The organism is Natronolimnobius sp. AArcel1 (genome assembly GCF_011043775.1).
In the GTDB taxonomy this organism is placed as follows: Archaea; Halobacteriota; Halobacteria; order Halobacteriales; family Natrialbaceae; genus Natronolimnobius.
The window spans coordinates 345,418-402,550 of sequence record NZ_JAAKXY010000005.1; the positions used below are offsets into that span (position 1 = coordinate 345,418).

53 protein-coding genes (2 of these 53 running past the window's edge) are annotated in these 57,133 nt (G+C 57.5%); 30 read left to right on the forward strand and 23 right to left on the reverse strand.

What is annotated here, in order from left to right:
- From G6M89_RS16670 to G6M89_RS16690, 5 genes are all read left to right on the forward strand, one after another.
- Nucleotides 1–645, forward strand: partial view of a GNAT family N-acetyltransferase gene (locus tag G6M89_RS16670; protein ID WP_165163009.1) — the 3' portion only. 258 nt of this gene lie to the left of the window's left edge; only the last 645 of its 903 coding nucleotides appear in the window; its start codon lies off the left edge, out of view; its stop codon occupies nt 643–645.
- An 86-nt stretch (nt 646–731) separates the two neighbouring features.
- Nucleotides 732–1,946, forward strand: a complete 1,215-nt coding sequence (locus G6M89_RS16675) for an aminotransferase class V-fold PLP-dependent enzyme (protein WP_165163010.1) — start codon at nt 732–734, stop codon at nt 1,944–1,946.
- Between the two features lie 69 nt (nt 1,947–2,015).
- Entirely contained in the window at nt 2,016–2,858 is an 843-nt protein-coding gene (locus G6M89_RS16680) for a PIG-L deacetylase family protein (protein ID WP_206335597.1), read from the forward strand.
- Nucleotides 2,859–2,925: 67 nt separating this feature from the next.
- Nucleotides 2,926–3,456 (forward strand): flavin reductase family protein, encoded by a 531-nt coding sequence (locus G6M89_RS16685; protein WP_165163011.1) that lies wholly within the window; start codon nt 2,926–2,928, stop codon nt 3,454–3,456.
- A gap of 231 nt (nt 3,457–3,687) precedes the next feature.
- Nucleotides 3,688–5,112 (forward strand): hypothetical protein, encoded by a 1,425-nt coding sequence (locus G6M89_RS16690; protein ID WP_165163012.1) that lies wholly within the window; start codon nt 3,688–3,690, stop codon nt 5,110–5,112.
- A gap of 140 nt (nt 5,113–5,252) precedes the next feature.
- On the opposite strand, the gene G6M89_RS16695 is transcribed toward G6M89_RS16690, so the two are convergent.
- Nucleotides 5,253–5,789: an S-layer protein gene (locus G6M89_RS16695; RefSeq protein ID WP_165163013.1), complete on the reverse strand. Its 537-nt coding sequence runs from the start codon at nt 5,787–5,789 to the stop codon at nt 5,253–5,255.
- Between the two features lie 148 nt (nt 5,790–5,937).
- On the opposite strand from G6M89_RS16695, the gene G6M89_RS16700 reads away from it, so the two are divergent.
- The gene (locus G6M89_RS16700; protein WP_165163014.1) at nt 5,938–7,650 is read left to right on the forward strand and encodes an amidohydrolase family protein; all 1,713 of its coding nucleotides are present in this window, start codon (nt 5,938–5,940) and stop codon (nt 7,648–7,650) included.
- 6 nt (nt 7,651–7,656) lie between these two features.
- Here G6M89_RS16700 and G6M89_RS16705 read toward each other — a convergent pair whose 3' ends face one another.
- From G6M89_RS16705 to G6M89_RS16720, 4 genes are all read right to left on the reverse strand, one after another.
- Entirely contained in the window at nt 7,657–8,766 is a 1,110-nt protein-coding gene (locus G6M89_RS16705; RefSeq protein WP_165163015.1) for an aldose 1-epimerase, read from the reverse strand.
- Nucleotides 8,763–10,043, reverse strand: coding sequence for a hypothetical protein (locus G6M89_RS16710; RefSeq protein ID WP_165163016.1), 1,281 nt, complete (start codon nt 10,041–10,043; stop codon nt 8,763–8,765). The genes G6M89_RS16705 and G6M89_RS16710 overlap by 4 nt, the downstream gene beginning before the upstream one ends.
- 95 nt (nt 10,044–10,138) lie before the next feature.
- Nucleotides 10,139–11,005: a creatininase family protein gene (locus G6M89_RS16715; protein ID WP_165163017.1), complete on the reverse strand. Its 867-nt coding sequence runs from the start codon at nt 11,003–11,005 to the stop codon at nt 10,139–10,141.
- A 9-nt stretch (nt 11,006–11,014) separates the two neighbouring features.
- A complete protein-coding gene (locus tag G6M89_RS16720) occupies nt 11,015–12,376 on the reverse strand; it encodes an aminotransferase class III-fold pyridoxal phosphate-dependent enzyme (protein WP_165163018.1) in 1,362 nt (453 codons plus the stop codon).
- A gap of 161 nt (nt 12,377–12,537) precedes the next feature.
- Between G6M89_RS16720 and G6M89_RS16725 the strand changes: the two genes are divergently transcribed.
- The 4 genes from G6M89_RS16725 to G6M89_RS16740 all read left to right on the forward strand — a co-directional run bounded on the left by G6M89_RS16725 (nt 12,538) and on the right by G6M89_RS16740 (nt 17,078).
- Nucleotides 12,538–13,557 carry a zinc-binding dehydrogenase gene (locus tag G6M89_RS16725; RefSeq protein WP_165163019.1) on the forward strand — a complete coding sequence of 340 codons (1,020 nt, stop codon included), beginning with the start codon at nt 12,538–12,540 and terminating at the stop codon, nt 13,555–13,557.
- Nucleotides 13,558–13,616: 59 nt separating this feature from the next.
- Nucleotides 13,617–15,086, forward strand: a complete 1,470-nt coding sequence (locus G6M89_RS16730) for an arylsulfatase (RefSeq protein ID WP_165163020.1) — start codon at nt 13,617–13,619, stop codon at nt 15,084–15,086.
- Between the two features lie 53 nt (nt 15,087–15,139).
- Entirely contained in the window at nt 15,140–15,907 is a 768-nt protein-coding gene (locus tag G6M89_RS16735) for a sugar phosphate isomerase/epimerase (protein ID WP_165163021.1), read from the forward strand.
- A gap of 82 nt (nt 15,908–15,989) precedes the next feature.
- Nucleotides 15,990–17,078: an aryl-sulfate sulfotransferase gene (locus G6M89_RS16740; RefSeq protein WP_165163022.1), complete on the forward strand. Its 1,089-nt coding sequence runs from the start codon at nt 15,990–15,992 to the stop codon at nt 17,076–17,078.
- Between the two features lie 41 nt (nt 17,079–17,119).
- Here the strand turns inward: G6M89_RS16740 and G6M89_RS16745 are convergent, their stop codons facing one another.
- Nucleotides 17,120–18,355 (reverse strand): DegT/DnrJ/EryC1/StrS aminotransferase family protein, encoded by a 1,236-nt coding sequence (locus G6M89_RS16745; RefSeq protein WP_165163023.1) that lies wholly within the window; start codon nt 18,353–18,355, stop codon nt 17,120–17,122.
- Nucleotides 18,356–18,490: 135 nt separating this feature from the next.
- Here G6M89_RS16745 and G6M89_RS16750 point away from each other — a divergent pair, with 135 nt between their 5' ends.
- The 3 genes from G6M89_RS16750 to G6M89_RS16760 all read left to right on the forward strand — a co-directional run bounded on the left by G6M89_RS16750 (nt 18,491) and on the right by G6M89_RS16760 (nt 21,584).
- The gene (locus tag G6M89_RS16750) at nt 18,491–19,387 is read left to right on the forward strand and encodes a Gfo/Idh/MocA family protein (RefSeq protein ID WP_165163024.1); all 897 of its coding nucleotides are present in this window, start codon (nt 18,491–18,493) and stop codon (nt 19,385–19,387) included.
- Nucleotides 19,388–19,830: 443 nt separating this feature from the next.
- Entirely contained in the window at nt 19,831–20,823 is a 993-nt protein-coding gene (locus G6M89_RS16755; RefSeq protein ID WP_165163025.1) for a Gfo/Idh/MocA family protein, read from the forward strand.
- A complete protein-coding gene (locus G6M89_RS16760) occupies nt 20,820–21,584 on the forward strand; it encodes a sugar phosphate isomerase/epimerase (RefSeq protein ID WP_165163026.1) in 765 nt (254 codons plus the stop codon). The genes G6M89_RS16755 and G6M89_RS16760 overlap by 4 nt, the downstream gene beginning before the upstream one ends.
- Before the next feature lie 44 nt (nt 21,585–21,628).
- Here G6M89_RS16760 and G6M89_RS16765 read toward each other — a convergent pair whose 3' ends face one another.
- Nucleotides 21,629–22,426, reverse strand: a complete 798-nt coding sequence (locus G6M89_RS16765; protein ID WP_165163027.1) for an aminoglycoside N(3)-acetyltransferase — start codon at nt 22,424–22,426, stop codon at nt 21,629–21,631.
- Between the two features lie 153 nt (nt 22,427–22,579).
- On the opposite strand from G6M89_RS16765, the gene G6M89_RS16770 reads away from it, so the two are divergent.
- Both G6M89_RS16770 and ilvA read left to right on the forward strand, forming a co-directional pair.
- Nucleotides 22,580–23,656, forward strand: coding sequence for a Gfo/Idh/MocA family protein (locus G6M89_RS16770; protein ID WP_165163028.1), 1,077 nt, complete (start codon nt 22,580–22,582; stop codon nt 23,654–23,656).
- Between the two features lie 75 nt (nt 23,657–23,731).
- Complete coding sequence (ilvA, locus tag G6M89_RS16775) at nt 23,732–24,949, forward strand: threonine ammonia-lyase (protein ID WP_165163029.1); 1,218 nt, start codon at nt 23,732–23,734, stop codon at nt 24,947–24,949.
- Nucleotides 24,950–24,990: 41 nt separating this feature from the next.
- Here ilvA and G6M89_RS16780 read toward each other — a convergent pair whose 3' ends face one another.
- Nucleotides 24,991–26,058 (reverse strand): glucose 1-dehydrogenase, encoded by a 1,068-nt coding sequence (locus tag G6M89_RS16780; protein ID WP_165163206.1) that lies wholly within the window; start codon nt 26,056–26,058, stop codon nt 24,991–24,993.
- Nucleotides 26,058–26,435, reverse strand: a complete 378-nt coding sequence (locus G6M89_RS16785) for a RidA family protein (RefSeq protein WP_165163030.1) — start codon at nt 26,433–26,435, stop codon at nt 26,058–26,060. Before G6M89_RS16785 ends, G6M89_RS16780 begins: the two co-directional genes overlap by 1 nt.
- Before the next feature lie 130 nt (nt 26,436–26,565).
- Between G6M89_RS16785 and G6M89_RS16790 the strand changes: the two genes are divergently transcribed.
- The 3 genes from G6M89_RS16790 (at nt 26,566) to G6M89_RS16800 (ending at nt 29,095) form a co-directional block, all read left to right on the forward strand.
- Nucleotides 26,566–27,264, forward strand: a complete 699-nt coding sequence (locus tag G6M89_RS16790; protein WP_165163031.1) for a PIG-L deacetylase family protein — start codon at nt 26,566–26,568, stop codon at nt 27,262–27,264.
- Nucleotides 27,265–27,380: 116 nt separating this feature from the next.
- Nucleotides 27,381–28,427 carry an NAD(P)-dependent oxidoreductase gene (locus G6M89_RS16795; protein WP_206335598.1) on the forward strand — a complete coding sequence of 349 codons (1,047 nt, stop codon included), beginning with the start codon at nt 27,381–27,383 and terminating at the stop codon, nt 28,425–28,427.
- 146 nt (nt 28,428–28,573) lie between these two features.
- Complete coding sequence (locus G6M89_RS16800) at nt 28,574–29,095, forward strand: GNAT family N-acetyltransferase (RefSeq protein WP_165163032.1); 522 nt, start codon at nt 28,574–28,576, stop codon at nt 29,093–29,095.
- 147 nt (nt 29,096–29,242) lie between these two features.
- Here G6M89_RS16800 and G6M89_RS16805 read toward each other — a convergent pair whose 3' ends face one another.
- Nucleotides 29,243–29,980, reverse strand: coding sequence for a fumarylacetoacetate hydrolase family protein (locus tag G6M89_RS16805; RefSeq protein ID WP_165163033.1), 738 nt, complete (start codon nt 29,978–29,980; stop codon nt 29,243–29,245).
- 116 nt (nt 29,981–30,096) lie between these two features.
- Complete coding sequence (locus G6M89_RS16810) at nt 30,097–31,347, reverse strand: Nramp family divalent metal transporter (protein ID WP_165163034.1); 1,251 nt, start codon at nt 31,345–31,347, stop codon at nt 30,097–30,099.
- Nucleotides 31,348–32,125: 778 nt separating this feature from the next.
- On the opposite strand from G6M89_RS16810, the gene G6M89_RS16815 reads away from it, so the two are divergent.
- The gene (locus tag G6M89_RS16815) at nt 32,126–33,121 is read left to right on the forward strand and encodes a restriction endonuclease (RefSeq protein ID WP_165163035.1); all 996 of its coding nucleotides are present in this window, start codon (nt 32,126–32,128) and stop codon (nt 33,119–33,121) included.
- A gap of 26 nt (nt 33,122–33,147) precedes the next feature.
- Here the strand turns inward: G6M89_RS16815 and G6M89_RS16820 are convergent, their stop codons facing one another.
- The 3 genes from G6M89_RS16820 to G6M89_RS22900 form a co-directional block, all read right to left on the reverse strand.
- A complete protein-coding gene (locus G6M89_RS16820) occupies nt 33,148–35,448 on the reverse strand; it encodes a methyl-accepting chemotaxis protein (protein WP_165163036.1) in 2,301 nt (766 codons plus the stop codon).
- A complete protein-coding gene (locus tag G6M89_RS16825) occupies nt 35,445–36,767 on the reverse strand; it encodes an ABC transporter substrate-binding protein (protein ID WP_165163037.1) in 1,323 nt (440 codons plus the stop codon). Before G6M89_RS16825 ends, G6M89_RS16820 begins: the two co-directional genes overlap by 4 nt.
- Nucleotides 36,768–36,920: 153 nt before the next feature.
- Complete coding sequence (locus tag G6M89_RS22900) at nt 36,921–37,073, reverse strand: hypothetical protein (RefSeq protein ID WP_394352374.1); 153 nt, start codon at nt 37,071–37,073, stop codon at nt 36,921–36,923.
- Nucleotides 37,074–37,208: 135 nt separating this feature from the next.
- On the opposite strand from G6M89_RS22900, the gene G6M89_RS16835 reads away from it, so the two are divergent.
- The 7 genes from G6M89_RS16835 (at nt 37,209) to G6M89_RS16865 (ending at nt 46,127) form a co-directional block, all read left to right on the forward strand.
- Complete coding sequence (locus G6M89_RS16835; RefSeq protein WP_165163039.1) at nt 37,209–37,622, forward strand: hypothetical protein; 414 nt, start codon at nt 37,209–37,211, stop codon at nt 37,620–37,622.
- 650 nt (nt 37,623–38,272) lie between these two features.
- Nucleotides 38,273–40,729: a methyl-accepting chemotaxis protein gene (locus tag G6M89_RS16840; RefSeq protein WP_165163040.1), complete on the forward strand. Its 2,457-nt coding sequence runs from the start codon at nt 38,273–38,275 to the stop codon at nt 40,727–40,729.
- 134 nt (nt 40,730–40,863) lie between these two features.
- Nucleotides 40,864–42,177 carry an ABC transporter substrate-binding protein gene (locus G6M89_RS16845; protein ID WP_165163041.1) on the forward strand — a complete coding sequence of 438 codons (1,314 nt, stop codon included), beginning with the start codon at nt 40,864–40,866 and terminating at the stop codon, nt 42,175–42,177.
- A 14-nt stretch (nt 42,178–42,191) separates the two neighbouring features.
- Complete coding sequence (locus tag G6M89_RS16850) at nt 42,192–43,196, forward strand: carbohydrate ABC transporter permease (protein WP_165163042.1); 1,005 nt, start codon at nt 42,192–42,194, stop codon at nt 43,194–43,196.
- A gap of 83 nt (nt 43,197–43,279) precedes the next feature.
- Nucleotides 43,280–44,182 (forward strand): carbohydrate ABC transporter permease, encoded by a 903-nt coding sequence (locus G6M89_RS16855; protein WP_165163043.1) that lies wholly within the window; start codon nt 43,280–43,282, stop codon nt 44,180–44,182.
- Between the two features lie 51 nt (nt 44,183–44,233).
- On the forward strand, nt 44,234–45,412 hold the full coding sequence (locus tag G6M89_RS16860) for an ABC transporter ATP-binding protein (RefSeq protein WP_165163044.1): 1,179 nt from the start codon (nt 44,234–44,236) through the stop codon (nt 45,410–45,412).
- An 82-nt stretch (nt 45,413–45,494) separates the two neighbouring features.
- Entirely contained in the window at nt 45,495–46,127 is a 633-nt protein-coding gene (locus G6M89_RS16865; protein ID WP_165163045.1) for a DUF4013 domain-containing protein, read from the forward strand.
- A gap of 591 nt (nt 46,128–46,718) precedes the next feature.
- On the opposite strand, the gene G6M89_RS16870 is transcribed toward G6M89_RS16865, so the two are convergent.
- Nucleotides 46,719–46,919, reverse strand: coding sequence for a hypothetical protein (locus G6M89_RS16870; RefSeq protein ID WP_165163046.1), 201 nt, complete (start codon nt 46,917–46,919; stop codon nt 46,719–46,721).
- Between the two features lie 188 nt (nt 46,920–47,107).
- The gene (locus tag G6M89_RS16875) at nt 47,108–48,466 is read right to left on the reverse strand and encodes an amidohydrolase family protein (protein ID WP_165163047.1); all 1,359 of its coding nucleotides are present in this window, start codon (nt 48,464–48,466) and stop codon (nt 47,108–47,110) included.
- Nucleotides 48,467–48,577: 111 nt separating this feature from the next.
- Here G6M89_RS16875 and G6M89_RS16880 point away from each other — a divergent pair, with 111 nt between their 5' ends.
- Nucleotides 48,578–49,186, forward strand: a complete 609-nt coding sequence (locus tag G6M89_RS16880; RefSeq protein ID WP_165163048.1) for a TetR/AcrR family transcriptional regulator — start codon at nt 48,578–48,580, stop codon at nt 49,184–49,186.
- Nucleotides 49,187–49,254: 68 nt separating this feature from the next.
- Here G6M89_RS16880 and G6M89_RS16885 read toward each other — a convergent pair whose 3' ends face one another.
- The 3 genes from G6M89_RS16885 to G6M89_RS16895 form a co-directional block, all read right to left on the reverse strand.
- A complete protein-coding gene (locus tag G6M89_RS16885; RefSeq protein ID WP_165163049.1) occupies nt 49,255–49,824 on the reverse strand; it encodes a hypothetical protein in 570 nt (189 codons plus the stop codon).
- The gene (locus tag G6M89_RS16890) at nt 49,817–51,418 is read right to left on the reverse strand and encodes a sodium:solute symporter (RefSeq protein ID WP_165163050.1); all 1,602 of its coding nucleotides are present in this window, start codon (nt 51,416–51,418) and stop codon (nt 49,817–49,819) included. Before G6M89_RS16890 ends, G6M89_RS16885 begins: the two co-directional genes overlap by 8 nt.
- 199 nt (nt 51,419–51,617) lie before the next feature.
- Nucleotides 51,618–52,010: a DoxX family membrane protein gene (locus G6M89_RS16895; RefSeq protein ID WP_165163051.1), complete on the reverse strand. Its 393-nt coding sequence runs from the start codon at nt 52,008–52,010 to the stop codon at nt 51,618–51,620.
- Between the two features lie 294 nt (nt 52,011–52,304).
- Here G6M89_RS16895 and G6M89_RS16900 point away from each other — a divergent pair, with 294 nt between their 5' ends.
- Entirely contained in the window at nt 52,305–52,613 is a 309-nt protein-coding gene (locus tag G6M89_RS16900; protein ID WP_165163052.1) for a hypothetical protein, read from the forward strand.
- A gap of 2 nt (nt 52,614–52,615) precedes the next feature.
- Nucleotides 52,616–53,227, forward strand: a complete 612-nt coding sequence (locus tag G6M89_RS16905; protein ID WP_165163053.1) for a hypothetical protein — start codon at nt 52,616–52,618, stop codon at nt 53,225–53,227.
- Nucleotides 53,228–53,264: 37 nt separating this feature from the next.
- Here G6M89_RS16905 and G6M89_RS16910 read toward each other — a convergent pair whose 3' ends face one another.
- Nucleotides 53,265–54,308: a sialidase family protein gene (locus tag G6M89_RS16910; protein WP_165163054.1), complete on the reverse strand. Its 1,044-nt coding sequence runs from the start codon at nt 54,306–54,308 to the stop codon at nt 53,265–53,267.
- A gap of 209 nt (nt 54,309–54,517) precedes the next feature.
- Between G6M89_RS16910 and G6M89_RS16915 the strand changes: the two genes are divergently transcribed.
- On the forward strand, nt 54,518–55,519 hold the full coding sequence (locus tag G6M89_RS16915; RefSeq protein WP_165163055.1) for a TatD family hydrolase: 1,002 nt from the start codon (nt 54,518–54,520) through the stop codon (nt 55,517–55,519).
- A 19-nt stretch (nt 55,520–55,538) separates the two neighbouring features.
- On the opposite strand, the gene G6M89_RS16920 is transcribed toward G6M89_RS16915, so the two are convergent.
- From G6M89_RS16920 to G6M89_RS16930, 3 genes are all read right to left on the reverse strand, one after another.
- Nucleotides 55,539–56,426, reverse strand: coding sequence for a fumarylacetoacetate hydrolase family protein (locus tag G6M89_RS16920; protein ID WP_165163056.1), 888 nt, complete (start codon nt 56,424–56,426; stop codon nt 55,539–55,541).
- Nucleotides 56,427–56,531: 105 nt separating this feature from the next.
- Nucleotides 56,532–56,909, reverse strand: a complete 378-nt coding sequence (locus G6M89_RS16925; protein WP_165163057.1) for a Zn-ribbon domain-containing OB-fold protein — start codon at nt 56,907–56,909, stop codon at nt 56,532–56,534.
- Nucleotides 56,906–57,133 carry the final stretch of a thiolase family protein gene (locus tag G6M89_RS16930; RefSeq protein ID WP_165163058.1) on the reverse strand. 915 nt of this gene lie beyond the right edge of the window, so 228 of the gene's 1,143 nt are visible here — the last part of the coding sequence; its start codon lies off the right edge, out of view; its stop codon occupies nt 56,906–56,908. The genes G6M89_RS16925 and G6M89_RS16930 overlap by 4 nt, the downstream gene beginning before the upstream one ends.

Here is a 57,133-nt window from a genome sequence, read left to right on the forward strand (position 1 = left end):
CATGAGGACCACCGACGAAACGGTTATGGGGGCGCAATCGTCGATCACGCGCTCGAGGCGGCCAATGACCGCGGCGTTACCCTTGGACTCGACGCGACGGACGCTGGCCGTCCGCTGTACCGTCGTCGTGGATTCGTCGACGTGTGTCCAATCGAGCGGTGGGCCGGCGTTCCGACGTCGACCCCCGATTCGCAGTACGACGGTACTGGCTCGAGGGAGTGGATCGACCTCGATTCACGGCTGATCGACGAACTTTGTGCGTTTGATCAGCGATCGTGCGGCGTCGACCGCAGTGCCCTCCTTCAGCACTTACTCACCTCGAGCGACGTCGCGGGCGTTGGTGTTCGCGACGATGACGGTATCCGGGGCTATGCGATTGCCCGACCGGGTCGGGAATCTGGACAGATTGGGCCGCTCGTCTCTTCGCGACCTGCGGACGCTCCGGTTTTGCTCGCTCGAGCGAGCGCCCTACTCGAGCAAGACGCTGTGTTGCTGGATGTGCTCGCTGTCGACGCGGTGGCCGACACTCTCGAGCGACTGGGACTGGAGTGCCAGCGTAGACTGACGCGAATGACAGCACCCAATCCGAAACAACTGCTGGTCGATCCAGACGTGATTGCGGCTGCCGGATTCGAATTCGGCTGAGTGCGCTCTGAACGGGAGAGACGTTTCCTCGAGCGTCCAACCGTACCCTTTATCCCGGTTCCGAACGCTTCTCAGGATGTACTCCGATGACCGACTCACAGACTATTTACGACGAACTCGGCGTTCCGCCGGTCGTCAACGCAGCGTCGACGAAGACCCGAATTGGCGGTAGCTTGATCCGCCCAGAAGCGGTCGAAGCAATGTCTCGAGCCGCGGAATCGTTCGTCCGGATTTCGGACCTGCAAGCACGCGCGAGCGAACTGATCTCGGACGTGACGGGCTCGGAGGCGGGCTACGTCGCAAGCGGGGCTGCTGCGTGTCTCACGCTTGGGACGGCCGCCTGTATGGCTGGTGACGACCTGGGTGCAATGAACCGTCTTCCACACACTGGCGACGATGTCCCGAACGAGGTCATCATGCCTCGTGCTCACCGCAACGGCTACGACCACGCGATCCGCATGGCCGGCGCGGAGATTGTCGACGTCGGGAACAACGACAACCACCTCGGAACCGGTTCGAAGAACACAGAGCTGTGGGAGATCGAAGACGCCATCAACGAGAACACGGCCGCTGTCGGCTACATGCAAAAGTCCTACTCCCAGCCCGAACTCGAAGACGTGTGCGAGGTCGCCCACGCATATGACGTGCCGGTCATCGTCGACGCCGCCGCCGAACTCCCGCCGACAGACAACCTGACACGGTTCATCGATGAGGGTGCGGACCTCGTCGTCTTCAGTGGTGGGAAGGCCATTCGTGGGCCCCAGACGACTGGGATCCTTGCCGGGAAGCAGGAACTCATCGAATCGGCCGCCCTCCAGCATCTCGACATGCACGTCGCAGAGGAGGTTTGGGAGCCACCGACTGACCTGATCGATCTCGAAAAGTACGCTGGCGTACCTCGCCAGGGTATCGGACGCCCGCTCAAGTCTGGCAAAGAGGAACTGGCAGGCCTCATCCGCGCACTCGAGTTGTTCATCGAGGAAGATCACGACGCGCGGATGCGGGAGTGGAGCGACCGAACCGAGCTGATGGCCGAATCGCTGCGTGAGGAACCCGGCCTGTCGATTACGGTAACTGAGGGCGAAAAGACTGCAGTCGCCCCAGAGGTGTTTGCTCGGATTGACCCAGACGCTGCCGGCATTGACGCTGAAACGCTGGTCGGTGAACTCCGTCGGGAGAACCCTCGAGTGTTTGTCGGGCCCGACCATCTCCACGAGTCCGCGTTTACGGCCAATCCGATGTGTCTTACGGACGAGGAAGCCGAGTACGTTGTCGAGCGCGTGCGATCGTATCTCGACTGATCACGTATTGGTATCATTTTGCGCTCATAAAGACTAAGCGGAGCCACCCGGATTACTATACGAGATACGATGCCAACCTTTGATGTCCGTATTCCGGAGGACCCTCTTCGGATCCTCGTACTCGGCGCACACATCGACGACTGCGAGTTCACGATTGGCGGTACCGCCTACAAGTACGCCCAGCAAGGCCACGACGTGCGATTCGTCTCAATGACGAACGGCGAGGCCGGCCACCACGAAATCGGTGGGATTGAACTGACCCGCCGCCGACAGTCCGAAGGGCGTGACTCGGCTGAAATCCTCGGCGTCGAGTACACGTTCCTTGACAATCATGAGGGCGAACTCCGGCCGACGATCGACAACCGCAACGAAGTAATCGAACTCATCCGCGAGTACGAACCCGACTTGGTTCTCACCCACCGACCGAACGACTACCATCCGGATCACCGCTACACCTCCGATTTGGTCCAAGACGCCGCCTACATGGTCACAGTCCCGAACATCTGTACCAACACACCACACCTGACGTATAATCCGGTCATCTGCTACCTCCAGGACGACTTTCAGAAGCCGACACCGTTCGACCCAGACGTCGTTGTCGGCATTGACGACGCAGTTGAGACCAAACTCGACGCACTCCACCAGCACGAATCCCAAATGTACGAGTGGCTGCCGTACAACGTCGGTAAACTCGAGGAGGTTCCCGAAGGTGATGACGCGCGACGAGAGTGGCTCGCCGAGGAGAACCTGCAGCGGTTTTCGAAAATCGCTGATCGGTTCCGTGACCAGTTAATCGACCGCTACGGCGAAGAGCGCGGCTCGGAGATTCAGTACGCCGAGGCATTCGAACACTGTGAGTACGGTGGACAGCTAACCGACGAAAACCGCGACGCACTGTTCCCGATCGAATGACGCGCCATGGGGTCGACTCTGCCAGCCGACGTGCAAACAGAAGCGATTGCGAACCGATGGTGATCAGATGAAACTCGTCCCGCCTGCCGAGGCGATCGCCCGGAAATTCCCCGAGTCGGTCGTGTTCGTCGTCGCGCCTGATCCCGACGGGGGCGAGCCGAACGTGATGCCGGCCGGCTGGAGCATGTTCACCTCGAATGAGCCGCTGATGCTTTCCGTCAGTGTCGGCCTCGAGAACTACACGCACGACTGTCTCCAGCAGGCCGAGGAGTTTGGTATCGCCTTCCCGAGTGCCGCCCAGCGGGACGACATCGTCTTCTGTGGTTCACACTCCGGAGCCGATGTCGACAAACTCGCTGGGTCAGATCTGGAACTCGCCGAACCCGCGGCGATTTCGATGCCTATACTGGAGGACGCTGCGGCGTGTTTCGAGTGTACCCTCGAGGGAACGTTGCTGACCGGCGACCACCGAATTTTCGCAGGCGACGTCGTCGCCGCGCACGTCTCCGAAACGTACGAGGAGAAAGTAACGAACCTCGGACGAGCATGGAGTGACGGTCCCGACCGGTTCCGGACACTCTCGGAACTGCTCGAGTAAATCTGTCTTTTTCGAGTCCACACCGCTAGCGATTGCTCTCGGATCTCCCACCGACGAGCGATGCGTCGCAGTGTTGCAATGCCATCTGTCGGGCGGACCGCGCTCGGGCGCTCGTTTCGCCCTTTCGCGTTGAACTCCTCAACCGAGTGGTTCCCCTTCTGGAGAGCTATTATAATCGAAGACAGTCACCGATACTTATTTATCAGGATATGGTGATTGTTTGCATGACTCATGCGAGCGTATCGACCCGAGCACTCGAGCGAGCGGAACGAAGAGACGAACACCAGCGACCCCGCTATCGGCGAGGGCAATCCATCACGTCGGTCGGTCCTGCGCGCCGTCGGCGCGTCAACAGCGGCCATCAGCGGACTCGCCGTGGCGGGAACGGCTGCGGCGAGCGGGGAGTACGACACCGTCGTCAATCTGGTAGACGACTTCGGTGCCGATCCGACGGGCGAGGAACCGATCAACGACGCCCTCGACGACGCAGTCCGAGACGACACGAAAGTCATCTTTCCGAGCGGGACCTACTTCGTCGGCGAGAACGGCTTCCACCGCTGGGATTTCGGGGACGGTATCGAAGGCGAGCGCGTCTCGAACGTTGCGTTCGTCGGCGACGGCGAGGTGACGCTTGTCCCAGACTCGGAGATCAATGACTTCATTTTCGCGCTTTGGGGTGACGACATTCACATCGAGGGGTTCCACATCGACGAGACAGCGGAGGATACGGCCGTTGGATTGTCCCACCAGTGTGAGAAGCGTCTCGTCATCCGTGATATCACATTCGAGGGCGTCTCGGATACAGAGGGCGCACTGACCAAACTCGGTCCGGGAGTCACCGATCCGGACGGAACAGCGGTCGTCGAAGAGCTACACATTCCGGACGGTTCGACGGACTACACCGATCACACGGCAGTCTGGGTGTTCCCCGAACACGCGGGCGACATTCACTTCAAGCGGTGCTCAATTCAGGGGATGTCCGACAACGCACTCTATGGCTCACCGCCCGGTATGCCAGACGGCGGCGGCGGATCCGTCCGCGTCGAGAACTCGTTTTTCAAGAACAACAACGTGACTGCGATTCGGCTCGGCACGTCTGGCAGCTATGCGAAGAACTGTACCGTCGTCACCGAAGAAGACGAAATTCCGCCGAACCCCCAGGGTGCGATTACGAGTCGAGCCGGCTGGGTCTGGTACGACTTCGATGGCACCTACGAGAACATCAACGTGATTCACGACCACCCAAACGGCGAAGGCATCCTTGATCACGACGACGAGACACGCAATCTCTCGCTCGAGGTGCGCAACTGTCGGTTCGAGATGAACAACGATGGCTCGAATGCCCTCCGGTTTACCGATCCGGGCGTTGAAAAACTCACGCTGAGAAACGTCAGTGTTACCGGTGAGGCTGGCGACGGTACCGCCGTTGCGCTTGGCAACTGTGAGGTCGACGCGAACAACCTCTGTCTTACACAAACTGGCGACGATAGGGACGGTATCAGCATCTCGAGCGTTACTGGGACGATCGGCCAGTCGATGATCGATGTCACCGGCGAAGAGCTGGTCGAAGACGACGACAGCGACGTCGATGTCCGGAATCTCCGTCAGAACGGAAACTGCCCGCCCGCACAGGAGCCCCACCCGCTAGCGGAGTAATCGACACGTTCAGTGTCCAAAGGATCTTTTTCGCGGACTGTTCTCTCGCCGCTAAGGAGACTGTATCTGCCGATGGACTCTCGAGTGCGATCGATCAACGTGGTGTTCGAGAGAACGAGTCGTGCCAGTTTGACTGAGAATTACTCGTCGTCTTCGGACTCTTCGTCGTCGTCGGCTTCCTCATCGTCATCGGTGCCATCGTCTGCGTCCCCGTTTGCATCGACTGTCAGCGTCACCTCTTCGTCTTCGGACTCTTCGACGGTGACCTCCTCTTCGACGGCATCAAATTCGTCCTCGAGACTCTCGACGGTGATCGTGTAGTCGTCGGGTTCGACGGGGATCCCTTCGACGCCTTCCTCGACGATCTGTCCGTCTTCGATGTTCTCTTGATACGTGTACGATCGTGGCTGTTCGTGGGCCTCGATCGTGATTTCGATGTCCTCTGAGACTGGTTCGCCGTCTTCGTCTTCGATTGAGACGTAGAGTCGCTGCTCGTCTTCTTCAAGTTCTTCTTCGTCGCCGTTTTCAACGTCTTCTTCGGGTTCGTCATCGCCGTTTTCGTCGCCGGGTTCGTCGTCTGGAGCATCATCGTCGTCGGCACAGCCCGCAAGCGACGCTGTCAGGACGGCACTCGCTCCGATAACTACGCTACGCCGGGATCTCTCTGCGTCGAACATACACTCGAGTTTGTCTAACAGGGTGAAAACGTTTTGGTTGTTGCACCGACGATCGAAAGATCCCTTCCGTTGATACATGCGCAGCGGCCAACGTTGTCAATGCTAGAACACAAACTATAACGAGCCGTGTGAACAGTTAGTCTAACGAATGATCGACTGCCACTTTCACATCTGGAGTCAAGATGTCTCGACGCCAGAAAAACGCGCCGAACGCGCTGAACAGTTCCGCCGCGAGGCCGACACGCTTGGTATCGAGCGAACCTGTCTCATTGGCGAGATCGGCGACACCGTCGAAGCGTGTCGAGAACACAACCGTACCGTCGCCAAATTCGTCACGGAACACCCCGATCTCTTCTACGGGTGGGCGCGAGTTCATCCCGCCCTCGGCGAGGAGGGGGTCGAAGAGTTCCGTCGTGCGGTCGAAGAAGATGGACTGGTCGGATTCAAACACCACTTCGTCGGCACGGAGATCAACATCACCGATCCGGAGTTCCAGCCGTTTGCGAAGGCGGCCGTCGAGATGGACGTCCCGATCATCTCTCACGTGATGCAAAACGAAGAGCCGTACCCAACTGAGCGCCCCAGTGAGGCGCGCTCCGAGGACGTGGTCGAACTCGCCGAGCAGTTTCCTGACCTACAACTTATTTCAGCGCACATCAGCGCCGGGGGCAACTGGGAACACCGCATTAGGAACATCGCTCCCTACGATAACGTCTACCTCGACTTGAGCGGCAGCAACTGCGAGGTCGGTCAGATCGAACTGGCCGCCGAACTTCTCGGTGTCGACCGACTCCTCTTTGGCACAGACACCTGGCTGTCCGTCTGTGCCGGCAAACTCGAGGCCGCGACCTTGCCGCCTGAGGATCGAGCCGAAATCGCGTACAACTTCGAGCACCTGCTCCACGACGGCGTCGAGAACAAACTCACGGCCGACGAGCGTGAGGTCCGGATCGACCAGGCAACAGAGCGATTCGCTGATCTCGATATTCCCTACGACGAACAGATCGTCGACGCGAACGCCTATGTCGGTGAGTGGCCGTTTTACCCCTTCGATGCCACCGTGGAGGACCTGCTCGAGCGAATGGACGACAACGGCGTCGATCAGGCTCTCGTCTCTTCACTCGAAGCGGTGTTCTACCGCAATCCACAGCACGGCAATCGCAAACTCGTCGACGACATCGAGGGCCACGAAGACCGGCTACACCCATTCGCGACGATCGATCCGACGGTCCCTGGCTGGGAAGATGACTTCCGAACGTGCATTGAGGATCTCGAGATGCGCGGTGTACGGTTGCTTCCGGCCTACCACGACTACGATCTCAACGCGCCGGAAGCGCAGGCGCTGCTCGAGCGCTGCGCCGAATTCGACGTACCCGCGATGATCGTTCCTGCGCTTGAGGATCAGCGGGGCCGCCACTCGCGGGTCGAACTCAAATATTTTGAGGGGATGGGACAGGCCAAACACTGGCGCGATGATGCAGTCGACGACCTAATCGAACTTCTGCTCGCGGTGCCCGAAACGGATGTGATCGTCGCCGGGGCTTGGAGCAGCGGCGCGCGCATAATTCGGGAAACGACGACCGTCGACCGGCAAGACGTCTGGCTCAACAACACCGTGCGGACGGGTGAGACACTGCTAGTGATCGACGACCTGTTCAATTACTGGACCCAGACGCAGGGAGAGGGCATCCTCGAGGAGATCGGTACCGAGCACCTCGTCATGGGGCCACAGCTTCCGATGAAATACTTCGAATCGTTCTACAACTACACGAAACACCTTCCGACAAGCGAGGCGCAGAAAGATCGCGTCCGTAGCGAGAACGTACTGGCGCTGCTTGGTGAGGGCGTAACTGACGACTGATCGACGCTATTTCTCGCCCTCAAGCGGCGTCCCTTCGATCGTCCCATCCGGCGAGACGTCCGAGACGCTCTCGAGGCCGCCGTAGGTCGTCGCAGTGAACTCGGCTTCGACAGTCTCGCCGGGTTCGAGTTCTTTCATCGTTCCGTTCTCGCGCTGGACATCGGGGTCGCCGGGGTAGGCCGTCGTCGGCTCGAGGCCGACGTTGTAGTTGCGGTTGAACCACGGGGACTCGTGGAACCCGCCGAACGGTTGCCAGTACCAGAGACTCTCGAACGGCTCGAGCGGGAACGTAAGCGCAAAGCCGAGATCGATATCCGGATTCGTGAGCGCGTACCAGCCGTCTGCCATATCGACCGCGAACGATTGGTCGTGAATCGTCGAGTCCTCGGGCGGAATCTCTCGAAGATCGACTGTGGTGCCGTCCCGGCCGGGCGCGTGTGGCCACTCAAACTCGACGTCGCCCTCGAGGCGTGCGTTCGGGAACGCGTCGCCATACTTGGGGTTGACGCCGGTCGCGTCCGGTAGGTCGAGCCGCGCGGCCGATGAGAGTAGCGGCTGCCCCAGCGTGACGTGTTGCTGCCAGACGTACTCGAGGGGGCGTTCGCCCCGATTCGTCACGGATTCCTCGATCTCGAGGCGGGAGTCGCCGGCTGGCAGGGTCAGATCACGCTCGACGACGAACGGGTAGCGAGTGAGCTCGACCGTGAGACGCAGAGTCACTGCCTCGCCGTCGTCTCGGACGACTTCTGCATCCCAGGGGAGCAGGGCGCTTTCGCCGTGCTGACCGTAGGCGCTGCCGTCAAACTCCCAGCCGCCGCCAGCGACAGGGAGATTAACCTGCCAGCCGCCGGGGTAGTGCTCGTTCCAACCCGTTTCAGCGGCCGTTGGGACGTACCGACTTTCGGGCGGCGTCCAGTTGTGTGGCGTCCGCCAGAGGACGTCAACATCGGTCCGTTTGTCACGGAACTCGACGATGTCGCCGCCTTTGCCGGGCAAGACGAGCACCCGTAGCGCTGAATTCTCGAGGATGACGGCGTCGATGCCGCGGTAGGTGAAATCGGTCGAGATGCGCGGCCCGGTTTGCCCGCGGAGGCCGGATTCGTCGCCGGGGATCATCGTCGCCCCTCCACGTTTCGGCGTCGCGCACCGACGCGTTCGGCGAGCGCAGTCGCGGTCGTCAGGATACGTTCGGGCGTCGAGGACGCGTAGCGGCCGTCTTCGAAGGACTGCCAGGCCTCGTAGCCCCCTTCGGCGAGGATTCGCTTGGTCGGCAGATAGCCCGTGTTGTTCGCGTAGCCAGCGACCCACAGCGGGGCAGCCAACTCGTCTTTCAGCGCGAGCGAGTAGTCGGCGACAACCTCGCCCGACAGCGAGACGAACGTCAGGTCCGTTCCGAAACCGATCGCCTGGAGCGGGTACGGCCGGCGATCAGTAACCTCCCCGCCGATCTCGTTTTGTGCGTCTTCCGGGGGCTCGAGAACGTCGAGTGCGACGGTATCAGCCGCGAGTTTCAGGGGACCACGAACCGGCTTCGGCTCAGTAACGAGTGCGCGTTCGACGGCCGTCACCGCGGTATCGGCGTGGCGGTGAACGAGTTCGCGACTCCCCTGTGGGTAGGCCTTCTGGTCGCCCGCACAGCCGATGACGAAAACGGCGGTGGCCTCGGGATAGCGCTCCTCTAACTCCTCCATGGCGTAGCCCGGCCAGTCGCCGTTGACCTCGTTGCTGTAGGCCATCCCGACCGTCGGGTGACAGGCGTAGCCGAACAGGATCGCCTTCGTCGTCCCGTCGGGCCGCTCGGCGGTCAACACGGGCAGATCGTGATCGACGGGACCGTCCGGGTCAGGATCGAAGCCGATCCCGTCCTCGATCGGCCGTCGGCGGTTCATCGCGATGCCACACTTCGCGCGATAGTGGGACAGCGACGCGGGCTCGAGGTCTTCGAGCGCTTCCCCAATCACCGCCACCAGCTGCTCGTCGACGAACTCGCGGTAGGACTCGATCAGTTCCATGTCACGGTCGTAGTCCGGCTCGAGTCCCTCGGCATGGACGTCGTAATCCGGGCCGTAGTGGGTGTGACTCGGGACGATGAACAACGACTCGGGCTTGAGGTCCCATCGCTCGGCGCACTCGCGCTCGAGGAACTCCCGCTGCGTCTCGAACAGAAACAGGAGTTCGAACGAAAGAACGAGGAGTCGCTGTCCCGTGTGGTCCTCGAGGGCAATCGCTCGCGCTCGGATGTCGTTTTCGACGCCGTCCATCGGTCCGTCGCGGGCACCGAAGCCGATGAGATGGTGCGGGTCGTCCGCGTCGGGCGTGATCGGAACCGTCGCTGTCCCGATCTGCCACTCAGCGTGCCGGTCGGCTGTTGCAGGTGGATCTTGCTTGGCCATACTCGTCTATCCGTGGTCGAGCGTCGATAATAAAGGTACGCTCCGGATGCACACTCGGCGGCAGGTGGTGGTCTTCGGACCGAGTGGCGCTCAAATCACTCTCTCGCTCCCGAACTGTACGGAAACAGTTCGTCGACGTCGGCCGCATCCAGTTCGACAAGGAACTCTGCGAGCCAGTCGGCCGCACCGTCGACCAGCGCCTCACCTTTCGCTGCCGAACTCTCGCGAGTCTCGCCACCGCCGACTTCGGGGTGATAGGCGTCCCAGCGCGGCACAAAGTATACTTGATCGCCCTCGAGTCCCTCAATCGTTGGCTCTCGAATTTCGAACTCGTCGAACTCGTCTTCCCGGACGAGATCTTCCCGTAGGTGCAACATCCGCGAGCTTTCGCTCTCGCCGCCGTGGACAGACGGATGCTCGAGTTCGTCCTCGATCTCATCGGGGATTGCGTCTGTCGTGCTCGTCAGGCAGACGAACGCCCCCTCGCCAGGAGGGTGGCGGTCAGCATGTTCTCGGAGGGCCGCCCGCAGCGCGGCCGGGTTCCCGCCGTGACCGTTGACGAAGAGGATCTTTCGGATGCCCTCCGCCTCGAGCGCTTCGATCATGTCGAGTGCGATATCCATGAGCGTGCGGACACCGATGCGACAGGCGAAGGGGAACGCTTTGAAGTTCACGTTGTTCCCGATCGGCAGCGTCGGGTACTTGAGGACGCGTGCACCCTTCTCGTTGGCGCGCTCGACGGCGCGGCGGCAGACGGCTTTGGTCTGGAAGACGTCGGTCCCGTAGGGCAGATGCGGGCCGTGGGGCTCCGTCGAGCCGAATCCGACGACCACGACCTCTGGTTCGAGGCGCTCGACGTCTTCGACGGTCATCTCCTCGATGATGCCGGAGGGGTGATCGCCCCTCGTTTCATCTAGTTTCGCGTCCCCGTCCGCGTCTTCCGTCTGATTTCGATCCGACATCGCGACAACTCAGTCGTCCCCGGTTCGCTCTCGCAGCGTTGCGCCGACCAGATCCCCCTCGAGATAGCTGCCGACGTCGCCGTTCTCGAGCGCCTCGGCGACGGTCTCGAGCGCTCCGCGGTAGCCCGCTAACGTTGCCTCGACGTCAGATTCGCTATGGCTGTAGGTCGGGATGTGACTGCCCGTGTAGAGGACGCCGTTTTTGTGGGCTTCCTGCATGAACAGACTCCGCAGGAGGCGGTCAATGTCGGTGTCGTCGGTCGGCGCTGCGGTCGCGATCTCGTCTGCGAATCCGATCGAAAATCGCGGCGGGTAGCCCGTCGCCTCGGTGACGTCCTCGAGGCCGAGGTCGGCGGCCAGTTCGTTGTAGCCGTCTCGAAGCTGTTCGCCGATATCGAAGATGTGCTCGTGGACCGGCTCTTCCTGCAGTACCGAGAGGGTGGCGTCGGCGGCCGCCAGCGGCACGGCGTCGCCCGCGTAGGTCATCGAGTAGAAGAAATCGTTGTGGTCGATGACTTCCATGAACTCGCGTTTCCCGGCCAGCGCTGCAATCGAGTAGCCGTTTGCCATCGCCTTTGCGAAACAGGTCAGATCCGGCGTCACGTCGAAGTATTCCTGTGCGCCACCGGGTGCAAACCGGAAGCCGGTCAGCACCTCGTCGAACACCAGCAGAGCGTCCTCGCGGTCGGCGAGTTCACGCACCTCCTCAAGGAAGTCGTCCTCTGGTGGCTCGAGATTGACTGGCGTCGTGACGATTGCAGCCACGTCATCAGGGTTGTCCTCGAAGATCTGTTCAACACTCTCGATATCGTTGTACTCGAAGGATGCGGTGTACTCGCTGACGGGATCGGGGATGCCGGCGCTCATGCTGTCGTTGTTGCTCATCCAAATATCCGGCCAGCCGTGATAGCCCTGGGTCGCGACGACGTCACGGCCAGTGTAGGCGCGGGCGAGCTTCGCTGCGAGCGTGGTGACGTCGTTGCCACTCTTGGCGAACTTCACCATCTCGGCGCAGGGGACCATATCGACGATTTTCTCGGCGACGTCCAAATGCAGCGGATGCTCCATCGTGTACATCGTCCCATCCTCGAGTTGCTCTGTTACAGCGTCGGTGACAGCGGGATAGTTGTGGCCCAGCAGGATTGGCCCCAGTGCAGCGTTACAATCGACGTACTCGTTGCCGTCGACATCCCACAGTCGGCTCCCCTCAGCTCGCTCGATGTGCGTGGGTGAGACACCTTGGACGAACTGCGTCGGGCTTTTGCTGCCAGTATGAGAGGCGCCCGGAACGAGCCGGCGCGCTCGCTCCGCGAGATCTCTCGATCGCTGTACGGATCGCTCGCTCGAGATTGTCTGCTGACCGTCGGACATTAGGTACCAAATCACAACACAGTGTGATAAGCGCTTCGCTGCTGTAAACTCCAAACGAGGACAGTATAAGTCTCTGACCAGAGTGACCGCATCCGTCAGCCATCTCTCACCCCGGTAGATTAATACACTCGAGCACTGACCCGTACCTGGACACGATTCACATGCGAGCGATTGTCACGAATGGCGAGGGCGACAGTTGGGAGGAGACACGAGACCGACCGGAACCCAGTGAGGGTGAGGTGCTGGTGAAAATACGCGCGGTTGGAATCTGCGGGAGCGACATCGGGTTGATCGACGGTGGTGGGCCACCCTGGAAGGACCTGCCCGTCGTTCCAGGCCACGAAGTCTGTGCAGAGGTGGTCAAACTCGGCGCAGGCGTCGACTCGCCGTCAGTCGGAGACCGCGTCGCACTTCACCAGTTCATCTACTGTGGCACCTGTTCCGCGTGTCGCGAGGGCCGCTACTACCAGTGTGATGAGATCCAGGAAATCGGCTTCTCGCTGGATGGGGGCTACCGCGAGTACGCCGCTGTCCCCGCGTACACGCTAACACCAATCCCCGACTCGGTGTCGGATCTCGAGGCCTGCCAAATCGACTCGGCGGCCTGTACGCTCCACGCGATGGATCGGATCGACATCTCGGTGTCCGACACCGCCGCGGTGCTCGGTCCCGGTGCGCTCGGACTCTTCGGAGTGCAACTCCTCCGGGCAAAGGGCGTCGACGACGTGATTCTCACAGGCACCCGGCCGGAGCGCCTCGAGGCGGGCCGGGAACTCGGAGCGAACAAGACGATCAACGTCCGCGAGACCGACCCTATCGAGGCGATCATGGAGTACACGGATGGAGCGGGCGTTGAGGTCTGCGTCGAGGCCGCAGGTGCCGGCGATGTTGTGAACACGAGTCTGAAGGTCGCGGCGAATCAGGGCCAAGTCGCGCTGACTGGCGTCTTCGATGCGAGCCGAGAGATCGATCCAGACGATATCGTGCTCAAGGAACTGACCGTCGTCGGCGGCGTTACGGCTGCCCACGCGGTCGAAGACGTGATCGAACTCTTCGAGCGCGGCGATCTCACCGTCGACGGCATCGTCACCCACGAGTTCCCACTCGCAGAGTACGAAGAGGCCCTCGAGACGGTCCGTAACCGACGCGACGGTGTCGTAAAGGCAGTTCTTCGCCCCTAAACTACGCTGTCGGTTCAGCGAGCGCCACTGTTATGTGATCTCATCTCAACGTGGACAGTATGCCGACCCGACCGAACATCCTGCTTGTGATGACTGACCAGCACCGTGGCGACTGCATTGGTGCTGACCCGAACGTTCCGAAAGACGCTGACGGCCGACCGCTGATCCACACACCGAACATCGACAGCTTCGTTGAGGACGGCGCGCTGTTCTCTCGTGCGTACACGCCCTCGCCGTCGTGTATTCCGGCCCGCCGAAGCCTGTTGACCGGCCAGACGCCCTCGACCAACGGCGCGCCCGGCTGGGTGACGACTCCCTGGGAGTTCGATCGGACACTCCCCAGCGAACTCCGCGATGCGGGGTATCAGACTAAACTCACCGGCAAGATCCACTCCATCCCGCCACGGAGCAACGTCGGCTTCGAGAGCATGGACCAACACGAGGCGCTGTTCGCCCACGAAAACGATGACTACACGCGCTGGCTCGAGAGCGAGACTGGCGGCGCAGACGAACTCGCACATGGTCTCGGGCGCAACTCGTGGGACCCCCGCCCGTGGCATCTGGATGAATATCACCACCCGACGAACTGGACGACCCGAAAGGCGCTCGAGTTTCTCGACCAGCGCGACGAGACGCGCCCGTTCTTCCTGAACCTCTCCTACGTCCGGCCGCACACGCCGTTCGATCCGCCCCAGCCCTACTGGGATATGTACGTCGATCGCGACATGCCCGACCCATACATGGGCGATTGGGCCGACGACGTCTACGGCGAGAAGATCCCCGACTATCCCGCAATCGACGCGTGGGTTGCCGATCTTTCGCCGACGGTTATCCACCGCGCCCGCGCAGCCTACTATGGACTCATCACTCAGATCGACCACCAACTCAAGCGCGTGTTCGACAAGCTGATGATGATGGGCGAACTCGAGAACACGTTCGTTCTGTTCATCTCCGACCACGGCGAGATGCTCGGCGATCACTATCTCTGGCGCAAGTCCTACGGCTACGAGGGCTCGTCTCGCATCCCCATGCTGATGCAGTTCCCCGAGTCGATGGAGCTGCCCCGCAAACAGATCATCGACCAGCCCGTCGGCCTCGAGGACGTCATGCCGACGCTGCTGTCGATCGCCGGCGAATCGGTGCCGGACTTCGTCGAGGGGCGCAACCTGCTGGATCTCGTCCACGACCCCGACCGGGAGGACTGGCGCGAGTGGTACCATGGCGAGCACAGTCCCGGCAGCTACGATCCGGAGAACGCCACCCAGTACGTAATCAGCGATCAGATGAAGTACATCTGGAACCAGGTCACCGGCGAGGAACTCCTGTTCGACCTCGAGGAAGATCCCGGCGAGGAGACAGATCTGACCGACGATGGCGAGTACGCCGACGACCTCGAGCGAGGGCGGGACGCGATGGTTGATCGCCTCACCGGCCGACCGGAAGGATTCGTCGAAGACGGTGATCTGTCGACGATAGAGCCGGGCGATGAGGACGTTGGCGATCCGGACGACTGTAGTTCGGACAGCTGAGCCGGGACCGCCGCGAGCACAAACTCTTTATCCCATCGCGAGTGCTCTTATCCATGGTACTAACAGCCATACAGCTGTTTACGCTCAGCGATGTTGAGGAGTCAGTCCCGGACAGTATCGACCGCGTCGGCGACACGTCGTTTGACGGCGTCGAGTTTTACGACGCACAGCTGGATGCCCTCGCAGACGACGAAACGCTTCGACGAACCCGCGACGCGTTGGCGGCCACTGACCTCGAGGTCGCCGCGTCCCACATCGGCGTCGAGCGCCTTGAGTCCTCACTCGAGGACGTGGTCAGTGTCTGCACCGAGATTGGGTGTTCGACGCTCGTCATTCCAACGTACGACACCGACGCATTCGAGACACGCGAGGGAATAATCGACGCTGCCGACCGAATCGCTGGGCTGGCTGCAGAGCTCGAAGCGCACGGTATCGACTTGCTGTATCACAACCACACCTTCGAGTTCGATGAGGTTGACGGCGATACCGCGTTTGAGATATTTGTCGAGGCGTCCAACGGTCGGTTTGGCTTCCAGCCCGATGTTGGGCTCGCAACCCACGCCGACTACGACGCGCTGGCCCTGTTGGATCTCGTCGCTGACCGATCGCCGATCGTGCATCTCACCGATTCGGTGCCAGACGACGATGCAGCGTTGCACGCCGATGTCGGGGAGGGAGTCGTCGACGTCGAAGCCTGCGCTGACGCCGCCACAGCAATCGGTGCTGAGTGGATCGTCTGCGAGAACGGTGTGACTGACGACCCAATCGCGGCGCTCGAGCATGGCAGCGAGGCGTTTGAGTCGCTGGCAAATCGGGACTAATACGTCGACGAGATTCGCACCGGGTGCAAAAAGCAAGGATTGAAGTTACGGTTTGACGTACGTGCCATGAGTTGACATATCTATGTCGAACAGAGTATCAGTTCACAATCCAAATGCCTGTTACAACGGGTATACGTTGTTTGCCGAATCGTACGAGCATCCCGAAAAAAGCCCGGATGGAACCGGAACGGTCTACCTCATCGATATGGAGGGGCAGCCAGTCCACCGCTGGGAGGTAGAGACGGCACTTCAGTCGCACTGTCGGCTGTTGCCGAACGGTAATTTGCTGTATCCGACTCGCGACCGATCGGATATCGAACAGGCTGGGTTACGGGAACTTGACCCTGATGGCGAAGTCGTCTGGTCGTTCCACTGTCGGATCGATCACGATTACCAGGTCCTCGAGGGTGATCACATGCTGTTACACACGATCAGAGATTCGATGACACCCACGATTGGCCCTGAACTCAAACGCAATCCCTACATCGTCGAGATCGACCGCAAGAAAAACCTCCATTGGGAGTGGGACGGCGCGGACCACTACGACGACCTCCGCGAGCATCTTCCTGACGATGAGTGGGAGTACGTCGCCCACCGTATCGAGAGCGAGTATCCCTTCGACTGGGCTCACAACAACACGCTCGAGGTCATCCCCGAGAACGAGACGGCCAAAATCGAGCGCGAACGCGGCGGCCCGGTCCGGTTCGAACCTGGCAATATCGTCTTCTCTTACCGCTCGATCGACGTTATCGGTGTCATCGACTATCCCAGCGGCGAGATCGTCTGGGCGTGGGGGCCGGACGAACTCGACGGCCAACACCTTCCGCACGTCCTCGAGAATGGGAACCTGTTGATCTTCGATAATGGGGCCGAGCGCGGCTACTCGCGGGTGATCGAACTTGATCCACTCACTGAGGAAATCGTCTGGGAGTACACTGGTTCACCGAAATCGTCGTTCTACAGCCCGTTCATCTCCGGTGCTCGTCGCCTTCCTAACGGCAACACGCTAATCTGTGAAGGAAGTGAGCGCCGACTATTCGAAGTGACATCGGACGGCGAGATCGTCTGGGATTTCGTCAGTCCGTTCGCCGAAACGGGCTCGCTCGGAACCGTCTACCGCTGCCAACGCTACTCGCCGGAGTACGTCGAACCACTGCTCGAGTCGATCTGAACGAGGTAATTGCAGAAACAACCCCAGCGTAAAACCGCTGGTTAGTCCAGTAGCGTCTCCGTATTAGCCTGGATTTTTCGGATCGCGTCCGCAACTGACCGAATTCCGTCTTCCTCGGCCAGCAATACCTCGTGAGGGTAAGTGATGTTCGTCTCACACAGTTCCTCGACGCCTGGCAGATGGCGAGTCGGATAGTTCGGTAGATCGACGTCGTCTGGAACCAATCGACCAACCTCTTCGCGGTAAAAGGCCGGCTGGCGGTACAGCGGCATTTCGTACCCTTCTCCGACCGGGACGCCTTCCGCCTGTAGCGCCTCGATGAACGTCTCCCGTGGAAGGCCGTCGAACGCCGCCGAATCGTACCGGAAATTCTCAATACAGTACCCACGGGCAGTGATCCGCTCGTCACGAGGTTTCGTCTGAATTCCCTCGATGTCCGCGAGTTCAGCGAGCAGAATCTCCTCGTTTCGTTCACGGGTTTGGTTCTCCGCTTCGAGCGTCTCGAGTTGGCCCAGTGCGAGGGCGGCCTGGAGTTCTGAGAGTCGCGCGTTCGTCGAGAGTCGGTAGTGGTAATATCCTGTTGCACCCTGCCGACGGCCGATGTTGTGCATGAGGCGTGCGCGGTCGGCAAGCACGTCGTCATCGGTGACGATGATCCCGCCCTCGCCGCTCGAGAGCGATTTCGTCTCCTGGAAGGAGAACGTCCCGAAGTCACCGAACGTGCCCACCTTCTCGCCGCACCACTCCGAGCCCTGTGCGTGAGCGGCGTCCTCGATGAGGAACAGATCGTGTTCCTCAATGATCGGCAGCAGTCGGTCCATATCCATCGGATAGCCTGCAAAGTGGACGCCAAGGATTCCGACGGTCCGATCAGTAATGCGTTCCTCAAGATGCTCGAGGTCGATGTTATACGTTTCAACATTCGTATCAACGAAGCGAGGCACTGCGCCGACAGTGGGAATCGCGCTTGCGCTCGCGATGAACGAATACGACGGGACAATCACCTCATCACCCGGCTGGACACCGCAGGCGCGCAGTGCCAGTTCAATCGCGACAGTTCCGTTCGAGACCGCAATGGCGTGTTCTGCGTCGTGGTAGTCGGCGAACGCCGCCTCGAGACGGTCACAGGCGTCAGCGCCGTCGCTGTTGCGACACCAGTTGCCGCTCTCGAGGACAGCCTCGACGTACTGCCTGCTCGAGTCGTTTAGTTGTGGCCACTCCGGAACCTCGAGTGTTGCAGCGGCTTTCGGACCGCCAGTAATGGCTAGCTCACCCATAGTCGTCGGTATGCGATTGTGTACCATCCAGTAAATAGATGACGGTGTCGTTGGATACAGAGCCCACTGGTGCGAACCAGTCGATCCCGAAACGGACCCCAGTTTTATGCGTCGTCCGCACGTCAGGAGTATCAGATGATCGATATCGGCATTCTCGGCCTGGACACCTCCCACCCTGGCAAATTCACGGAGATATTTGCATCGGATGAGCGCACCGCTGTCACAGCAGTCTGGGATGGCGGCGATGTCCGAGACACCGAACACTGTGAACAGTTCTGTCGAGAATACGATGTGACCAACTACGAGCGACCGGCCACCATGTGCGGTGAGGTCGATGCAGCCGTCGTCACTACGGTCAACTGGAACACCCATCGCGAATTGGCGGCCCCGTTCCTCCGAAATGGCACGCCTGTGTTGATCGACAAACCGATTGCCGGTTGCGTAGCCGATGTGGATGCTATCGTCGAGGCTGCTCGAGCGGGCGGCGCGCCACTGTTTGGTGGATCTGCCGTCCCGTTTCACCCACAGTTCGATGTCCTCGAAACACTCCCTGAACGCCGAACAGTATACTGTGTCGGATATAACGATCCGTTCTACTACGGGTGCCATCTCGTTGATTCGGTTCGACGAATTGTCGACTCGAACTGGCTCGAGATCGAACCCAACGATGCACCGGGGACGAGCGTCGACGTGACGTTCGCAGACGGCTCGTACGCCTCCCTGCAGTTCGATGGACCCGATGTAGACGGGACGTTCGCGTTTCTCACAACCGACGAACACCATACCCATTCCATTACAATCGAAAGTGATGCAGACGAGCTGGATCGGATGTACCGATCGTACCTGGACGCGTTCGTCGACTGTATCGAGACCGGTAGGGATGACCGAGATCAACTCGTCGACGCTGCAACGTTGCTGCTCGGTGTTCAGGCCGCACTCACAACTGACGATGTGGTATCGCCCGAGAGTGATGCACTCGCCGATAGTGTCGTGGACAGCACTGCGTTTGTATCACAGTATTCTCCCTACTAAACTCGAGTCGCGGCGCAGCGGTCTCGAGGTGTCCGGTCCGTATTCCACCAAACCCTATCAGTGCCGGTACTGTTTACCCGGCGTGAACACTCAGTAGCGAATTGTTTTACACAGAAAACAACCGACGGACCGTTAGCCACTGTGGCACATGGTTGTTTACCTTGAGTAAACCGCAGGCTGGCTCTTCAGCTCCGCTTTTTACAGAAGTACTGACGTAATCAAGTGGGTGTGTGACGTACCTCATAAAGGGGAAAACCTGACCAAATAGACACGAGCACGCCCTTACCGACGTGATAGTACATCTCGAGAGAGAGCCTGTTTTCAAGTTTAGCAGAGGTAAACACACCACGAAAGAGAATATCTCCCAGTAACGATTTCGATCGATACGGGTCTCGAGAGCGGCACAATACTTATGCGAACGAACGAAAAATAGTCGATGACAGATGATATCGGTCGGACTCCTCGGAAGTGGGTTTATGGCACAGGTACACGCCGTGCGGTACGAGGCGATGGATGACGTGACCGTCGCCGGCGTAGCATCACCGAGTTATCCGGATGCGTTTGCACAGGAGTACACACCGGAAGCCAAGGTCTACTCGGATCCAAACGAACTGCTCGAGGCGGTCGATGTCGATATTGTCGACATTTGTACGCCCACACCAACTCATCGTGACCTCGTCGAACTGGCGGTCGAGCACGGCTGTGACGTCCTCTGTGAGAAACCGCTCGAGCGCACTCTCGAGGACGCACAGGCCATCCAAGCGCTCGTCGCTGACAGCGATGTGACGTTCATGGTCGGACATGTTCTTCGATTCTTCCCGCAGTACGAACGCGCCAGAGAACAGGTCGAAGCGGGCGAGATCGGCACCCCCGGAACTGCGTCGTGTCTCCGTCAGTCACCGATGCCCAATACTGACACCTGGTTCATGGACGAAGAGATAAGCGGCGGCGCATTGCTCGATCTAGCGATTCACGATATCGATTTCCTCCGTTGGACCTACGGCGAGGTCGAATCGGTGTTTGCACGCCGCGTTGCGGCCGGCGATGATCGGTACGCAACAGCGACGCTGCGGTTCGAGAACGGCGCTGTCGGCCAGATCGATGCTCGGTGGCCCACCGACGACTCGATCCCGTTCGTCACCGACTTCGAGCTAGCCGGCGACGAGGGGCTCATCGAGTACCGAAGCGAGGACGAGTCACCAATCGAGATCCACACTGCCATCGAGGAAGAACCCTCGCGCGACCCCGTCGACATGGTGTTGACGAAGGATCCATACTATCGCGAACTCGAGCACTTCCTCTCCTGTGTCCGCTCGGGTGAGGAACCCCGAGTGACAGCGACGGACGCCATCGAGGCGATGCGCATCTCGTTGGCAGCGATAGAGTCAGCCGACACCGGTGAACCGGTCGTACTTGAGGAGTTTGATGGGACATGAATGTCGGTCTGTGTACCATCTCGGGTGGCAACCGATCGGTGACAGCTGTCATGGATGCTGCAGCTGACGCAGGCTACGACGGCGTCGAAATCTGGGGCCAAGATCATGTCGGGAATGGGGAGCCGTCAACGTGTGAGGAAATCCTTGGAGAGGCACACAATCGCTCACTCGAGATCCCCGTCTACGGGTCCTATCTACGGCCCGGCACGGATGCGTTTGCAGACAAGTACGCCCACGAACTCGACATCGCCAGGCACCTTGAGGCGGATCTGATCCGTGTCTGGGCGGGAAACCAAGAGTACCAAGAGTGTACCTCGAATCACTGGCAGGCAGTAATTGAGGATCTCGTTTCGCTTTCGGACACTGCCGCCGAGTACGGCCTTGGCGTGACTGTGGAAAAACACGAAGGCACTGTCACGAACCGCCACACGGGGGCTCGTCAACTCATCGAAGCGGTCGACCGCGACAACTGCCGACTCAACTATCAGCCGCTGTTCTCGCTCCCGAACACAGATATTCTGTCCGAAGCGCGAGATCTGGCTCCGCTGTCGAACAACGTTCACGTTCAGGCAGTTCCCGAACGCGGCGGCGACGAGCGATGCCTCCTCGAGAACGCCTACTACAATGTGGACGAACTCCTCTCGATTTTTGCAGAATCAGGCTTTGATGGATACGTCAACGTCGAGTTCGTCACCGAGAACGAAACATACGGAGATGCCGTCAAGCGCGACCTCGCTTTCGTGCGAGTTTGTCTCGAGTGATCAGGTGAACACGGTTTGTAACTGCTGTGTGGTCGCCCCACCGATTAGTCGTCTCGCAGTTCGATCAGGTTCTCCTCAGCCAGGCGTTCTCTGGCGTACTCACAACGACCACAGCCGGGATCAGCACATAACAGGAGGTTGGGAACTATCTCGAGGGCGTCGACGAGTTCGGAAAGGAGCGCGTGACCGCTCATCAACTGCACGTGCGCCTCACCAATCAGGCCGTCGGTGAGCAAGCCGGCCCGTCGCGCGATGACTTCGACAGCGTCGAACCCATACGAGCAGTGGACAGCGTTCGTGGTCACTGTCCGGCTTTCATCACCGTCAGCAACTGTTACCGTCCGGGTTTGATCGCGGTATGGCAGGTCGGCGAGGCGCTCTGCGATGTGGACCGACGAGTTCGAGGTGTGGTCGACGCCAAGCAACAGGATGGAGCCACCGTCCTCGAGCAGTCGGTGCATGGGAGAGCCCGGGCCGAGTGAGTTCAGTAGCTCGTGGTCGCGGGTAAGTAATTCAGCGCTGGCACCGAGCGCGGTAACCGAGTGAGTGGGGTGGGCGCTTCGGATGGCCTCCTCTCGAGTGCGCAGTTCTTCAGTGATCCGGCCCGTTTCTGACGGCGTCGTCTTGCGATCGAACGGGTGGCCATCATTTCCGGACGTGAACGTCGGCATCAGCACCGTTCCGTCCGCCCCGACAACATTGCACAATGCATCGACAACGGTCTCAGCCCCGCCGTCGACCCACCCGAGGCTGCGTAACGAACTGTGAACGATGACGCGGTCTCCCGACCGAAGGCCAAGTGCACGTAATCCGCCTCGAAGTTCGGCTTCTGTCACTGTCATTTCTCGTTCCGGGCGACGGGTGCTGCACACAAAAGGATTGATGCGAGGACGAGAGTAACTGTAGCATCTCAGCAGGGCCCTACCCAGAGTGACAGCGTACACCATCGACAGCAGGTCGGATCATTTATGGTCACTGTCCACGAGACCCATGGTATGCGATTGCTACACGCAGGTATCATCGGCTGTGGCACAATCGCTCGCCACCATGCCGAGCACCTCACTGACCTCGAGGTATCCATTGCGGGCGTCGCGGACATCGATCCGGACGCTCGTGAGGAATTCGCTCGAGCGTATGATGTTCCCGAGACGTTCGAACAGTACGACCGAATGCTCGAGGAACTGGAACTCGACTTCGTCGTCGTGGCAGTGCCGAATTTCCTCCATGCTGACTGCGCAGTTGCTGCCCTCGAGCGCGATATCGATGTCTTTCTCGAGAAACCACTCGCACACACGCTCGAGGACGCTCAACGAATTACCGACGTGGCTGCCAACAGCGACGGCCGGGTAATCGTTGGCTTTGTCAGGGCGTTCGAGGGCTGGGTCGAGGACCTCAAGGCCCGAACTTCAGACGGCGAGTTCGGCGAGGTGTACGATGTTGACCTCGAGTACGTTCGCCGCCGTGGCATCCCACGTCTTGGAAGTTGGTTCACGCGAGCGGAGCAGTCGGGCGGCGGCGTCCTGATCGATGCGGGCGTTCACTTCCTCCACCTCGCGCTGACGCTGCTCGAGTTTCCCGACCTCGAGTCTGTCACTGCACAGACGGGCGGGCACTTCGGGACGAAGAAGGACTACACGTACATCGATATGTGGGGCGGTGAGCCGACCGACGATGCCGTGTTCGACGTTGAAGATCACGCTCGCGGATTGATCCGAACCGTTGACGGGACGACGATTCACTTCCACTGTGCGTGGGCGAGTAACACCGACCCCCGCCAGTCGATTCGCGTACAGGGAGACCACGCGGGCGTTTCGGTCGACGATACCAGCGACCCCGTTCCAACCGTCCACGCAACCGACCGCGACGCCCTGACTGACACTGACCTGACCGTTCCCGAGAGCCAGTCCTTCAGGGCCCAGTGGGAGTACGTTACTGCTGTCGTTCGCGGCGAGCGCGAACACATGCAAAACACCGCCTCGGAGGGTCTCGCAGTACAACGCGTTGTGGATGCAATCTACGAAAGCGCCGATGCCGGCCGTGAGATTCGCCTTGATGATCGTCAGTCATCGTAATCTCGACGCCAAACACAATCACACTCGAGTCACGACACGACACACATCTGATCACAACCCAGTATCTGTCACAACATGTTATCCATCACTGCAGCCCAGATTCGGTCCGTCTATGACCGGTTCGACGACGAATCGATCGTCCAGCACACCCCTGTCGAGACGAGTCGTTCACTCAGTCGGTTAGTCGACGGTGACGTCATCCTCAAGATGGAACACCTCCAGCGAACTGGCTCGTTCAAGACCAGAGGAGCGTACAACAAGATGCTCTCGCTCGAGGGGGGATCCGACATTGATCGGGTCGTCGCTGCAAGCGCAGGCAACCACGCCCAGGGGGTCGCCCTCGCAGCAAACTCACGCGGGGTTCCCTCAACCATCGTGATGCCCGCTACTGCACCCCAGTCGAAAGTTGAAGCGACCGACGAGTACGGTGCCGATGTCGTCCTCCACGGCACGACGTTCCGTGATGCGATGGCCCACGCCCGTTCGCTCACCGACGAGGGTGTCGAGTTCGTCCACGCCTTCGACGACCCGGCGATCATCGCCGGTCAGGGAACACTCGGGCTGGAACTCCTCGAGGACGTGCCCGATGTCGATACCGTGGTTGTGCCGATCGGTGGCGGTGGTCTCATCGCAGGCGTTGGCGCTGCGCTGGCCGACCATCGGCCTGATATCCGGGTCATTGGCGTTCAGGCTGATTCGGCCGCGACCGTCCCGGAGAGTCTCCAGAAGGGCATGCCCGAATCACTCGAGGATGTCGATACGATCGCCGATGGGATCGCAACCGGGGAAGTCTCCGACCTCACACTCGAGTTGATCGACGAACACGTCGACGAGATCGTCACCGTTACCGAAGAGGAGATTGCACGTGGCATCTTGCTCTTGCTCGAGCGGGCCAAACAGCTCGTTGAAGGGGCGGGCGCGGCTTCGGTGGCAGCTATTCTCAGCGATGAGGTAGACGTAAGCGGAGAAACCGTCGTTCCCGTTCTGACCGGCGGAAATCTCGATATGACGATGCTCCGGGCGATTCTCACACACGAACTCACCTCGCGAAGCCAGATGATCCGGCTACAGGTACGGATTGACGATCAACCAGGCGAGATGCACACCCTCTCGGGGCTGATCGCAGACAAGGGAGCAAATATTCGGACGGTCAACCACTATCGCGCCGACGAGACCCTCGACGTTGGAGAGGCGTACCTCGTCTTCCTCGTCGAGACCAGTGGTGAGGAACACGCAGAGCGGATCACAGATGCGATCGAGGCGACAGGCTATGCGGTCGAACGGATCAACTGAACAGTCTGAGAAAACGGAAAGCAAAACCGCTTGCCGGTTACTTACAGCGCGTCGAACTCGATCACAGTCTTGATTCGCGACGCATCTCGCGTAAACGCGTCCTCGACCTCGTCGGGCGAGAACACGTCAGTTATGAGCGCCTCGGCGAACCAGTCCGGCGCAGCCTCGAGCGTCTCTTTTGCTGCCTCAAAGTCCTCGAGATGAGAGTTGACGCTGCCGACGAGAGCCTTGTTGTTGAGCACAAATTCGCTGTGAAGTCGGCCGCCGTTGATCTCGAACGACCAGTCGTCAGGGATGCCAAGCAGTGCGCCAACACCGTTGGGTGCGAGGGCGTCGATCGTTTCGAACGCGTGTTTTGCGTAGCCAGTCGCCTCGACGATGACGTCCATCGGCTCGTGTGCGTCAGCGACCTGAGCAACCGGCGTCTCGCGGGAATCGATGTACGTCGCCCCAAGTCGTTCGATCACGTCGATCGTCGGGTCCGGTCGGTCGCGTCGTCCAAGACAGTAGGTGCGGTCAATTTCCGGACGCTCCTCTAGCAGCGCAAGCGTCAACAGTCCAAGTGGGCCGTTTCCGAGCACGAGGCTGGCGGTCGGCTCCCACGCAAACGATGAGCGAGAAGCGTACGCGAGATCGAGTGCTTTCTCTGCGTTGCTCATCGGCTCAACGAGGACGCCACTGTCAGCGAACGCGTCGGGAATCGGAACGAGGTACTCTGCGGGACTCGTGAAGTACTCCGCCATATAGCCGTGCGCGCCATCAATACCGCGCTCGAGGCACAGTTCTGGTGGTGCCATATCCGGCTCGCCACGTTCGAAGAACTCGTTCGAACCAGCTGGTGGCCGCCGAACCGTTGGAACGACGACCTGACCGGCCTCGAGGGCCGTCCCGTTGGGATCCTCGACGACGCCGACGGCCTCGTGGCCAAGGACGTGATAGTCGTCGCCGGCCGGGAAGCCGCCATGGCTCCCGCCAATGACCTCAAAGTCGGTCCCGTCGATGCCAACGCGCAGGGTTCGGACGAGCGCCTCACCGTCACTGGGTGTTGGCTCTGAAAGCTCGATGAGGTGTGGGTGTGGGTCGTCGTGCTCGACGACAATCGCGTCCATCATTCGAGTGTCGCGATCACTTCGATTTCGACGCCGATGTCGACGGGAAGGTCTTCGATCTGGACGGCGCTCCGCGCTGGATACGGCTCACTCAGATATTCTTCGTAGACCTCGTTGATCGCGCTGTAGTTGTCCATATCTTGGACGAATACGGTTGCCTTCACGACGTTGTCGAGCGACGTTCCAGCCGCCTCAAGGACCGCACCGACGTTTTCCATTGTGCATCGGGTTTCGTCTTGAATGTCGCCATCGATGATCTCGCCGCTGTCGGGATCGACCGGTCCTTGCCCGGATACGTATACAGTGTCGCCATCGATGATGCCCTGGGAATATGGGCCGATACTTGCCGGTGCGTCGTCAGTTGTGACTTCGTCCATAGTACGGCTAGGCACTAGCAACCGGAGCAAAAAATCGTTTCGGTGCCATTCGGTTTCAATGATTAGTCATCCGACCGGTGTGAGACGAACCGCGACACTTATCTCAATGACACCCGATACCATAGATCGTATGTCAATACTTGCGATCGTCGCACATCCCGACGACGCCGATATCTTCTGTGGTGGAACGTTAGCAAAGCATGCGGACCGCGGCGACGACGTCCAGATCGTCCACATGACCAGCGGCGAATACGGTGGTATCGACACAACAGAAGACGAACTCGTCTCAGTTCGGCAAGAGGAGGCGCGAAACTCCGCGGCCGAACTGGGCTGTGGCTGTGACTTCCTCGAGTTCAACGATGGTCGTATCGAGCAATCGCTCGAGAACCGACTTGTGATCGTCGACGTTATTCGAAACCACCAGCCTGACGTGATTCTGACGCACTTCAACGATGATATGCACCCGGATCACCGCGCGACCTCGCGGTTAGTGTCGAATGCGTACTACATGGCATCGCTCCCCCTGGTCGAAACCGAGTACGATCCCCACGATCCAGATAACGTCTACTACTTCGGCAAGCCGACCTCGGCGTTCGACCCGAGCGTCTACATCGATATCTCTGACTATCAAGCACGCAAAGAACGCGCAATCGACCATCACGACTCCCAGGTCGAGTTCCTCGAGAATCACGGTGGCATCGACGCGGAATTTGACAATCTCATCGACGGTGTCCGTGCCGAAGCACGCGTCCTCGGTAAGCGAACGGGCGTTGAGTATGCCGAAGGGTTCGCACCGCTACACGACGTGACGACCGACTATCTCGAGTGAGTCGATTGCCAGCCCACATGCAAATCAACGGTGGTATACGCCCAATGCCCCACGTTGACACACCGGTAGCTTTATGCTACGACACACGTTCGTTCGAACCACGCCCGTGATGAGCCATGAGTAAGGACGACACGATACCTGCGACGATTTCCGACGAAGAACACCTCGAGGACCTCCTCTCGGAACCGTACCCCGAAGACGTCGAGTTTGCCAGCGAACTCGAGGGCGATATTCTCGTCCTCGGGGCTGGCGGCAAGATGGGCCCGACGCTAATCAGACGCATTCTCCGAGCGAACGATGAAGCCGACGCCGACACGACGGTGTATGCGGCTTCTCGCTACTCCGATCCCAGTGTCAAGGAGAAACTCCAATCCTGGGGTGCTGAAACAATCGAAGCGGATCTGCTCGATGATGATGCCCTCGAGTCGCTGCCAGACTGTCGAAACGTCATTTATCTCGTTGGTATGAAGTTCGGCACGACTGGCCAGGAGCCGATGACGTGGGCGATCAACTCCTATCTTCCTGGGCGCGTGGCGCGCCGGTTCGAAGAGTCACGGATTACTGCCCTCTCGACCGGGAACGTCTATCCGCCGGTCCCCGTTGACTCCGGTGGTTCCGTCGAGACAGACGAAACGGGTCCCGTCGGTGAGTACGCCCAGTCCTGTTTGGGACGTGAGCGGGTCTTCCAGTACTTCTCCGAGGCGAACGACACCCCTACGTGTCTCCTACGCCTGAATTACGCCGTCGAACTACGCTACGGCGTCTTGCTCGACCTTGCAAAGCGCGTCTACGCCGAGGAACCGGTCCCCCTCGAGATGGGACACGTCAACGTCATCTGGCAGGGAGACGCCAACTCCGCGTGCTTCCGGTCGCTCGAGTTGGCGGAGACACCGGCTGACATTCTGAACGTTACCGGGCCGAACGTGCTTTCGGTTCGCGACCTTGCTACCCAATTCGCCGACGAATTTGGCTGTGACGTGACCTTCCAGGGTGAAGAGAAAGAGACAGCGTTGCTCAACGATGCGAGCCGTAGCCATGACCTGTTTGGCGAACCGAAGATGGATATCGACGCGCTCGTCGAACACGTCGCGTCGTGGGTCGAACGAGATGGGACAATGCACGGGAAACCAACGAAGTTCCACGTTCGCGACGGCGAATTTTAAGCCGAGTCACGCTTTTCACCGTCAGTCAGCGCACGATTCGTCGCGTTTGCCTTCTTGTCCAAGTCGCCGTCGGTTTGACTATTGTATCCTGTGTATCGACCCGGAGAAACCTCAACCGCTAACTCACTCGAGCGCGATGTGTACATATGCCCGGACCGATCTATCTTCAAGGAGACCGCTTGTCGCTTCGCGCCGTCGAACCCGATGACCACGCGTTTATCCGGCGCTACTGGAACAATCCTGATCTTCGCCACTGGTTTCCAATCGCGAGACCGTTGCAGGGTGCATACCTGGCGGACTTTCTCGAGTCATCCGACGAAAACGTCCCGTTTCTCCCCTGTCGAGACGGCGACCCGGTTGGGTTCCTCTGGCTGTTCGACATCGACGAGGTCGCTGGTCGGTGCGAAATCGGCTACTGGATTCGCCCCGAGGAACGCCAACAGGGATACGCGACCGAAGCCGCGGCACTTGCAGTCCGCTACGCAGTCGATGAACGACGACTCCACAAGATCATGGCGCGTGTCTTCGACGGCAATACGCCCTCGAGGCGAGTCCTCGAGACTGTCGGATTCACGCACGAAGGACACCTTCGTGATCACTACTATATCGATGGCGAATACGTCGATGCTTCCCTGTTCGGGCTGCTGGCTGATGAGCATATCTCGTGACCCACCACGGAAGCGAGTTGCTCGAACGTCCTCAATCCGCACATGTACGGAACGCAGAGATTATTCGACGCCTCGAGCGAATCGCGGTATTGGTCTTTCCAATACGAAGACATTAGTTGAAAACGGACTTGCAACGTCGTCCCTAGTTCACTGCGGTGCGATAACGTCGTTTCGAAGCGTCCCCACGCCCTCAAAGTGCACTTCGACGGTATCACCAGGAGCCAACGTATCCGGTCCGTAGGGCGTCCCCGTTGCAATGATGTCGCCAGGCTCGAGCGTGATCAGTTCGGTAACGTCCGCGACCAGTTCAGGGACGGAGAAGATCATGTGTTCTCTTGTCGTCTCCTGTTTTTGTTCGCCGTTCAGTTCCAGGGTTAACGTCGCATCCTCGGGGACTTCGTCCGGCGACGCGACGACAGGGCCAACCGGCAACGAACTGTCGAACGCTTTCCCGCGGACCCAGTTTCGCTCGTCCTGTTGATCGTCGCGGTTCGAGATATCGTTCACGCAGGTGAATCCGGCGACGACGTCCATCGCGTCCTCTTCGGCGACGTTTCGACACTGTTCGTCGATAACGATCCCGAACTCGGCTTCGAATTCCACTTCCTCGCGTCCCGGCGGCAGTTCAATATCGTGTTCATGCCCGACGACACAGTTTGGCGTTTTGAGGAACAGTTCAGGGCGGTCCGGTACGTCGTCGAATCCCGACTCTTGTCGGTGGTCGACGTATCCACCCGCTTGACAGACAATTTTCGTTGGCTCGGTCGGCGGCAGAATCGTTACATCATCGAGTTTATAACTTCGACCGGCCGTCTCAATTTCGTCGCCAGTTAGCGTTCCTGTCCGTACGTAGCCACTCGAGTCGCTGAATCGAATTTGCTTCATCGACGAGTGTACCCTCACGCCGATATGCTAACACTCTTTCGGGTGATGACAGCGGATACACAAGCGACACAGTACACCGTCCAAATTTGTACCCAATAGTTGGCTCTTCCGGTCGTCTACATGAGAAACTCACGGATTTCGTACAGATAGTTCAATACGAACCCAATGACGGCGAGATAGCCAATGATGCCGATCACCTTCAGAACCAGTCCATTGGCGTGCGGTCCCATCAGGTCTGAATCACTGGACAGCCGAAGAACCAGGAACGCCAACAGTGGGAACGCGATGATTGCGAGTGCCTGTGCGATCATGAGAATCTCCATTGGGTCCTCCTGAAAGAGTAAGACCGGAATCAAACCGAGGAGCATCGCGATGCTGGCCCATACTTTAACTGGTCGGTCGTCCATGGATGGACTCTTGGCGCTGCCGTCAACCAACAGTGTCGCACCGATGAGTGCGTTCACAACGAGTGATGATAGCGCGGCAAAAAAGAAGCCAATGGTGAACAGATAGAACGCACCATCACCGGCGATTGGCTCGAGTTGGAGAGCCATCTCATGGGCCGAAAACGCTGGGTCACCCTCGCCGGCGTAAATGACGCTTGCGCTGGTGAGCATGACCACGATGACGATCAATCCGAGTACGCCGATGCCGATGAGTGTATCAGCGGTACCGTCTGCAAGCTCCTCCGTACCCCACCCCTTTTCTTGCATAAGATGTGACTGATAGACGGCTGCAGCAATTGAGAACGTCGTTGCCGCGATTCCGAGCGACAGAAGCAGCGAATTAAACTCGGGGATTGATGGAACGAGTCCTGCGCCGGCTGCAGGGAGGTCGATCCCAACGAGTGCAAGTGTGCCGACGAACGCCACAAGCATGATACCGACGACAATGCGGACGAGCCATTCAATCTTGTCGTATAGGTTCGGAGTCCAGACGAAGCCAATCGCTGCAAGCGTGAACAACGTGGCCCAGAGTCGCATGTCATAGCCAAACAGCGCATTGGATGCGAAGCCAATTCCGGCATTGTTTCCGACCTGGAACGCAAGGATAGTGAGAAAACCGGAAATACCGCCGATAACTGCGACTGTTTGGTTGTACGTTATTCGTGTTGCTCCGAACAGCGTTTCTCCTGTAACGAGGCCAATTCGTGCAGCCATCAATGCGTATGCGACCATAAAAATCGTCGCAAGGATCGGAACCCACAGGAGTGCATAGCCATACGTACTGCCAGCAATCGTGCTGAGGGCGATACTCCCTGGACCGACGACAACTGCTGACAAAAAGAGTGCTGGGCCGATTGCACGAATATACTGTTGTATGCTACGCCCAGATTCCGTCGCTACATCTGTTGATTGCGCACCCATGTTAGACACAGTCTATTAATAATTATTTAACTCTATTTACTTGTACACATCTGAACTAGGTTTAGCTAATTCTGAATGGCAATAAAACATGTGTGGGATAAAATATTAAAAGAGGAAATTACAGCGAGAGATAGTTGTGTAACCGTGGCAAATCAATCCGTATCGGTTTGTACGATAACCGTGCGGTCAGTCTGCAACTAGTCGTATGGGTAACAATACCATCGGGAGAGCCCAGATCAAATCATACCGTCCTACATGATGGCGAAGGGTGGCGACCGACTATGAATAGAGTGTGTGTCATTTGGACATACTAGTTTGTTGTTACATATGTTGGATAGGGGTCATATCGGGACCAAATACGTGGATAGAATGTCTGAACAACAACTTTCTCCCTGCATAGTAGCCATTGAACGTCAGTACACACCTAATCGAACGGTACTACAGCCGGATACACTGAATCTGTTAGTAACTAGTGTTCCGATCGATACGGCGGTTGCTGGCTAAACCCTATCAGCCACCATTAATTGCATGTACAGCGCAACGTAGACTGCAACGACCAATGGCCCAAATATAAATTCCTTGCCACATGTGTGGAGGTTACATACACATCAGAAAATATTTGGTACAGAATACCTATATGTATTTCGACACTAGTGGCTGTGGTACTATATTGATAGCAAAACGCAACCGTTAGCTTTCGAAATCCGAGCGCATTCGGGACGGTATAAAACTGGGATGCGAAATCTTTTGCCATCACACCACTGATACTCGCAGCGGTATGGATACGGGAGTTACGAAATCAACTATTCTTCACTACCTGCAACAGATAGACGGCCACGAGTTCGAGCATTTCATTGCTGACCTCTGGTCTCGTCGCGGGTGGGACACTAATGTAACATCCCAATCAGGTGATAAAGGAATTGATGTCGTCGCTACCAAAACGTTCCCGTACCCGAAAAAGACCCTCATCCAGACGAAACGATATCGAGATTCGAACTCCGTTTCCGGACCCGAACTCCAGAAATACGCCTCACTAAAGCAACGAGAGAATGTCGACGAGGTCGTTATTATCACGACCAGTGGGTTCACCGACCAGGCCGAAGATATTGCTGATGACTTTAATATAAAATTGATCTCTGGGGAGACACTCCAACGATTGGTTAGAGAGATGGCCGCCGAGGACCTGGTCGCAACCTATGCAGACGGAGCCGAAATACCTGATCAACCATACACTGAAACGATCAGTGATTTTGAGCCAGCAAGACCACCAACTATCGTCGCCGAATGCGACCTTTTTAGAGCATCACTTGTCGGATATGAATGGGTAACGTCATCTGATCCGGCCGTAGAAACACCGGCCGAATTCGACGGCCCGTTCTTCGCGTTCGAACTCACAAATCTCGTCGATCACGATCTTCGCTTACACCCATGGGAGGATTTTACCGTCTACGACGATCGTGGCCAAAAATACACGCAAGGAATGCGGTTCTCGAAAAACCGCTATTTTCCAGGTGACTGGCAAGTCAAACAGCCACGAATTCCTGCTGGCGGTACGGCCAAATTTGCGTTCTACGTCGGTGGTGTTAGTGGTTCGGTCTCGAGAATCCGGTTTCAAAACAACACCCATCTGCTACTCGAGGAGTACGATCGAGAATCGGATGGGCTCTCTCGGGCGGACTTGCTGCAGAAGGTGTCGTGGATGATGTACCTTTCAGCGGAAGAAAAAGAGGCACTCCCAGGTCTTCCGTCTGAACTGGCAGCCGCTGTCAATTGATTGAGTATACTCAACGTCGCTGTGGATCAGGGTTGCTCGAACTGGACTGTTTCTTCGTCAGGGTCTGTCGTCTCGAATCGATCGAGTGCACTCGAGAGTTTGTTCGCGCGATCTGCCAGTTGAGCCATCGACCCAGTGACCTCGTTGAGCGCGCTTGTTTGCTCTTCGGTGGCAGCTGCGACGGTGTCTGCGCCCGTCGCGGTCTCTTGGCTGATCGTTGCGATATCGCTGACCTCAGAAACGACCTCATGAGTCGACTCGAGTTGCTGTTCGGTTGCCGTCGAAATCTCTTCGACACCCGATTTCGTCTCTGCAGCATACGCCGCAATGTCCTCGAGTGCAGCCGCCGCTTTCATAACGCGTCGCGCAGTGGCATTGACTTCGTAACTGGTTCGCTCGACGGCAGTCGCTGATTCTTCGGTCTGTTCACGGATGCGCTCAAGACAGCGTTCGACTTCTTCGGCAGCTTCTTTCGTGTTCCCTGAGAGCTCTTTGACCTGTTCGGCAACGGCTGCGAAGTCATCACTGCTGCCACTTGAGGTGCGTGCGGCCTCGAGATTGGTGTTGAGTGCGAGCATGTTCGTTCGGTCAGCGACGACCTGAATTTGCTCGATCAGGCGGTCAATTTCTGCAACTTCACCCTCGAGATGACCGATTTCGTCGACGGCATCCTCGGATTCGCGTTCGATCGCTTCGACGCCAGAAATCGCTTCTTTGGCGGCGTCGCGACCGTCGGTGCTGGTAGCGGCCGTCTGGGTTGCAATTTCGGTGACTTCACTCGAGGCGTCTGCAATCTCTCGAGTCGTCTGGGAGAGGCCGGACAGTTCGCTCGTCACGTCCTGCAAGGAGTCGTTCTGGCGGGCTGCCCCATCGGAAATCGACTGGACGGAGTCAGCAACGTTCTCCGATGCGGTTCGGACCGTCTCGCTCGAACTCGAGACCTGCTCGCTCGCCTCAGCAACTTCGCCTGCGAAGTACGTGAGTCGGGCAATCGTCTTCTCGAGTTGCTCGAGCATGCCGTTGAACTCGGCTGCAACGTCTTCCATCGCCTCAGTGTCGGTCGCATCGGGATCCATCCGAACTGTAAGGTCGCCCTCAGCTGCGGTTTGCATGACTGCTGCGTACTGGTTCGCGGCCGTAGTGAGGTCTTCGTTCAACTGCGTCGTATGCCGGCGCTCGGCCTCTGCGTCTGCTCGTGCGCGGCGCGCCTCGTCTATCTGTGTTCGCAACGAGAGGCGCATTGTGTCGAACGCAAGATACAATTGGCCGATTTCGTCCACTCGGTCTGTCTCGAGGTCGACATCGAGATTTCCGGCTTCCATTTCGGCGGCCTGTTCTCGAAGTCTGTTTATCGATCGGGCCGTGTTTCGCCCGATAACGGCACCAAGCGCCGTGACCAGCACCATCAGCCCTGCCGTCGCAGCAAAGCCGAGGCGCTGTACCGTTGTGACGAACCCGTACGCGTCTGCCGTTGGCTCGTGGATGAGCACGGTCCAATCGGTTCCCGCAACTGGCGCGGAGCCGACGACGTACTCCTCGTCAGGGAAGCCGTACGCAGAGAGCAACGTCGGCATGGCGTGAGAGCCAACAGTCTGTGAAGTAGCACGTTGACCATCGATGAGACCCTCGTTGCCATCGCCATACGATTCACCGAAATACTCGTCCTCATCACCGTACCCGTCGTCACCGAACGCGAGGGTTCCGTCTCCGTCGATCACCATTGTTGTCGATCGGTTATCCTCATAGGTTCCGAACTGCGTGCCGTACTGCTCGAGTTCAACTGTGTAGACGACACCGATTGCCCCATCGCCGGTCGTCTGTGCGTACGTAACCGCAGGGGTTCCATCCTCGTCATCGAGTTGGTACGGGCTCGTGCGATAGACCGAAAACGGCTCAATGTCATCGAGCAGCCTGCTGGCGTCTGGAACCGAAAGCTCAGTGGCAGACTGCCCGTCAAGGCCTTGGTCTGTACTGGCAATTATCTCCGCATCAGCCGTATCGATGATATGGATTGCGTTCGCTCGCGCTGGATGTTGTGTATACTGGCGAAGTTCTGTTGTCGAGAGGCTCCGGAGGTCTGGGCTCCGTACAAGTGTCTCCACTCGTTGCTCGTTGCTCTCAGACCACGCCTGGAGGCTTCGGGCTTCCTGCTGAGCGAGCGTGGTAAACTCCTCGTCAGCTTCGCCCTGGACGTGCGCTCGGATCTCTTCAGTGGCAACGAAACCAATCATGCCCACAGAGGCGCCGATCAGCAGCAGTACGATGCCAAATTTCAGCGCGTAGCTCCGACGGATTGACGCCGGAAGTTTCGAGCGAAGGCGTTTCATTGGAGTGTTTCAATGATTCTATCGGTTGTTTCGTCAACATCCCATGACTCGAGGAAGCTCATAAAGACCTCCTCGAGTTCGTTCTTCCTCGACGGTTCGATCCCTGAACCATGCGCAATCGTCGGAGGTTGTGCGATTGACGCCTCGAAATCGTGCATCTGGTCTTCGAGAAACGGTGGAAACGCATCAGTAGAGACGTCTGTGCGTGGCGGAATCGCTCCCTTGGGTGGGTTAAATCGCTCCTGTGCGTCTGCACTTCCACAATAGCGAAGAAACGCCATGGTCATCTCTGGTGTTGGATTCGGCTCTGGCATGACGAACGCATCAGGGACCATGGTATAGACGTCTTCAGTCCCCGGAAATGCGACGTGTCCCCAGTCCGTTTCGTACTCGAGATCGACCGCACTATACTGGCCAGCAGCCCAATCACCCTGATGGGTAAACGCTGCCTCACCGTCGATAACCTGTCCGTTTGCCTCTTCCCAGCTTATGGTGCTCGTGTCTGAGCTAAAGTGCTCGCTGTAGCGCTCGAGCAACGAGAGCGTATCGGCAATCGCAAACTCGAGTTCGTCAACGTCGCCCTCAAGGAGTGACTGGAACTCGGTTGCGCCAGTTTCTCCGATAAAGAGCGTTTCCCATAACTGCACCGTTGGCCACGATTCCTGTGTCTGGTGTGCAAAAGGCGTATAACCTGCATCTGCAACAGTCTCGAAGGCCTCAAGCAGTTCCGCTGGGTCCGCAATCGAATCGGGGTCGACACCGCTGTCCTCGACGACATCGACGTTGTAAAACAGGTTGTTCAACCGGTGGATATTGATCGGTACCGCCACGTAGGTGCCGTCATCGCGAGCAAGGTCCTGAACGCTCTCGATGTAGGCTGACTCCATATTTCCGGACCAGATCTCGTCGAGATCAGCAAAGACATCAGAGTCAAGAAATGGCCGAAGCGACTCGCCAGGCCAGATCTGGAACGTACTTGGTGGGTCGTCATCCACTAATCGCGACTGCACTGCCGCGTTCAGTGCTGATCCGGCTCCACCAGGTGCGGGGTTTTCGGTAATCAGTGACTGCTCGTACGATGTCGACTCGACGAACCCCTCGAGTAAGGCTTGTAGTGCGTCTTCTTCTCCACCTGCAGTCCACCAGTGGATGAGCTCGAACGGCTCTTCAGTGGATTCCTCTGGCGGCGTCTCTTCGTTGGCCGCATCACGGTCGTTCGTACACCCCGCGAGGCCAACTGTTGCAAGCCCAGTTGTGGCACCAGCTCGGAGGGCTGTCCGTCGGAAGAACGATAGCTCGGCTGCATTCCCCTTCCCCATAGCTTCAGATATGGATAACACGCAGAACTCGCCCGTTCTTCAGTCTTTCTACTCTCGAGTTGATGGGATTCGAGGAGAAGATGTGTTTTATGAAACTAATATATAATTTATAATCCCATACTAGTCAAGTTAGAGATCTGCAATGAACGTAGATTAGTGGCAGCAATTTTGGTGTAGAAATGTTGCATCTTGATTATTGTGTAGAATATCGACTTTTATGTGACTTTTAATGTAATTTTCCACATAGCATTTCAAAATATGGGCCAAAGAAGAATTATTAGATTGGGGTAGAACTATACGAAATATACTCTTATTAGCTTACAATTAAATTTGCTATAGTTTATTTCGTTATCGAGTACTATTTCGGTACGGTTGCCGTTGGAGACAAAGGTTTATACGCAAACCAAAGAGTAAGACAACTCATGAACGTATTACCACCAGATGACAGCTGGCCACGACAACAGCACCGACATACTCGAGGATACGACCATGTCTGAGGAACCACCAAGCGACGACACGGCACAAGACGAGACCGAACACATTGAAAACGTCCTTGAGAACGCCCGTCACGACGACGCCGACACTGACATCTCGTATGACCTCGACGATCTGGGCAACGTGAAAGAAGATTGGGAAGGGATGACGATTTACCTTCCAGAAGACCTGCACAACGCACTCAATTTAGCCTATCGCGAGTTAAGCCTTGAAACGGCTCGAACGACCGAGTACGATCTCCAGAAACTCCAAGATTTCTACCCACTACTCGTCGCCGTTGGCCTCAATAATCTCGATCAGTCCGATACCGACGATTTGCTCTCAATGCTCGAGTATCTGCAGGCGGAATACGGCGAGTGATTGACACCGTTCGTACTCACAAGTATATTAGTAGAATATAATTTTGGTCCGGCCCTGTCCCAGCATGCTCTTTCTACTGGCATAGCAGAGGGAGAACTCCGCCGAGACCCCAGATTGGCATTACGAGTATTACCTCTCAAAATTAGGGTCAGAGCTGTATTCTTGCCTCACACGCGGTTTATTCGCCCTACACACCGAAAGTAGCACAGCTCGGATTAGTGCGACTCGAGACCAATGGTCGTGAGAAAGTGACTACTGTACTGGCACTGTCGATTACAGGCATACCAGTGTAAATTCTGGCCGATCAACTTGCCGATCAGCCACCACACCGATGCTATTCGGCCGCCTCAGCGGGTAGGAAGAAGAATTTTCCGGAAAACGATTGTGTAGTATTACTCGTAATGCTTATTTTCTCCCAAAGTGGTATTACGAGTATTACTACCCGTGTAAGGCTGGTCGATGGATCAGCCCCTGGCTACATTTTATCGAATCTAAAAACCAGGAAATAATACTGTAATATTGTTTCAGGGCCTGACGAGAGCGTATAGTAGCTTATAGAATCTTTCAGAAGAGTAGCTGGTGGCAATTCCGAGAGTGGAAGTGACATACCGGCCACAATCTCTTTCAGCACGTACACATATCACTCGCTAATGTCGTTGTTTGTGACGCGACTCGTTCCACAGGTTATCCGCCGGAGCTACGTCGCCAAGGTGGGTGTCATTATTGGTATCGTCTTACTCCTGACCGTCAGTGCGGCCGGTTTCTTCTACCTCGATATCACGGGAGAAATCAACGCAGACGCACGTGGGGATATGGAAGCAATGGCTGGCTACGAGGCAACTATTCTCACAGACTGGCTTGAGGCGAACGAACGCGCCGTCGAACGACTCGCCGAAAGCGATGCACTGACCGACTCTTCCGACTGGGTCATACAGGCAGCGTTGCTCAACGAATACGATCGAAGCGCCGACGCTGAGCGCCCGCTCGAGGACGTCCACTACGTCGACCTCGAGACGAACGAAATCGAACACAGTACGTCCGATGCGGAAATCGGGACAGACGTCTCGGCGCTTGATCTCGAGTTTTATGTCGAAGACGAGCGTATCAATTACGACGAACTGGGGGACAGTGATGTCGATGCGGCCCACACGCGTACGTTCGAATGGGATGAAACGGACGTAATCGGATTCGGCAGTCACGTTGATGATGGCGATGATGGGGCGTTCGTCTTCCTGACTGTGCGTGCAACCGATGTTGCAGCGGCTTTTGACGAACCGATTGCGGGGACGGAAACGATGGTCATAGACGGAACTGACCAGACAGTGATGGCTGCTGAGGAATCGACAGCCGTCGGGACTGAGTACCGCTCAGCTATTGACTCCTCGCTCCTCGAGCAAGCAAGTACGGACCCACAGACAATTGATGCAGATGAGACGGACGAACTAGTTGCGTACACGCAGCTGACGGAGTCGGACTGGGCGCTAGTGTCTCATGCCCCACAATCGACCGCGTACGCATTGACGGAGCAAGTTGCACTTTCACTGATCGCACTGATTGTAATTCCACTTGCTGGCTTTCTGGTGATTGGTGCCACAGTTGGGCGAGGCACTGCCACCGCACTCGAGCAACTGGCAACTGACGCGAGAGCACTTTCGGCTGGCGACCTATCAATTAGCGCCACTGACCGCGATCGAATTGACGAAGTCGGCGAGGTACAGGACTCGTTCGATGCGATCCGACAGTATCTCGAGACGGCCGCTGCACAGGCGACCGCAATTGCGCGTCAGGACTTCGACGCCCCAGTTCTCGAGGAACAGGTACCAGGGACGCTTGGACACTCACTCGAGACGCTGCAGACCGATCTCGAGACATCGATTACTGAGTTAGAGTCCTCAAAAGAAGCAGTCGAACGCTCGCGAGAGGAGGCAACGGCGGCGAAAGATGCCGCAGAACAACAGGCTGAACAGTTACAGCAACAGGCCGGTGTGTTCGCAGACACGTTAGAGCGAGCGGCAAACGGCGACCTAACTCAACGCTTGAATGAAGATGTTGAACAGCCGGCGATGGTCGAAATTGCGACCGCCTGTAATCAGCTGCTTACGCAACTCGAGTCGACGGTCAATGACGTGACGCGGCTCGCTGAATCGGTCGACCACGTGAGTGCTGACGTCCGCGCACGTGTCGAACGAATTGAATCAAGTAGCGCGGATGTCGAGCACTCAACCGATGAGATCGCGTCGGTTGCGGCCTCTCAGACCGACCTGTTCCAGTCAGTCCATAGCGAAATGAGTGATCTGTCGGCAACGATCGAAGAAATCGCATCAACGACTGACGCGGTTGCAGAGACCTCTACTCAGACCGCACAGCGTGCTGATGTTGCGAAGACTGCCTCGAACGAAATCCTTGAGGAAATGCAACAACTGGCGACGCAGGTTGATGCGGTGGCAGACGAAATCGAGCAGCTTGATGACGAGGTGGATCGGATCGACGAGGTAATCGACCTGATCGACGATATCGCTACGCAGACGAACCTGCTTGCGTTGAACGCCTCGATCGAAGCGGCAGCGGCGGGTGAGGAAGGAGACGGGTTCGCGGTTGTCGCACAGGAGGTAAAAGCCCTCGCCGAAGAGACCGGTGATGCAACCGACGATGTCGAGGCCTTGCTTGGAACCGTTCGTCGGCGAACGGACGACGTTGTCGCGGATATCTCGAAGATGCAAACGCAGGTTGATCATGGCGTAGACGCGGTCACAGACGGTCTCGAGGCTGTCGATGATATCGCTGATCGCGTCGCTGATGCAAACGAGAGTGTCCAGTCAATTGATGACGCAACCGATGAGCAAGCCAGAGCAACCCAACGCGTCGTGACGATGGTTGATGAAGCGACGACGAAAAGTGAGCGGACCGCAGCGGAAACCGAACGTGTCGCGGCCACTGTCACGGAGCAGTCGCAGTCGATTGTTGAAGTCTCGAGACACGTAGATTCGCTCTCGACAGCGGCCGGTGATCTTCGGGAGTCACTCGAGGCGTTTGAGGGTGGTGTGAGTGATGACGATGCAGCGAAGACGACCACACTCGAGTTCGTCGGTACTGACGATCAACCGTAACGGAACGAGATGTTCAGCGCATTCGCCGTTATCGCCATCGAAATCGAGTAACACCACCGCCTGGCGACATGACTTCTGAGAAAATACATACTCTTATATAATGGGAGTTTCATAGTAGCAGGTGTTGCGAAGCCATGACAAAAGAGAGTTTACTATCCAGACGGCGGTATATCCAGGTCGCTGGTGCAACTGGTGCAGTGGCACTTGCGGGCTGTGCTGAGGATGAAGATCCCGAAGACATGGACGACGATTCGGGTGCCGACGATACCGGTGGCTCCGATGATGTCGAGGAAGAACTCGAGATCGTTCACTGGTGGACGGCCGGGAGCGAAGAGGAGGCCTTCAATGCGCTCGTCGAAGGCTTCGAAGCGGAATACGACGAATACGGCGTCGAGGACAATCCCGCTCCCGGTGGTGCAGGAGCAGCAATTGACGCCGAGATTCAAACCCGCGTGCTCGACGAAGACCCACCAGGAACGTTCCAGATTTGGCCCGGTGAGGCACTGCGTGACTATCTCGACGCAGACGCACTCGAGCCAGTCGACGACTACTGGGATGACGAGGACGCCTACGTCGACGGTGTGCTCGATGCCGCTGCACCCGATGGAGACCTCGTTATCGCACCGATCAACATTCACCGCCTGAACAACGTCTTCTACAACACCGAGGTCTTAGACGACGCGGGTGTCGACCCTGATGACCTCGAGAGCCCAGACGACTTGCTCGATGCACTCGAGGCCGTTGACGACGCAGGCTACGTTGGCCTGGCACAACAGACCCAGGAGCCGTGGGGCGCCCTGCAGTTCTGGGAGATGGTCTTTATCGGCCAGCACGGTGTCGACGCCTACGAGCAATTCCTCGAGGGCGAGGCAGCTGATCTCGAGTCCGAGATTGAACAATCGCTGGAACTCGTTGCAGACGTAAGCGAGTATCACAACGAGGACGCGGGGACAGTTGCATGGGACGAAGCGAACAACGATGTCATCACTGGCGACGCCGCATTCCACCACAACGGCGACTGGGCCGCCGGCGAGTACGAGGGAGCCGACGACTTCGAGTACGGCGATGACTGGGATCTCATGGTCTTCCCGGGAACCGAGGACGTCTTCACGATGGTTATCGACGGCTTCGTGTACCCAGCGAACAACCCATCGCCGGAAGCGACGGAGGCGTTCATCAACTACTGTACGACGACCGACGCTCAGGAGCGGTTCAACCCACACAAAGGATCGATCCCGCCACGAACTGATGCGTCGATGGATGACTTCCCAGCGTTCCTGCAGGATCAGATGGACGATTTCGAATCGTCCGACCAGCAGACGGTCTCAATTTCCCACGGCAGTGGACTGAACCCTGCCCAAGCCAGCGAAGTCGAGGAGGCGTTCGCTGTCTTTACGGATAACTGGGACGTCGACGAGACCACTCAGGAACTGATCAACGTCTTCTAACCCAGTACAGTTCCATGGGTTTTGATATTGATCGACTTCGTTCTTGCCTCAGTCGCTCCGACTCCGATAGCGGAGCAGACGGCGACATTCGGACCGACGGTGGGAGCGAAGCACCGACTGGCGGCGGGACGTTCGCACGATTAAAACACAGCGATGCAGTCCAGGCGCTTCCGTTCTGGCTCCCACCAGCGCTGTTGATGGGCCTGTTCGTCTACGGTGCGGTCGGGTGGAACCTGCTTATCTCTTTCACTGACTGGAGCGGCCTTCAGCAACCAGAGTATACGGATCTCAACCTCGAGATGTATACGCAGATGGTGAGTGATGCATCGTTTATTGCTGCCTTCAGAAATACGATTGTCTTGTTGGTTGTGTTTACGGTCATTTCGCTTGCAGCTGGACTCGTCCTCGCGATTCTTGTCGATCAAAACATTCGATTCGAGAATACGTTCCGGACGATCTATCTGCTGCCGATGGCCCTCTCGTTCGTCGTGACGGCGATTTTCTGGTCGTGGATGTACAATCCATCGACCGGGACAATCAACGTCGTGTTGAGCACAATCGGGCTTGACGCCCTCACGATGAACTGGCTCGGTGATACACGAACGAGGTTAGCCGCGATTATATTCGCGCTCACCTGGCAGTTCAGCGGGTATGCGATGGTTGTCTATCTTGCGGGCCTGCGCGCCATTCCGGACTCACACTACGAAGCCGCGAAAGTCGACGGTGCGAGTTCGTTCAAAATGTACTGGCGAGTGATCGTCCCCCAACTCAGTGCGGCGACGACATCGGCTGCTGTCGTCCTGATGGTGTTCGGGCTGAAAGCGTTCGACTTCATCTATGTGATGTTCGGCGACAACCCAGGTCGTTCTGCCGACATCCTCGCTGTGATGATGTTCCGTGTTGCCTTCTCCCGGTCACAGTGGGCGTACGGCGCTGCCGTCGCAACTGTCCTCTTCCTGATGGCGCTTGCGGTTGTCGCACCGTATCTCTACATGCAGTACAAACGAGGTGATCTCTGATGACGGACTCGACGACTATTCCATCTACGGACTCGAGACGAATCGGCCACCCACACCATCGAGAATTAGGAGGTGAACAATAGATGGCAACAGCAGACGACACGGATCAAAGCAGTCTCGCTGCCCATCGAGAAGGGGTAGACGGCCAGCGTGTCGCACTGTATGCTGTCCTCGGCGGCTTGATCCTGTTCTACCTCTCGCCGCTATGGGCTGGGCTGACGACGGCGTTCAAGACCCAAGCCGGGTTTGTGAGCACATCGCCGATTGTCCCACCAACGCCCGAGTGGTTCACCGTCGAGGCGTGGGAAATTGCGTTTGCGACGATGCAAGGTGGACTTATCAACAGCGTCATGTTCGTCGTCCCAGCAACGGTACTATCTGCCGTCTTGGGCAGTCTCGCGGCCTACGGGCTCACGAAGCTCTCCTGGCGCGGCCAGGTCGGGATCCTCGTGATCTTCCTCGCGGCTGTGTTCTTGCCGTACCAATCCGTGCTGGTCCCGCTTCGGCAGTTCTGGTCGGCCGTCGACCTGGCGGGCTTGCTCGCGTTCGCGCCGTTCCTCGCAGAGCGGGCGGACCTACTCGAGTTGACGATCACGCACACGGCCTACGGGATTCCGATCTGTACAATCCTGTTCCGGTCGTACTACAAGACGATGGATGACGACATGATCGAAGCCGCAAAGATCGACGGTGCGAGCGCGCTTCGGATCTACCGGCGGATCGTCTTCCCACTGTCGCTGCCGATGTTCGCGGTCGCGTTGATCTACCAGTTCACGCAGGTCTGGAACGACCTGCTGTTCGCGCTGGTGTTGATCACATCGCGCTCGAACTACGTCGTCACCCAATCGCTGAACGAATTACAGGGAGCCATGGCCCAAGATTACAATCTCCAGATGGCCGGCGCGTTCATCGCTGCGCTCCCAACGATCATCATCTACGTCGTCTTCGGACGGCAGTTCGCGAAAGGTATCACAGGTGCATCATGAGCCAAATCCAACTGACTCATCGACACGAACTCACTCACAGAGGGTATACACATGGCTGAACTTACACTCGACAACGTAACGAAGAACTTCGACGACGGCGGTGACGTCATCACGGCCGTCGACAACGTCTCGGTCGAAATCGAGGACGGTGAATTCCTCGTGCTCGTCGGCCCATCGGGCTGCGGGAAGTCGACGACGCTGCGAATGATCGCCGGCCTCGAGACGATTTCGGACGGACAGATCGCTATTGGAAACACTGTCGTCAACGACGCACCAGCCCAGCAACGGGACATCGCGATGGTGTTCCAGAGCTACGCGCTGTACCCGCACATGACCGTCCGGGAGAACATGCGCTTTGGCCTCGAGGAATCGACCTCGATGTCGAAAGACGAGATGAACGCCCGCGTCGACGAGGCAGCCGAAACACTCGAGATTTCCGAACTGCTCGACCGGAAACCCGGTGAGCTCTCGGGTGGCCAGCAACAACGAGTTGCACTCGGTCGAGCAATCGTTCGAGATCCGTCGGTGTTCCTCATGGACGAGCCGTTGTCGAATCTCGATGCGAAGCTTCGCTCGGGGATGCGCATGGAACTCCAGCGCCTGCAAGAAGACCTCGACGTTACGACCGTCTACGTGACACACGATCAGACCGAAGCGATGACCATGGGCGACCGAATCGCGATTCTGAACAACGGCACGCTCCAACAGGTCGCGACGCCGCTCGAGTGCTATCACCGTCCACGGAATCTGTTCGTCGCTGGGTTCATCGGCGAACCCTCGATGAACTTCTTCGATGTGACACTCGAGGGAGATCGCCTCGTTGGCGACAACTTCGACTTCGAGTATCCGCTCTCGCAGTCGATTCAAGACGACCTCGACGGGACGAAAGAGCTAGTGCTTGGAATCCGTCCAGAAGATATTGAGCTCGTCGAGACGGAGACTGGCGACCACGTGTTCCCGGCAGTCGTCGACGTCGTCGAGCCGATGGGGAACGAGAACAACCTGCTCGTTCGGTTCCCGAACTCGCCAGCAGACGACGACGATGCGTCGGACGGGACGTCAATTACGTTCAACGCTATCGTCGACGGCATGCGCCACATCGAGGAAGACACGGACTACCGTGTCGAGTTCCCTGAATCCGCGATTCACCTCTTCGATCGAGCATCAGGAACGGCGATTCACAATCGAACGATCGAGCAGGAAACAGAACTGCTCGGCACTCGAATCTGAACCGCGCTGCAAACACCCGGGCGACAACCACTTTGGCGAGACATCACACAGTCTTAAGACACCGGGGTTACAACGAACGGCTATGTGGGAAGCACTCAGGTATCCGTTCCGGGGAGACCACGCTGAGAAGGCACTTCTCGCCGCGTGGCTCTGTGTCTTCGTGCATACGATTGCACTCCCCGTGATTGCATTACTCCCGCTGTTTGGCTACGCGACTCGAGTGCTTGCTCGCGGTGATACCTCATCACCACCACCATTTCTCGAGCGTACGGTGCTTAGCCAGAGCCTTGGCGCAGTGGTCGTACTTATTGCCTATGCGGTGATTCCAGTCGCAACCACGATTGCAACGATCTATCTCTTCGTTGGGAACGGTGAACCACCGGCAGAAGCCGACGCCATCTTCTTTCTCTTTGGCTCGACAGCAACGCTGATCGTCCTCGCGATTTTCGCGTACTTCCTGCCGATCGGACTCGGAAACTACGGACGCAATCATACGCTTCGAGCCAGCGTGACGAATCTAACGACGGTCGCTGGAAACGCCATCTACTTCGTCGGGTGGGCATCCGGAACGATGCTCTTTCTCGTCGGCATTGCCATCTCGAGTGCATTAGTTGACGCTGGCGGCTTCTTCACCGTATTGGGGTCGTTCGCCGGAGCCTACACTGTCATCGTTGCGAGCCGCCGTATCGGTCGGAGTTACGCCGATTCGGTGTAGGGAGGATTGTGACTTAAATAGTGTCTTCTGACAATATATTTAACTCGACAATAAGGAGAGCGATGCGACGTTAGAATTGTGCAGATGGGTGATTCTCGCCATCGACTACCACATATAGAAAATTCCCAATTATGAGCCCTAGTTTTGCCATAGTATGAGGTAGTGCACTGATTTAAAGAAAGTTTTGGTCCCCAAAGCGTCTAATGGAGTGGAGGTATGAAGTACACTTGATGACTTATCAGGGATGATGAGAAAGGAGAATACCGGTGAAAATGAGGCACATAGCTGCTTTATTGACTACCACAAGTTGGGGCAGAGGCAGCAATAGTGTTCCAATTGTTCAATATAAATCGAGTCTCAAAACCCTATTGAGTAGAAATATTTCTGATATATTAGATAAAATACCAGTTCCAGAATGAGTTTAGGGACAGATCATCACTGACGGCAAAAATACGGTCGTTATCGAAAACACATCAAAACGGCTCTGTTCAACCCCGCCCACGGTGTTGACGCAAATCGTTGATTTGCGAAAGCCGAAAACCTGCGGTTTTCGGAAGGGCAGGGAATCCGCCTCGGTTCTCATATCGAGGCTTAATAATCAGCTTGATCAGCCAGTATAAACCAGGCTGCCAAACCAATGAAGATGCCTATAGTGGGTCCCATCGCCATAATAAACCCATTACTGTAGATTGCTCCGATGAAAAACCCAAGCATCATTCCAATAACAATACCGAAGGCTATGCAATAGGCGAGTAATTCATTGTTGTCTACTCCTTCGGTAAATTTGATCATGCCTCCGAATGGGAAACAAGCAACATATCTCTTCCTGTGAGTGGACCCAGTTGAACCCTTCTTCACCTATAGAGATTAGTTTCTGATGCATTGGTAGTGAGTGGCTATGAGAAAATCTCTATTAAATATCAAAGTCGAAGGATTTCAACAAGGCCATCAAAACAGGTTCAACCTGCAGAATCAGCCCCCTACTCGAGGTCCAGCCCAGCCTCATCGACGAGGCGCTTGCCGGACGCAACAAAGCGGTCGAACTCTTCGCTGGCAGCATTGCTCAGCAATTCGCCATCGCGTTTGACAGGTTCGCCGTCGACCAGCACGGTATCGATGTGCGAGGAATCAGACTGGAAGACAACGGTCTGGATTGGCGAGTGACACGGCGCAGTCATGAAATCATCAGTCCGGATCGTGATGATGTCTGCTCGCTTGCCAGGCGTAAGCGTCCCGATTTCGTCCTCGAGATTCAGCGCCTTTGCACCCTCGATTGTCGCCATCTCGAGCGTGTCGCGGGCTGTCGTCTGGACGCCAGTGACCTCTTCGTCGTTCTCAAGGACTGCCTGATTCTCGAACATCCGCTGAACTTGCAGTCCGATTCGCATTTGCGTGGTCATGTCGCCGCTGATGTTCGAACAGACGTCAACACCCCAGGCAGGGCGGCCACCGGCCTCGAGTACCTTTCCGGTGACGGGGATGCCGTGGCCCATCTGCATCTCGACTTCTGGTGTCGCGGAGAAGGAAACGCCCTGTTCGACGGCGTGGTTGATGTCTTCCTGGGAGAAGTGGTTCCCGTGGGCGATGTTGACATCCGGGCCGAGCATGTCGTGAAGACAGCCAAAGCCTTGGTAGTCGTCACCATAGACCGAGGAGGGCCACAACGTCGCCCCCATATGGACGGTCGCGAGCGCACCGAGGTCTCTCGCCATGTCCAGGTCACTGCAGGCGGCCTCATCGGTACAGAAATCCGGCCCCCGAAGCCCGATACCCAGGGTAAGCAGGTCGTCGTCACGGATCCGTTCGTTGTACAGTTCACGAATGTCCTGTTCGGGGAGACAGACGTCGCTGTTGTACCACCACTTTGCAGAGTCGTCACCCCCCGGACCGTAGGTGTACACCGCTCGGATTCCAGTTTCCTCCAGCGCGTCGACGGCCCGTTCGGCGTGCTCGAGCGTATTGGGGTACGACCAATCCAAGACGGTGGTCGTTCCCGTATGGAGTTTCTCCAGCGCGCCGAAGAGGCCGCCAAGATACATGTCTTCGGGCTGGTAGAGTCCGGTGATGTTGCCAAGCATGTGCTCGAAGTATTCTCCCATGAGCGACCAGTCTCCGGCAATCCCCCGTACCTGGGTCTGTGCAAGGTGAATGTGCGAGTCAACGAATCCAGGCAGCACGATCTGCCCTTCTGCGTCAATCTCTTCAGCATCCGACGCACTCAGCCCCTGTCCGATGTCGACGATTTCACCGTCCTCGATCAGGATATCGCCCTCGTCCAACTGGCCAATATCCGGGTCGAGTGAGACGATCGTTCCATTCCGTATGATCGTTCGTGTCATGTCCACTGCTACAGTCTGACTATGAGAATAAAAATTTACCGCTTGGTAAATTTCTCCAATCGCATTCTCTCAGAACAATCGAACTATATAGCGTTGGACCGGAATGAGGGTATGAGCGATTCCGATGACCGGGCTGCCTCGCGGGACACACGTGAGGCGATCATGGAGGCGACGTTTCGTGCGCTGAGAACGCACGGATATACGGATCTCCGGATGCGCGACATCGGCGAAGAGATGGACCTGACCAGACAAGTCATCCACTACCACTTCGACGGGAAGTACGATCTCATGTCCTCGTTTCTCGAGTACATTATCGAGCAGTACGAGGGGAGCGTCGAGATAGACCCAGATACAGATCCGAAGACGGAACTCGATGCCCGAATTAACCAGTGTCTGTTCGGTCCCAAATTCACCGAATTCACACACTGGGACCGCATGAAGGTGTACCACGAACTGTATACGTACGCCCAGAACGACGGCCAGCACCGAGAAATATTCAACGCACACTACGATCGAATTCGGGGCAGCATCGTTGACGTTGTCGAAGATGGAATCGAACAGGGCGTGTTCCGTGACGTCGACGCCGAACGAATGGGTCAACTAATCACGGACGTGATCCACGCTGCACGTGGCCGACGGATTTCGCTCGGCCACGAAGACGCCCCAGACGAGGCGCGCCAAGCGATCGACGAGTTCATCCTCGAGTCGCTATACGCGTAGACCGATCCAGAGAGTATGGACACGCGGTGTCCGCTCGTGATCGACGATCTGTACGCCACTGAAGCCGCCTATGTGTCAGCAGCCGTTACCGCGTCACTGGCACGCTCGAGGACAGCCGCTCCAGTATCAGTTATTTCGACACGCCGACGCCAGAGTCCGGAACTCTCACAGTATCCCTCACGCACGAGATGGTTGATGACCGGAATCAGTTTGATCGGTGCAATGTCCACTGAGAGTGTCTCGAGGATGGGTTGAACCGTACAGGGGCCGATATCGGCAACGATCTCGAGCACTTCGTAATCGAGTGTCGTTAGGTTGTACTCGGCGAGGGCTGCATCCTGTTCAGAGATGTCGGGGAGCTTTGACTCTCCCTGGGCAGTGATTCGGATGGTATAGAGTTTCGAGCCGGTGTAGCCCGCCCTGGTCAGGTCGCCGTGTTTCTCAGCCTCTTGGATCAGGTACTCGGTTTCAACGCCGCTGAGTCCGAGGCCATCCGCGAGTTCATCCGTGCGAGTACGGCCACTTTGAAGGAACGTCAACAGCTCCTCGTATTTCGATTCAACTGTTTCGTCGTCCTCGAGTTCGAAGCGGTCGTGGACAGACGAGAGGTCGGGTGCAATAGTGTGTTGGTCACTCATTGTGATCAGCCTCTGGGCTCGAGTCTGCGTCGTAGCGAAGCAAGGTTGGGAGCAGTCCACCTTTCGTTCGGCCGCGGTTTTCGACGAACGAGTTCCATCGCTTGCTCGGCGTCCACGGCTTTGAGAGTTCAACAGCGATTCCCTGCAGGTCGGGTTGACGGTGGCCGTCGCTCGCACCCGACGGCTTTGTGTCTGGTTTCGAGTTCGTCTCCCAGTCATCTGCCCCGTAGTACGGCGGTTCAGTGACAAACGACAGGGCGATGGCAACGATCGCGGGGACAAAGATTCCGATCCACGTCTCGTGGGCGTACACACCGAGATTCCAGGGACCGTACTGCCAGATGAGCACGCTGATAATACCGAGTGTGATACCGTAGAACGCTCCGGACGATGTCAATCGCGGCCACAGTAGGCCAAGAAGCACGACTGACACTAACGGAGCAATGAACGACCACCCCAGCGCGAGCATCAACGCTGCCGTCTCTTGCCACATCACAGCCCAGACCCATGCCGCAACGCCAATCAAGACGGTAAAGAGTCGACTCGGGCCCATGAGATCATCAGAGGTCGTTGCCTGCCCCATCAATGGCTCCCAGACGTCACGGATAAGAATCGAAACGATGCCGATGATGGCCGTCGATGCTGTACTCATCAGCGCCGAAATTAATGCGATCAGAACGAAGGCATCGAGCAAAGGCGGCATCTCGAGTAATAAGACGCCGAAGACGCCACCTGAGTGATAGCCAGCGTCTGCGGGTAAGCCGTATGCAGCGACGACGTACGCTCCGGGGAGTGCGAGTAACAGTGAGAAGAAGACTGCCGTCAGGACGCCGCCGAGTATGGTCCCTTTCTTCGCATCAGCTTCACTGCGTGCACTGACGAGTCGAATCCAGTAGTACTGGTTGCCAATGATCAGGGCCCCCCAGCCGATAAACCACGTGAGTGGGCTATTGAACGTGAGGGCAATGGGTTCCATCGCGCCGGTCCCAGAGAGCGAGGCCATCTCAGGAGCGTTAGCGGCTAACCAGGCCGGTGATCCGAAGGTGATGAACAGCCAGGCTGCGACGACGAGCATCGCAACGGCGCCGATGACGACCTGAATAACGTCGTTGACCGTCACCGCCCAGAGACCGCCGAGGTACATATAAATCAGCGTGATCAGGAGAATTGCAAACGAAACATACAGATAAGAAACGTCAGTCAGTTCGGTGATGATGAGCCCCAGCCCGACGAACTGTGCAGCAACCACACCAATAATCCCGAGTGCGCTCCCAATCGCGGCGACAATTCGTGTTCGTCGGTCAAATCGTTGCTCCATCCACTCTGATGTCGTGTACACGCCTGATCGTCTGATGTAGGGCGCGATTTTCCAGCCGAAGATGACCAGAAAGACACACCACGTGAGCATATACAACGACGCCGGGAGCAATCCAAGATTGACCGCAAATTCGGGGAGTGATGATGCCTGTGAACCTGCTAACCCGATTGCAGCGAACCCAGCCCCAATAACGAGATAGTTGATTTCTCGACCAGAGACAATGAAGTCTGATGACGACTCAATCCACTGTTCCGTCCGATACCCAACATACAACATTAGCAAGAAAAAGACTATCACGCCTATCAGGAGCGATGCAACTTTTGCAGTATCCGGTGTGGCTTCCACCATGCGTGTGTTCCTCTACCGTGGACAACCTTAATTATTATGGATAATAGATAGCCAGAGGACAGATGGGACGATGATGACCAACTCGAGAGCACACGCTACGGACGGTGAAAACGCAAAATTCCGTGGATTACCTGTCTTTGTGGGCTTCAGTTAGGAGAACAATAGCCCCACCAATGAGCGCCAAATTCTTACAAAAGTTAATTTTGTTGTCGTTTCTGTCTTTGCCCTCCATGTTCCAGAAGTCGTGAATTTGCGGTGTTGTCCCGAGGAAGAACACAATGAGCCCAACGGCTGAGGCACGCGGATACTTCCACAGCAAGATTCCTATATTCGCGACGAGCAAGAGGGCAGTCGCTGCAGGAACCATAATTTCCGGGAGTGGGACTCCCTTCGAGTCGGCGATCTCGACGCGCTTTTCGTTGCTTTTGAACCCATCAACCGCCATATACGCCAACACGCCGCTGTAGAGCGCTCGCCCAAGCAACGACGGAGGCTCAGCAGACGTCGTCCGATCAGTCATTCGTGATCACACGCTCGAGGGCGTTGTGAGTGTGGCTTGGTACCATTGTCCGGCTATAAATTCAGGCTGGTTGCATAAATGTGTATCGGGGACAGGGGTGTCAACGCCTCCCTGCTGCGATTTGGCAGAGTTAGTGCGTGACCCTAAAATGGAGACGTCGATTCTAGTAGCCAATAGTAGTACGCTTTCGTTACTCAAATCGTCCAACAAAACATAAGTACTGGAACGGGCAGATGTATGGCTCGGATGGCGTGTCACAACATCTATGTGGACGGAGGAAGAAGGTAGTGTAAGATGGCCACAAATAACGACAAAATCCAGTTCCGGGGAAAAACCGAGAAAGAGGCCTCGCAGATCGTTGACCAGATGCGTCTCGGAGGAATCAACATCAGCGAGCTTGCCCGACAAGGTCTTCAGGAGAAACTCCGTGAAACGCTTTCGGACGAGGAGAAGATAGAGATTTACCAACGGTACGAGCAGGGAGAAATTCCTGATGAGGTAGCAGAGATGCTAATCGGAGACGGCGTAGAAGAGATACAGCGTGAGAAAGAAGCCTTTGAGGAGGCGATGAAACTCGACACGAGCGGAGTCTACCAAGAATAAGGATGGTAGGAGACGAGAAACGCCATCCAATTATTGTTGACACAGATGCGTTGATCGCAGTAGCGGACACCGATCTTTGGGAGAGGATTGTAGAAACCCTCCAAATCACGACCACAAACGTCTGTTATCAAGAACTGTCTCGTCATGTTCGAGAAAACTCAGAGTACGCTCCTGAAGGAACAAGGGAGCGAAGGCTACACCATGGAAGCAAAACTGCCCTCAAGCCGTTCAACGATGATGGGAATAAGTCGTTCACAGTGGTTACGTGCGTTCCACGCCCACATGGAAAAGATGCTGGAGAAAAGTCATTACAGACCGATATTGAACAGAATATAGATCAATATCACTTTGCGATTCTAATGGACAAACACGGGCGACGATCCATCAACCGAGTATTTGATGACGCCAATACAGCAACAGGACGAGCAGTCGCCCCTCCATTTCTCCTATACCTTTTGTTAAAGAAGGATGAGTGTACCGTAGAGGAGTTCTGCAAGGCATGTGGTGAAATGCTCCGAGGAGAAGGCTGGACAGGGTATCAAGCGATTCAGGCAGCATGGGAAGCAATTCCGGTCGATTGCTCGCAGTATCTCCCAACCGATCTACTTCCATGACGCTTTCTGAATAAAGAAGTCGTATTACCAACTACTGCTAGACAACGGCAATGCGGCTGACGTTGGCGTCAATGCGACCGACGGTCTCGTACTCGCCGTCGCGGCGTCGCATGAGTCGACCCGTAACATCGTCGCGCTGGTCCGGGACGTCAAAGAGACCTGAGCCACAGAGCAGGTCGCCATCGTGGACCGCCCACGTCTCGATCACTTCGTGTGGTTCGCCGGGGAACGCCACTCGTTCGAAGTCCCGTCCGAAGTTAGTCGATTCGAACAGCGCCGTCTCATGTTCGTCGTTGACCCACGCAGGCGGTGCCTCCTCGCCACCACAGAAAAAGACGGTCCCGTCGTGGACGAACACCCGCCGGATGTACGAGAAGTCGTTCCCGGTATCGATTCGCGTCCACGACTCACCGGCGTCGGTCGTCCGGTACAGCCCTCCCTCACCGACGGCATGTCCGAGACCGAGATTCTCGAGGTTGTGGTCGAGATAGCCCGTTGTTGCGAGCCAGACGTCTTCCGAGATCGGCAGAACCTGATGAATGTCGTCAATGATCGTGTCGCGGCGATCGATCCAGGTCTGTCCGCCGTCGTTGCTGAGATGAATCCCGCCCGCTTCGACCCCGGCGATGAGTCGCTCCGGTCGTCCTGGCACGGCCTCGAGCGCACGCAATCGTGCGTAGTGGGGGTCGATTGGCGACTCCCAGTGGCCTCTCGAGGGCAACTCTCGAAAGCCCTTGAGTTCGCTCCACGTCTCGCCGTCGTCGACCGAGCGGTAGATGTAGGGGTCGTTCGTCCCGGCATACAACACGCCGTCTGCTGTTGCGAGGATCGACCAAACTTCACTCTCGCCGGCGTGCCAGAACCGATCTCCAAGTGGGACACCGAGGTCGTCCCAGCTCAGGCCGCCATCCGTCGACCGATACGCACCACTCGAGGAGGCGATGAATACGCCATCCGTGTGGTCGAACGTCCTGGCCGCCGTGACAACGCCACAATCGAGGACCTGTTCTGGTTCGTCGTCTTCGAACGGAACGTCTTCAACGCGATACAGCCCGTCATCTGTGCCGATGAGTACTGCCATAGCTGGTATGTGATCACGACTCACAATAAACGTTCGTGATGATTCGAGCCGTCATCGTCAGCAGTGAGGTGGGTACTCGTCGGATCGAACCGACTGGACAGCCACCCAATCGCAGCCAAACGTGCGACGGATCGGCAAACTGCTAAGTGCATGTCGCCCAAACACCACGCCTGAAGACTCGAGACAGGCCACACCGGCCACACCCACACATGGATTCGACACACCCAACGAAACGGCCGACCGATGCAGCGTACGTCGACGACGACTTCGAACCACCAACGGAACTTCTCAATCTCCCCTGGATCGACATCCATAACCACGCACACACACTCTCCTGGGAGGACCGCGAGCGCTACGCCCTCTCAGGCTGTGAGGGCATGGTCATGGTCTCATCGGGCTATCACTGGACGCCGTACAAGCCCGTCCGGGCCGACGACGTTCGATTGCTGTGGGACGATGCCATCAACCGCCGCAGTGCAATCGAACGCAATCACTTCTTCGAGGCGAAACTCGGGCTTGGGATCCACACGGGCGTTCGCATCGAGGACCCGGACGAACTCCTCGAGGCCATGGCTGACTACTGTGCGCTCGAGGATGTCGTCGCCATCGGCGAGACTGGCGTCACTCCGTCTCAACACGTCGAACGGTGGAGCCTCGACGAACAGCGCGCCATCGTCGAAGCCCAGATGGAACTCGCGGACGCCCACGACCTGCCTGTTCTCTTGCACACGCCGAATCAGTCAGTCGACGCCAAACGGTCGTACCGGCCAGAAGTCCATACGCCGGGGTACGAGAAGAACGCAGGACTGGGGCAGGAGCCAGTGATCGACAGCGACAATCCCGAACTTGAGGCAGTGAAAATCGACGTCGAAGCCGCTCGCGATGCAGGACTGGACGAGAAGCAGGTTGTTGCCTCCCACGCCGATCCGAACAACACCGCGTATCTAATGGACGAAACTGAGTGCTATCTGAGCTTTACCATCGGACACTCGTGGCTGGTCGGCGTCACCGCCGCAGATGTCGCCAATGCCATCGACGAGTACGGGCCGGAACGGATCATGATCGACACCGACTGTGCGAACGTTCTTCGAACAGACCCGTTCGCGCTCAAGCGAGCCATTTTCGAACTCTATCGCTACGGGATCGATACCGACGCGATCCGCCAGGTTGTCGTCGAAAATCCCCGCGACGTCTTCGGGTTCGCCGAGTAGTCGGCGATACCCAAATCGCTCACTCGAACGCGCAGTCGTTCGTCAGTTCTCCCAGTTCTTCGATACCGATCGTCACACTGTCGCCGTCCTCGAGCAAGACCGGCGGCTCGCGGTAGACGCCGACACCCGGCGGCGTTCCCGTGAAGATGAGGTCGCCCGGCTCGAGCGTGAACGCCTGGCTACAGAACGAAACCAGTTCGTCAATGCCGAAGATGAAATTCGATGTCGAGGAGTCTTGCAGTCGCTCTCCGTTGACTTCGGCCCAGATTTCGAGGTCGTGTGGATCCGAGACCTCGTCGGTTGTGACGAGTTCGGGGCCGATTGGTGCAAAGCCGTCGAGGCTCTTTCCACGGACCCACTGCCCGTCGCCGTGCTGGAGGTCACGCGCCGACACGTCGTTGCCAACGAGATAGCCCGCGACGTGATCAAAGGCATCTTCTTCGTCGACGCGGCGGGCCTCCTCACCGATGACGATGACGAGTTCAGCTTCGTAATCGACTTTTTCAGTCAGATCGGGGTCCCACGAAATCGTCCCGTCTGGATCGTTCACCGTCGTTGGGAACTTCGAGAAGAGGACGGGTTCGTCGGGGATCGGATTGTCACCCTCCTCGGCGTGATCCTCATAATTGAGGCCAACACAGACGACCTTTCCCGGATCGTCGATCGGTGCATGGCGGGTAACCTCGTCGGCGTCGTAGACGCCAACCCCGGTTTCGTCGGCGTACTCGAGGGCCAGTTCGGCCTTGCGCTGCCAGTTCCACGTCGCGATGAACTCGCTGCTCGAGCGTGGAATCTCGAGGCCGGCCTCGCGACCGGCTTCCGCGAGATTGATGATGGAGCCGTCGTCGGTTGGGACGCCACACCAGTGCTGTGCTGCTTCCGTCGTACTGTATTGTCCAAGTCGCATTGTAGAGTGGTTCTCGTTGGGACTGTTTCTCTATGTAGGTAAAAATGTACTGTTCACACTGGCAAACGGAAGTCAGCGATCGTCGAATCGTTCTGTCTGGCAGGATCACTCCACGGGACGAAGTCGTGGTGCATCTGCACGACCGCCATCACGGAGGCGATACGAGCCTGCAAACGTGACCCTGTCGCCGATTTCCATCGGGTCGTCGGTCGCCTGAGCCAGTAGTTGAACACCATCGTCGAAGCGGACGAGTGCGATCCGATTTGGACTGCGAACGTCGTTCGGTGTTACGGCGACATCCGTCCACGCGAGGAGTTCCCCCGCCTCGAGTTCGTACGTTGACCACTCGCAGGCGCCACAGGACGGACAGTGCTGTCGGGTGTAGTACCAGCGTCGGTCACACGCATCACAGACGAAGGCGTGATCGACGGGAAGTGGGTCAGGTACCGGAGACGAGGTGCTGTGTGAATGTAATTCAGTCATTGTTCAAGGAGTGTACACACGCTGTTGTTGCCAAAGCCGGCGACGTTGATTGCGAAGCCGATTTCGGGGTCGGTGACGCGTCGGTCGTCCGGGAGGTCACCACGGAGTTGCCACGTCAGTTCGATCAGTTGCGAGATTCCAGTCGCGCCGAGTGGGTGTCCTCGCGCTTTCAGTCCACCACCGGGGTTGACGGGCAACTCGCCATCGCGTTGGGTCTTTCCCTC

Excerpts from the sequence above, each read along its gene's own strand:
- G6M89_RS16900 (WP_165163052.1), top strand. The coding sequence starts at position 52,305 with ATGGCCACAAATAACGACAAAATCCAGTTCCGGGGAAAAACCGAGAAA.
- G6M89_RS16780 (WP_165163206.1), bottom strand. The coding sequence starts at position 26,058 with ATGGACGCGATTGTCGTCGAGCACGACGACCCACACCCACACCTCATC.
- G6M89_RS16745 (WP_165163023.1), bottom strand. The coding sequence starts at position 18,355 with ATGGGTGAGCTAGCCATTACTGGCGGTCCGAAAGCCGCTGCAACACTC.
- G6M89_RS16765 (WP_165163027.1), bottom strand. The coding sequence starts at position 22,426 with ATGACAGTGACAGAAGCCGAACTTCGAGGCGGATTACGTGCACTTGGC.
- ilvA (WP_165163029.1), top strand. The coding sequence starts at position 23,732 with ATGTTATCCATCACTGCAGCCCAGATTCGGTCCGTCTATGACCGGTTC.
- G6M89_RS16915 (WP_165163055.1), top strand. The coding sequence starts at position 54,518 with ATGGATTCGACACACCCAACGAAACGGCCGACCGATGCAGCGTACGTC.
- G6M89_RS16890 (WP_165163050.1), bottom strand. The coding sequence starts at position 51,418 with ATGTTGTATGTTGGGTATCGGACGGAACAGTGGATTGAGTCGTCATCA.
- G6M89_RS16675 (WP_165163010.1), top strand. The coding sequence starts at position 732 with ATGACCGACTCACAGACTATTTACGACGAACTCGGCGTTCCGCCGGTC.
- G6M89_RS16865 (WP_165163045.1), top strand. The coding sequence starts at position 45,495 with ATGTGGGAAGCACTCAGGTATCCGTTCCGGGGAGACCACGCTGAGAAG.
- G6M89_RS16700 (WP_165163014.1), top strand. The coding sequence starts at position 5,938 with ATGATCGACTGCCACTTTCACATCTGGAGTCAAGATGTCTCGACGCCA.
- G6M89_RS16885 (WP_165163049.1), bottom strand. The coding sequence starts at position 49,824 with ATGAGTGACCAACACACTATTGCACCCGACCTCTCGTCTGTCCACGAC.
- G6M89_RS16920 (WP_165163056.1), bottom strand. The coding sequence starts at position 56,426 with ATGCGACTTGGACAATACAGTACGACGGAAGCAGCACAGCACTGGTGT.
- G6M89_RS16755 (WP_165163025.1), top strand. The coding sequence starts at position 19,831 with ATGATATCGGTCGGACTCCTCGGAAGTGGGTTTATGGCACAGGTACAC.
- G6M89_RS16785 (WP_165163030.1), bottom strand. The coding sequence starts at position 26,435 with ATGGACGAAGTCACAACTGACGACGCACCGGCAAGTATCGGCCCATAT.
- G6M89_RS16715 (WP_165163017.1), bottom strand. The coding sequence starts at position 11,005 with ATGTCGGATCGAAATCAGACGGAAGACGCGGACGGGGACGCGAAACTA.
- G6M89_RS16705 (WP_165163015.1), bottom strand. The coding sequence starts at position 8,766 with ATGATCCCCGGCGACGAATCCGGCCTCCGCGGGCAAACCGGGCCGCGC.
- G6M89_RS16855 (WP_165163043.1), top strand. The coding sequence starts at position 43,280 with ATGGCAACAGCAGACGACACGGATCAAAGCAGTCTCGCTGCCCATCGA.
- G6M89_RS16695 (WP_165163013.1), bottom strand. The coding sequence starts at position 5,789 with ATGTTCGACGCAGAGAGATCCCGGCGTAGCGTAGTTATCGGAGCGAGT.
- G6M89_RS16810 (WP_165163034.1), bottom strand. The coding sequence starts at position 31,347 with ATGGGTGCGCAATCAACAGATGTAGCGACGGAATCTGGGCGTAGCATA.
- G6M89_RS16750 (WP_165163024.1), top strand. The coding sequence starts at position 18,491 with ATGATCGATATCGGCATTCTCGGCCTGGACACCTCCCACCCTGGCAAA.
- G6M89_RS16905 (WP_165163053.1), top strand. The coding sequence starts at position 52,616 with ATGGTAGGAGACGAGAAACGCCATCCAATTATTGTTGACACAGATGCG.
- G6M89_RS16685 (WP_165163011.1), top strand. The coding sequence starts at position 2,926 with ATGAAACTCGTCCCGCCTGCCGAGGCGATCGCCCGGAAATTCCCCGAG.
- G6M89_RS16850 (WP_165163042.1), top strand. The coding sequence starts at position 42,192 with ATGGGTTTTGATATTGATCGACTTCGTTCTTGCCTCAGTCGCTCCGAC.
- G6M89_RS16925 (WP_165163057.1), bottom strand. The coding sequence starts at position 56,909 with ATGACTGAATTACATTCACACAGCACCTCGTCTCCGGTACCTGACCCA.
- G6M89_RS16725 (WP_165163019.1), top strand. The coding sequence starts at position 12,538 with ATGCGAGCGATTGTCACGAATGGCGAGGGCGACAGTTGGGAGGAGACA.
- G6M89_RS16825 (WP_165163037.1), bottom strand. The coding sequence starts at position 36,767 with ATGGGGAAGGGGAATGCAGCCGAGCTATCGTTCTTCCGACGGACAGCC.
- G6M89_RS16680 (WP_206335597.1), top strand. The coding sequence starts at position 2,016 with ATGCCAACCTTTGATGTCCGTATTCCGGAGGACCCTCTTCGGATCCTC.
- G6M89_RS16760 (WP_165163026.1), top strand. The coding sequence starts at position 20,820 with ATGAATGTCGGTCTGTGTACCATCTCGGGTGGCAACCGATCGGTGACA.
- G6M89_RS16735 (WP_165163021.1), top strand. The coding sequence starts at position 15,140 with ATGGTACTAACAGCCATACAGCTGTTTACGCTCAGCGATGTTGAGGAG.
- G6M89_RS16720 (WP_165163018.1), bottom strand. The coding sequence starts at position 12,376 with ATGTCCGACGGTCAGCAGACAATCTCGAGCGAGCGATCCGTACAGCGA.
- G6M89_RS16875 (WP_165163047.1), bottom strand. The coding sequence starts at position 48,466 with ATGACACGAACGATCATACGGAATGGAACGATCGTCTCACTCGACCCG.
- G6M89_RS16835 (WP_165163039.1), top strand. The coding sequence starts at position 37,209 with ATGACAGCTGGCCACGACAACAGCACCGACATACTCGAGGATACGACC.
- G6M89_RS16740 (WP_165163022.1), top strand. The coding sequence starts at position 15,990 with ATGTCGAACAGAGTATCAGTTCACAATCCAAATGCCTGTTACAACGGG.
- G6M89_RS16880 (WP_165163048.1), top strand. The coding sequence starts at position 48,578 with ATGAGCGATTCCGATGACCGGGCTGCCTCGCGGGACACACGTGAGGCG.
- G6M89_RS16895 (WP_165163051.1), bottom strand. The coding sequence starts at position 52,010 with ATGACTGATCGGACGACGTCTGCTGAGCCTCCGTCGTTGCTTGGGCGA.
- G6M89_RS16730 (WP_165163020.1), top strand. The coding sequence starts at position 13,617 with ATGCCGACCCGACCGAACATCCTGCTTGTGATGACTGACCAGCACCGT.
- G6M89_RS16790 (WP_165163031.1), top strand. The coding sequence starts at position 26,566 with ATGTCAATACTTGCGATCGTCGCACATCCCGACGACGCCGATATCTTC.
- G6M89_RS16820 (WP_165163036.1), bottom strand. The coding sequence starts at position 35,448 with ATGAAACGCCTTCGCTCGAAACTTCCGGCGTCAATCCGTCGGAGCTAC.
- G6M89_RS16710 (WP_165163016.1), bottom strand. The coding sequence starts at position 10,043 with ATGGCCAAGCAAGATCCACCTGCAACAGCCGACCGGCACGCTGAGTGG.
- G6M89_RS16815 (WP_165163035.1), top strand. The coding sequence starts at position 32,126 with ATGGATACGGGAGTTACGAAATCAACTATTCTTCACTACCTGCAACAG.
- G6M89_RS16690 (WP_165163012.1), top strand. The coding sequence starts at position 3,688 with ATGCGAGCGTATCGACCCGAGCACTCGAGCGAGCGGAACGAAGAGACG.
- G6M89_RS16860 (WP_165163044.1), top strand. The coding sequence starts at position 44,234 with ATGGCTGAACTTACACTCGACAACGTAACGAAGAACTTCGACGACGGC.
- G6M89_RS16910 (WP_165163054.1), bottom strand. The coding sequence starts at position 54,308 with ATGGCAGTACTCATCGGCACAGATGACGGGCTGTATCGCGTTGAAGAC.
- G6M89_RS16805 (WP_165163033.1), bottom strand. The coding sequence starts at position 29,980 with ATGAAGCAAATTCGATTCAGCGACTCGAGTGGCTACGTACGGACAGGA.
- G6M89_RS16770 (WP_165163028.1), top strand. The coding sequence starts at position 22,580 with ATGCGATTGCTACACGCAGGTATCATCGGCTGTGGCACAATCGCTCGC.
- G6M89_RS16795 (WP_206335598.1), top strand. The coding sequence starts at position 27,381 with ATGAGTAAGGACGACACGATACCTGCGACGATTTCCGACGAAGAACAC.
- G6M89_RS16870 (WP_165163046.1), bottom strand. The coding sequence starts at position 46,919 with ATGATCAAATTTACCGAAGGAGTAGACAACAATGAATTACTCGCCTAT.
- G6M89_RS16800 (WP_165163032.1), top strand. The coding sequence starts at position 28,574 with ATGCCCGGACCGATCTATCTTCAAGGAGACCGCTTGTCGCTTCGCGCC.
- G6M89_RS16840 (WP_165163040.1), top strand. The coding sequence starts at position 38,273 with ATGTCGTTGTTTGTGACGCGACTCGTTCCACAGGTTATCCGCCGGAGC.
- G6M89_RS16845 (WP_165163041.1), top strand. The coding sequence starts at position 40,864 with ATGACAAAAGAGAGTTTACTATCCAGACGGCGGTATATCCAGGTCGCT.